The 57,186-nt window shown below is 66.8% G+C and carries 51 protein-coding genes (2 of these 51 cut by a window edge); 24 read left to right on the top strand and 27 right to left on the bottom strand.

Going from position 1 to position 57,186, the window contains the following annotated elements; all coding sequences use genetic code 11:
- The 8 genes in view from dqs_RS10670 to iscX are tightly spaced (at most 33 nt apart) and all read left to right on the top strand, a layout consistent with a single transcriptional unit that may run on beyond the window.
- Window positions 1–624, top strand: the 3' portion of a protein-coding gene (locus tag dqs_RS10670) for a cysteine desulfurase family protein (RefSeq protein WP_065340462.1). Its footprint begins 525 nt before the window's first position; the window shows 624 of its 1,149 coding nt (coding positions 526–1,149); its start codon lies off the left edge, out of view; its stop codon occupies window positions 622–624.
- Between the two features lie 33 nt (window positions 625–657).
- Complete coding sequence (locus dqs_RS10665) at window positions 658–1,869, top strand: IscS subfamily cysteine desulfurase (RefSeq protein WP_011765747.1); 1,212 nt, start codon at window positions 658–660, stop codon at window positions 1,867–1,869.
- Window positions 1,870–1,900: 31 nt separating this feature from the next.
- Window positions 1,901–2,284 carry a Fe-S cluster assembly scaffold IscU gene (iscU, locus tag dqs_RS10660; RefSeq protein ID WP_011765746.1) on the top strand — a complete coding sequence of 128 codons (384 nt, stop codon included), beginning with the start codon at window positions 1,901–1,903 and terminating at the stop codon, window positions 2,282–2,284.
- A 20-nt stretch (window positions 2,285–2,304) separates the two neighbouring features.
- A complete protein-coding gene (gene iscA / locus dqs_RS10655; protein WP_011765745.1) occupies window positions 2,305–2,628 on the top strand; it encodes an iron-sulfur cluster assembly protein IscA in 324 nt (107 codons plus the stop codon).
- 4 nt (window positions 2,629–2,632) lie between these two features.
- A complete protein-coding gene (gene hscB / locus dqs_RS10650; protein ID WP_065340461.1) occupies window positions 2,633–3,166 on the top strand; it encodes a Fe-S protein assembly co-chaperone HscB in 534 nt (177 codons plus the stop codon).
- Between the two features lie 15 nt (window positions 3,167–3,181).
- Window positions 3,182–5,050: a Fe-S protein assembly chaperone HscA gene (gene hscA, locus dqs_RS10645; RefSeq protein ID WP_011765743.1), complete on the top strand. Its 1,869-nt coding sequence runs from the start codon at window positions 3,182–3,184 to the stop codon at window positions 5,048–5,050.
- Window positions 5,047–5,391 carry an ISC system 2Fe-2S type ferredoxin gene (gene fdx, locus dqs_RS10640; RefSeq protein WP_065340460.1) on the top strand — a complete coding sequence of 115 codons (345 nt, stop codon included), beginning with the start codon at window positions 5,047–5,049 and terminating at the stop codon, window positions 5,389–5,391. Before hscA ends, fdx begins: the two co-directional genes overlap by 4 nt.
- Window positions 5,388–5,582 (top strand): Fe-S cluster assembly protein IscX, encoded by a 195-nt coding sequence (gene iscX, locus dqs_RS10635; protein ID WP_011765741.1) that lies wholly within the window; start codon window positions 5,388–5,390, stop codon window positions 5,580–5,582. The genes fdx and iscX overlap by 4 nt, the downstream gene beginning before the upstream one ends.
- 39 nt (window positions 5,583–5,621) lie before the next feature.
- Here the strand turns inward: iscX and dqs_RS10630 are convergent, their stop codons facing one another.
- The 6 genes from dqs_RS10630 to dapC all read right to left on the bottom strand — a co-directional run bounded on the left by dqs_RS10630 (window position 5,622) and on the right by dapC (window position 11,615).
- Window positions 5,622–6,080: a response regulator gene (locus dqs_RS10630; protein ID WP_011765740.1), complete on the bottom strand. Its 459-nt coding sequence runs from the start codon at window positions 6,078–6,080 to the stop codon at window positions 5,622–5,624.
- Between the two features lie 67 nt (window positions 6,081–6,147).
- The gene (gene prmB / locus dqs_RS10625; protein ID WP_011765739.1) at window positions 6,148–7,110 is read right to left on the bottom strand and encodes a 50S ribosomal protein L3 N(5)-glutamine methyltransferase; all 963 of its coding nucleotides are present in this window, start codon (window positions 7,108–7,110) and stop codon (window positions 6,148–6,150) included.
- 8 nt (window positions 7,111–7,118) lie between these two features.
- Window positions 7,119–8,261 (bottom strand): succinyl-diaminopimelate desuccinylase, encoded by a 1,143-nt coding sequence (gene dapE / locus dqs_RS10620; protein WP_011765738.1) that lies wholly within the window; start codon window positions 8,259–8,261, stop codon window positions 7,119–7,121.
- A gap of 41 nt (window positions 8,262–8,302) precedes the next feature.
- A complete protein-coding gene (locus dqs_RS10615) occupies window positions 8,303–9,490 on the bottom strand; it encodes a PilT/PilU family type 4a pilus ATPase (RefSeq protein WP_011765737.1) in 1,188 nt (395 codons plus the stop codon).
- An 84-nt stretch (window positions 9,491–9,574) separates the two neighbouring features.
- Window positions 9,575–10,396, bottom strand: coding sequence for a 2,3,4,5-tetrahydropyridine-2,6-dicarboxylate N-succinyltransferase (gene dapD / locus dqs_RS10610; protein WP_011765736.1), 822 nt, complete (start codon window positions 10,394–10,396; stop codon window positions 9,575–9,577).
- Window positions 10,397–10,406: 10 nt separating this feature from the next.
- Window positions 10,407–11,615, bottom strand: coding sequence for a succinyldiaminopimelate transaminase (gene dapC / locus dqs_RS10605; protein WP_065340459.1), 1,209 nt, complete (start codon window positions 11,613–11,615; stop codon window positions 10,407–10,409).
- A gap of 197 nt (window positions 11,616–11,812) precedes the next feature.
- On the opposite strand from dapC, the gene smc reads away from it, so the two are divergent.
- Genes smc through galU form a run of 4 tightly spaced genes read left to right on the top strand, consistent with a single transcriptional unit; the run spans window position 11,813 to window position 19,474 of the window.
- Window positions 11,813–15,349, top strand: a complete 3,537-nt coding sequence (gene smc, locus dqs_RS10600) for a chromosome segregation protein SMC (protein ID WP_084018427.1) — start codon at window positions 11,813–11,815, stop codon at window positions 15,347–15,349.
- 15 nt (window positions 15,350–15,364) lie between these two features.
- Entirely contained in the window at window positions 15,365–16,486 is a 1,122-nt protein-coding gene (locus dqs_RS10595) for a cell division protein ZipA (protein WP_065340458.1), read from the top strand.
- A gap of 4 nt (window positions 16,487–16,490) precedes the next feature.
- Window positions 16,491–18,572 carry an NAD-dependent DNA ligase LigA gene (gene ligA / locus dqs_RS10590; RefSeq protein WP_065340457.1) on the top strand — a complete coding sequence of 694 codons (2,082 nt, stop codon included), beginning with the start codon at window positions 16,491–16,493 and terminating at the stop codon, window positions 18,570–18,572.
- A complete protein-coding gene (galU, locus tag dqs_RS10585) occupies window positions 18,569–19,474 on the top strand; it encodes a UTP--glucose-1-phosphate uridylyltransferase GalU (protein WP_011765731.1) in 906 nt (301 codons plus the stop codon). The genes ligA and galU overlap by 4 nt, the downstream gene beginning before the upstream one ends.
- A 265-nt stretch (window positions 19,475–19,739) precedes the next feature.
- Here the strand turns inward: galU and typA are convergent, their stop codons facing one another.
- On the bottom strand, window positions 19,740–21,557 hold the full coding sequence (typA, locus tag dqs_RS10580) for a translational GTPase TypA (RefSeq protein ID WP_065340456.1): 1,818 nt from the start codon (window positions 21,555–21,557) through the stop codon (window positions 19,740–19,742).
- 124 nt (window positions 21,558–21,681) lie between these two features.
- Here typA and dqs_RS10575 point away from each other — a divergent pair, with 124 nt between their 5' ends.
- Entirely contained in the window at window positions 21,682–22,422 is a 741-nt protein-coding gene (locus tag dqs_RS10575; protein ID WP_011765729.1) for an S-methyl-5'-thioinosine phosphorylase, read from the top strand.
- A 13-nt stretch (window positions 22,423–22,435) separates the two neighbouring features.
- Here the strand turns inward: dqs_RS10575 and dqs_RS10570 are convergent, their stop codons facing one another.
- The 18 genes from dqs_RS10570 to dqs_RS10485 form a co-directional block, all read right to left on the bottom strand.
- The gene (locus dqs_RS10570) at window positions 22,436–22,960 is read right to left on the bottom strand and encodes a MarR family winged helix-turn-helix transcriptional regulator (RefSeq protein WP_084018424.1); all 525 of its coding nucleotides are present in this window, start codon (window positions 22,958–22,960) and stop codon (window positions 22,436–22,438) included.
- 143 nt (window positions 22,961–23,103) lie between these two features.
- Window positions 23,104–24,711, bottom strand: coding sequence for an AMP-binding protein (locus tag dqs_RS10565; protein WP_065340455.1), 1,608 nt, complete (start codon window positions 24,709–24,711; stop codon window positions 23,104–23,106).
- Window positions 24,712–24,934: 223 nt separating this feature from the next.
- The gene (locus tag dqs_RS10560; protein ID WP_065340454.1) at window positions 24,935–25,708 is read right to left on the bottom strand and encodes a class II aldolase/adducin family protein; all 774 of its coding nucleotides are present in this window, start codon (window positions 25,706–25,708) and stop codon (window positions 24,935–24,937) included.
- 57 nt (window positions 25,709–25,765) lie between these two features.
- Window positions 25,766–26,776 carry a ketopantoate reductase family protein gene (locus dqs_RS10555; protein ID WP_065340453.1) on the bottom strand — a complete coding sequence of 337 codons (1,011 nt, stop codon included), beginning with the start codon at window positions 26,774–26,776 and terminating at the stop codon, window positions 25,766–25,768.
- A 475-nt stretch (window positions 26,777–27,251) separates the two neighbouring features.
- Window positions 27,252–28,013, bottom strand: a complete 762-nt coding sequence (locus dqs_RS10550) for an ABC transporter ATP-binding protein (protein ID WP_065340452.1) — start codon at window positions 28,011–28,013, stop codon at window positions 27,252–27,254.
- Entirely contained in the window at window positions 28,013–29,806 is a 1,794-nt protein-coding gene (locus dqs_RS10545; protein WP_065339477.1) for a branched-chain amino acid ABC transporter ATP-binding protein/permease, read from the bottom strand. The genes dqs_RS10550 and dqs_RS10545 overlap by 1 nt, the downstream gene beginning before the upstream one ends.
- A gap of 65 nt (window positions 29,807–29,871) precedes the next feature.
- Complete coding sequence (locus tag dqs_RS10540; RefSeq protein WP_065340451.1) at window positions 29,872–30,909, bottom strand: branched-chain amino acid ABC transporter permease; 1,038 nt, start codon at window positions 30,907–30,909, stop codon at window positions 29,872–29,874.
- A gap of 318 nt (window positions 30,910–31,227) precedes the next feature.
- On the bottom strand, window positions 31,228–32,379 hold the full coding sequence (locus dqs_RS10535; RefSeq protein ID WP_011765722.1) for an ABC transporter substrate-binding protein: 1,152 nt from the start codon (window positions 32,377–32,379) through the stop codon (window positions 31,228–31,230).
- Window positions 32,380–32,441: 62 nt separating this feature from the next.
- Window positions 32,442–33,170: an SDR family NAD(P)-dependent oxidoreductase gene (locus tag dqs_RS10530; protein WP_065340450.1), complete on the bottom strand. Its 729-nt coding sequence runs from the start codon at window positions 33,168–33,170 to the stop codon at window positions 32,442–32,444.
- A 10-nt stretch (window positions 33,171–33,180) separates the two neighbouring features.
- Entirely contained in the window at window positions 33,181–33,966 is a 786-nt protein-coding gene (locus dqs_RS10525; RefSeq protein WP_065340449.1) for a cyclase family protein, read from the bottom strand.
- Window positions 33,967–34,168: 202 nt separating this feature from the next.
- Window positions 34,169–35,428 carry an SDR family NAD(P)-dependent oxidoreductase gene (locus tag dqs_RS10520; RefSeq protein WP_065340448.1) on the bottom strand — a complete coding sequence of 420 codons (1,260 nt, stop codon included), beginning with the start codon at window positions 35,426–35,428 and terminating at the stop codon, window positions 34,169–34,171.
- Window positions 35,425–36,603, bottom strand: a complete 1,179-nt coding sequence (locus tag dqs_RS10515; RefSeq protein WP_065340447.1) for a thiolase family protein — start codon at window positions 36,601–36,603, stop codon at window positions 35,425–35,427. The genes dqs_RS10520 and dqs_RS10515 overlap by 4 nt, the downstream gene beginning before the upstream one ends.
- A complete protein-coding gene (locus dqs_RS10510) occupies window positions 36,600–38,234 on the bottom strand; it encodes an AMP-binding protein (protein WP_065340446.1) in 1,635 nt (544 codons plus the stop codon). Before dqs_RS10510 ends, dqs_RS10515 begins: the two co-directional genes overlap by 4 nt.
- 13 nt (window positions 38,235–38,247) lie before the next feature.
- Complete coding sequence (locus tag dqs_RS10505; protein ID WP_011765716.1) at window positions 38,248–38,730, bottom strand: aromatic-ring-hydroxylating dioxygenase subunit beta; 483 nt, start codon at window positions 38,728–38,730, stop codon at window positions 38,248–38,250.
- A gap of 220 nt (window positions 38,731–38,950) precedes the next feature.
- Window positions 38,951–40,273 carry an aromatic ring-hydroxylating dioxygenase subunit alpha gene (locus tag dqs_RS10500; RefSeq protein ID WP_011765715.1) on the bottom strand — a complete coding sequence of 441 codons (1,323 nt, stop codon included), beginning with the start codon at window positions 40,271–40,273 and terminating at the stop codon, window positions 38,951–38,953.
- A 16-nt stretch (window positions 40,274–40,289) separates the two neighbouring features.
- On the bottom strand, window positions 40,290–41,267 hold the full coding sequence (locus dqs_RS10495; RefSeq protein ID WP_065340445.1) for a PDR/VanB family oxidoreductase: 978 nt from the start codon (window positions 41,265–41,267) through the stop codon (window positions 40,290–40,292).
- Window positions 41,268–41,312: 45 nt separating this feature from the next.
- Window positions 41,313–42,899, bottom strand: coding sequence for an indolepyruvate oxidoreductase subunit beta family protein (locus dqs_RS10490; RefSeq protein WP_065340444.1), 1,587 nt, complete (start codon window positions 42,897–42,899; stop codon window positions 41,313–41,315).
- 20 nt (window positions 42,900–42,919) lie between these two features.
- Window positions 42,920–45,124: an indolepyruvate ferredoxin oxidoreductase subunit alpha gene (locus dqs_RS10485; RefSeq protein ID WP_065340443.1), complete on the bottom strand. Its 2,205-nt coding sequence runs from the start codon at window positions 45,122–45,124 to the stop codon at window positions 42,920–42,922.
- On the opposite strand from dqs_RS10485, the gene dqs_RS20780 reads away from it, so the two are divergent.
- Entirely contained in the window at window positions 45,123–45,473 is a 351-nt protein-coding gene (locus tag dqs_RS20780; RefSeq protein ID WP_157108178.1) for a hypothetical protein, read from the top strand. The two genes, dqs_RS10485 and dqs_RS20780, sit on opposite strands and share 2 nt — an antisense overlap.
- Window positions 45,474–45,682: 209 nt before the next feature.
- On the opposite strand, the gene dqs_RS10480 is transcribed toward dqs_RS20780, so the two are convergent.
- Window positions 45,683–46,459: a cyclase family protein gene (locus tag dqs_RS10480; protein WP_065340442.1), complete on the bottom strand. Its 777-nt coding sequence runs from the start codon at window positions 46,457–46,459 to the stop codon at window positions 45,683–45,685.
- Between the two features lie 350 nt (window positions 46,460–46,809).
- Between dqs_RS10480 and dqs_RS10475 the strand changes: the two genes are divergently transcribed.
- The 8 genes from dqs_RS10475 to dqs_RS10440 all read left to right on the top strand — a co-directional run bounded on the left by dqs_RS10475 (window position 46,810) and on the right by dqs_RS10440 (window position 54,998).
- The gene (locus dqs_RS10475) at window positions 46,810–48,150 is read left to right on the top strand and encodes a Rieske 2Fe-2S domain-containing protein (protein WP_065340431.1); all 1,341 of its coding nucleotides are present in this window, start codon (window positions 46,810–46,812) and stop codon (window positions 48,148–48,150) included.
- Window positions 48,151–48,508: 358 nt separating this feature from the next.
- Window positions 48,509–49,405, top strand: coding sequence for an alpha/beta fold hydrolase (locus dqs_RS10470; RefSeq protein ID WP_065340441.1), 897 nt, complete (start codon window positions 48,509–48,511; stop codon window positions 49,403–49,405).
- A 24-nt stretch (window positions 49,406–49,429) separates the two neighbouring features.
- Entirely contained in the window at window positions 49,430–50,383 is a 954-nt protein-coding gene (locus dqs_RS10465) for a 3-carboxyethylcatechol 2,3-dioxygenase (protein WP_065340440.1), read from the top strand.
- A gap of 36 nt (window positions 50,384–50,419) precedes the next feature.
- Window positions 50,420–51,214: a 2-keto-4-pentenoate hydratase gene (locus tag dqs_RS10460; protein ID WP_065340439.1), complete on the top strand. Its 795-nt coding sequence runs from the start codon at window positions 50,420–50,422 to the stop codon at window positions 51,212–51,214.
- A gap of 67 nt (window positions 51,215–51,281) precedes the next feature.
- Window positions 51,282–52,202 (top strand): acetaldehyde dehydrogenase (acetylating), encoded by a 921-nt coding sequence (locus tag dqs_RS10455; protein WP_065340438.1) that lies wholly within the window; start codon window positions 51,282–51,284, stop codon window positions 52,200–52,202.
- Between the two features lie 14 nt (window positions 52,203–52,216).
- On the top strand, window positions 52,217–53,245 hold the full coding sequence (gene dmpG / locus dqs_RS10450; protein ID WP_065340437.1) for a 4-hydroxy-2-oxovalerate aldolase: 1,029 nt from the start codon (window positions 52,217–52,219) through the stop codon (window positions 53,243–53,245).
- A gap of 59 nt (window positions 53,246–53,304) precedes the next feature.
- A complete protein-coding gene (locus tag dqs_RS10445) occupies window positions 53,305–54,411 on the top strand; it encodes an alcohol dehydrogenase catalytic domain-containing protein (protein WP_011765704.1) in 1,107 nt (368 codons plus the stop codon).
- 53 nt (window positions 54,412–54,464) lie between these two features.
- Entirely contained in the window at window positions 54,465–54,998 is a 534-nt protein-coding gene (locus tag dqs_RS10440) for a cupin domain-containing protein (protein ID WP_011765703.1), read from the top strand.
- A 21-nt stretch (window positions 54,999–55,019) separates the two neighbouring features.
- On the opposite strand, the gene dqs_RS10435 is transcribed toward dqs_RS10440, so the two are convergent.
- The gene (locus dqs_RS10435) at window positions 55,020–55,757 is read right to left on the bottom strand and encodes a GntR family transcriptional regulator (RefSeq protein ID WP_011765702.1); all 738 of its coding nucleotides are present in this window, start codon (window positions 55,755–55,757) and stop codon (window positions 55,020–55,022) included.
- Window positions 55,758–55,929: 172 nt separating this feature from the next.
- On the opposite strand from dqs_RS10435, the gene dqs_RS10430 reads away from it, so the two are divergent.
- Window positions 55,930–56,784, top strand: a complete 855-nt coding sequence (locus dqs_RS10430; protein WP_065340435.1) for an alpha/beta fold hydrolase — start codon at window positions 55,930–55,932, stop codon at window positions 56,782–56,784.
- Between the two features lie 46 nt (window positions 56,785–56,830).
- On the top strand, window positions 56,831–57,186 hold the 5' portion of the coding sequence (locus tag dqs_RS10425; protein WP_065340434.1) for a lipocalin-like domain-containing protein. The gene runs 88 nt beyond the window's last position; only the first 356 of its 444 coding nucleotides appear in the window; its start codon is at window positions 56,831–56,833; its stop codon lies beyond the right edge, outside the window.

Genomic DNA, 57,186 nt, shown 5'->3' with positions numbered 1-57,186 from the left:
GCGGTGCAGGCCCTGGGCAAGCTGCCGGTGGATTTCCGCGCGCTGGGCGTGCATGCGTTGTCGCTGTCCGCGCACAAGGTCGGCGGCCCGCTCGGCGCGGGCGCGCTGGTGCTGGACAAGCGGGTCGAACTCGCGCCCCTGGTTGCGGGCGGGGGGCAGGAGCGCAATCTGCGCTCCGGCACCGAAAACGTCGCGGCCATCGTCGGGTTTGGCGTCGCCTGCGAGCGTGCAGCAGGCCGTGTCGCCGACGAAGCGCCGCGCCTGCGGCGGCTGCGCGAGGTCGTAGAGGCGGGCGTTGTCGCACTGGGCGCCCGGGTGTTCTCGATGGGGGCCGAGCGCCTGCCGAACACCGTGTTTTTTGCACTTGAGGGGCTGGACGGCGAGACCCTGGTCGGCAAGCTCGATCGCGCTGGCCACGCCGTGGCCAGCGGCTCTGCTTGCTCCAGCGCCAACCCGGAACCCTCCCATACGCTGCTTGCGATGGGTGTTGAGCCCACCGTCGCGCGTGGCGCGGTACGGGTCAGCCTCGGACGCGACACCACCGCCGCGGAGATCGATGCCTTCCTGGCAACGCTGGGCGTGCTTGCGGCAGAACTGAGACAAATGACCGCGCTTGCGGTCTGACATGAAAAGACGAATCGCTAACGGAGTGACCCCATGTTGAAGTTTCCGATCTACCTCGACTACTCGGCGACGACGCCGGTCGACCCGCGCGTGGCGGCGAAGATGATTCCGTGGCTGACCGAACACTTCGGCAACCCGGCGAGCCGTTCGCACGCCTTTGGCTGGGAGGCGGAGCGCGCGGTTGAAGAGGCGCGCGACGAGGTGGCGAAGTTGGTGAACGCCGACCCGAAGGAAATCGTGTGGACCTCCGGGGCGACCGAGTCGAACAATCTCGCGATCAAGGGCGCCGCGCACTTTTACCGCAGCAAGGGCAAGCACGTCATCACCCTCAAGACCGAGCACAAGGCGGTGCTGGATACGGTGCGCGAACTCGAGCGCGAAGGCTTCGAGGCGACCTACCTCGACGTCCAGGAAAACGGCCTGATCGACCTGGAAGCCTTCAAGGCGGCGCTGCGCCCGGACACCACCGTGGTGTCGGTGATGTTCGTCAACAACGAAATCGGTGTGATCCAGCCGATCGCCGAGATCGGCGAGATCTGCCGCGAAAAGGGCATCGTGTTTCATGTGGACGCCGCCCAGGCTACCGGCAAGGTCGAGATCGACCTTGCCAAGCTCAAGGTGGACCTGATGAGCTTTTCGGCACACAAGACCTACGGCCCGAAAGGCATCGGCGCGCTGTACGTGCGCCGCAAGCCGCGGGTGCGTCTGGAGGCGCAGATGCATGGTGGCGGCCACGAACGCGGCCTGCGCTCGGGCACGCTGGCCACGCACCAGATCGTCGGCATGGGCGAGGCCTTCCGCATCGCCCGCGAAGAAATGGCCGAGGAGAACGGCCGTATCCGCCGCCTGCGCGACAAGCTGTTGAACGGCCTGACCGATATCGACGCGACCTACGTCAATGGCGATGTGGAGCACCGCGTGCCGCACAACCTCAACATCTCGTTCGCCTACGTCGAGGGCGAATCCTTGATCATGGCGATCAAGGACATCGCGGTGTCGTCCGGCTCGGCCTGTACGTCTGCGAGCCTGGAGCCGTCCTACGTGCTGCGGGCGCTGGGTCGTGACGATGAACTCGCCCACAGCTCGATCCGCTTCACGATCGGCCGCTTCACCACCGAAGAAGAAATCGACTACGCCATCGATCTGCTCCACAAGAAGATCGGCAAGCTGCGCGAACTCTCCCCGCTGTGGGAGATGGTGCAGGAGGGCGTGGATTTGAACACCGTGCAGTGGGCCGCTCACTAAGCCGCCCGCAACCCCAAGCAGGAGAAGCAAAATGGCATACAGCGACAAACTTCTGGACCACTACGAAAACCCCCGCAACGTCGGCTCCTTCGGCAAGGACGACGAAGGCGTGGCCACCGGCATGGTTGGCGCGCCCGCGTGCGGCGACGTGATGAAGCTGCAGATCAAGGTCGGCAAGGACGGCGTGATCGAAGACGCGAAGTTCAAGACCTACGGCTGCGGCTCGGCCATCGCCTCGTCCTCGCTGGTCACCGAATGGGTGAAGGGCAAGACGCTGGACCAGGCGCTGGAGATCAAGAACACCCAGATCGCCGAAGAACTGGCTTTGCCGCCGGTGAAGATCCATTGTTCCATCCTGGCCGAAGACGCGATCAAGGCCGCGGTGGCGGACTACAAGAAGAAGCACGAAGCCTGACCATCACAGGAGAGTCGAGCATGGGAGTGACGCTTTCTCAAAGCGCGGCCAAGCACGTCGCGAATTTCATCGCCAAGCGTGGCAAGGGCCTGGGAATCCGTCTTGGGGTGCGTACCTCGGGCTGTTCCGGCATGGCCTACAAGCTGGAGTTCGTCGATGAGAAGCAGGACGAGGACCTGGTCTTCGAGAGCCACGGCGTGCAGGTGATCGTCGATCCGAAGAGCCTGCCCTACATCGACGGCACCGAGCTGGACTTCGTGCGCGAGGGCCTGAACGAAGGCTTCAAGTTCAACAACCCGAACGTGAAAGACGCCTGCGGTTGCGGCGAGAGCTTTAACGTCTGAACGCATGGCCATCGATCTGCAGCAGGATTACTTCTCGCTGTTCGGGATGCCGCGCCGCTTTCGCATCGACGAGTCGGCGCTGGAGGCGGCGTGGCACGGCCTGCAGGGCGAGGTCCACCCGGACCGCTTCGCCCACCTGCCGGACGTCGAGAAGCGGAGGTCGATGCAGTGGGCCACACGGGTCAATGAAGGTTTTCGCGTGCTGCGCAAACCGCTGAGCCGCGCGCAGTATCTGCTCGAACTCGCCGGCGTCGATGCGGCCGTCGACACCAACACCGCGATGTCGCCCGAGTTCCTGATGGAGCAGATGGAGTGGCGCGAAGCGGTGGAGGAAGCTCGCGCGGCCGGCGAGGTGGATGAGCTGGAGCAGCTTCATCTGCGCCTGCGCCAGCATTCGCGCGAGGTGCACGCCGGACTCGCCGACGCGCTCGATGATGCGGGTGATTACCCCGCGGCCGCCGAAACCGTGCGGCGCCTGATGTTCATCGAGAAACTACAACACGAGATCGACGACGCCCTTGAGGCGCTCGAAAACTAGATGGGCGCGTAAAGCATGGCTCTGCTCCAAATCGCCGAACCAGGCATGTCCGCCGAGCCCCACAAACACCGCCTCGCGGTGGGGATCGACCTCGGCACGACGAACTCCTTGGTCGCCACCGTCCGCAACGGGTTGTCGGTGTGCCTTGCTGACGAGGAGGGCCGCGCGATGCTGCCGTCCATCGTCCGCTACCGCGCGGACGGCGCCGTTCAGGTCGGTCACGCGGCGGCCCCCTTTCAGGCCACCGATCCGAAGAACACCATCGTCTCGGCCAAACGCTTCATGGGTCGCGGCCTGAAGGACGTCGCCTACGTCGAGGCCATGCCCTACGACTTCGAAGACGCACCGGGCATGGTCCGGCTGCGCACGGTGCAGGGCGTCAAGAGCCCGGTGGAGGTCTCCGCCGAGATTCTCCGTGCCCTGCGCGAGCGCGCGGAGGCAAGCCTTGGCGGGCCGCTTACCGGCGCGGTCATCACGGTGCCGGCCTATTTCGACGACGCGCAACGCCAGGCCACCAAGGACGCTGCCCGGCTCGCCGGGCTGGAGGTTCTGCGGCTGCTGAATGAACCGACCGCGGCAGCGGTGGCCTATGGCCTCGACAACGCGGCGGAAGGCGTCTACGCCGTCTACGACCTTGGCGGCGGCACTTTCGACCTATCCGTCCTCAAGCTCTCCCGCGGCGTGTTCGAAGTGCTGTCCACCAATGGCGACGCAGCCCTTGGCGGCGACGACTTCGACCACCGGCTGTTCTGCTGGGTGCTGGACAAGGCGCGCATCGCGCCTCCTTCCACTGAGGATGCCCGCCGGCTGCAACTGAAGGCGCGCGAAGCCAAGGAACTGCTGACCGCATGCGAAAGCGCGCAGATCCAGTGCCGGCTCGCGTCCGGTGAAGAGGTCGATCTGGTCGTCACGCGCGAGGCCTTCGCCGAGATGACGGCCCACCTGGTGAAGAAGACGCTGGGCCCGGTGCGCAAGGCGTTGCGGGATGCGGGGCTCGCGCCGGAGGACATCAAGGGCGTCGTCATGGTGGGCGGCGCCACACGGATGCCGCACATCCAGCGCGCCGTGGCCGAGTACTTCGGCCAGGAGCCGCTCAACAATCTCGACCCCGACAAGGTCGTGGCGCTGGGCGCTGCGATCCAGGCGAATGTGCTCGCCGGCAACCGCGCCAGCGAGGACGACTGGCTGCTGCTCGACGTGATTCCGCTCTCGCTGGGCCTCGAAACCATGGGCGGCCTGGTCGAAAAGGTCGTGCCCCGCAATTCGACCTTGCCGATCGCGCGCGCGCAGGAATTCACCACGTTCAAGGACGGCCAGACCGCGATGGCCTTCCACGTAGTGCAGGGCGAGCGCGAACTGGTGGCCGACTGTCGCTCCCTGGCGCGTTTCGAACTGCGCGGCATTCCGCCGATGGCAGCCGGCGCGGCGCGTATCCGCGTCACCTTCCAGGTGGACGCCGACGGGCTGCTGTCGGTATCGGCGCGTGAGATGTCCTCGGGCGTCGAGGCCAGCGTGCTGGTCAAGCCCTCCTACGGACTGAGCGACGACGAGATTTCCGGCATGTTGCGCGAGGGCATGGAGCGCGCCGGTGACGACATGGCCGCACGCGCGCTGCGCGAACAGCAGGTCGAGGCCGACCGGGTGATCGAGGCCACCGAGCACGCACTCGCCGCCGACGGCAGCCTGTTGAACGCGGAAGAGCGTGCGTCGATCGACGCCGCCATCGACGCGCTGCGGGCGCTCCGCGCCGGAACTGACCACCGCGCCATCAAGGCCGGCATTGACGCCTTGTCGCGCGCCACCGACGAATTTGCGGCCCGCCGCATGGACCACAGCATCCGCGCCGCGCTGACCGGCCACAAGCTAGACGAGTTTCAGACATGACCCAGATTGTTGTACTGCCCCACGTAGAACTGTGCCCCGACGGCGCCGTGCTGGAGGGCACGCCCGGCGAATCCATCTGCAACACGCTGCTCGCCAACGATATCTACATCGAGCATGCCTGCGAGCAATCGTGCGCCTGTACCACCTGCCACGTCATCGTCCGCGAAGGCTTCAACTCGTTGAACGAAGCGGAAGAAGAAGAGGAAGACCTGCTGGACAAGGCCTGGGGCCTGGAGCCGCAATCGCGCCTGTCGTGCCAGGCGCTGGTGGGCGAGACGCCGCTGGTGATCGAAATCCCGCGCTATACGATCAACATGGCAAGGGAGGGCAAGCACGAATGAAGTGGACCGAAGTCGAAGAAATCGCGATCCAGCTCAGCGAAGCACACCCGGACGTCGATCCGCTCAAGCTCAACTTCGTCGATCTCGCGAAGTGGGTGATGGCGCTGCCGGAATTTGACGATGACCCGCGCCACTGCGGCGAGCGGGTTCTCGAAGCGATCCAGCAAGCGTGGATCGACGAGGCCAGCTAGCGCTGGTAAAGGCCTTCGGGTGCGGCCCCGCCGCCGCGCTCAATAGGCCGAACTGCTGACTGAATCCGCGGTTTCGTTGAGCGACAGCCAGTACAGCCCCAACTGTCCCACCGCGTACAGAAAGCGTTCGAAATCCACCGGCTTGCGGATGTAGCTGTTGGCACCCAGGCGGTAGGCCTCCTGGATGTCCTGCAGTTCGCGCGAGGTGGTGAGCACGACGACCGGAAGCAGGGCGGTCCGTTCGTCCGCGCGGATGCGCCGCAGCACCTCCAGCCCGTCGATGCGGGGCAGCTTCAGGTCGAGCAGCACGACCGCCGGCACCACCTTGGCGTCCCGATTCTCGTGGATGCCCGTGCAGAACAGGTAGTCGATTGCCTCCACCCCGTCGCGGGCAACCACGATCGGGTTGGTGATCTTGTTCTTGCTGAAGGCACGCAGCGTAAGAGCTTCGTCGTCGGGGTTGTCCTCGACCAGCAGAATCGGACGTTCGCTTGGCATGCCAGTGTCTCCTCAGTGAGCGGGGCTCCGCCGCGCACTCGGTGCGGGCGGCTGCCCTGGCATTGGATCAACCGGGCAGTTCGTCGCGGTGCAGCAGAAAGATCATGTCGTCGCCGCCGCGGCACGACAGCCAGGTAAAGGACAGCTCGGGGAAAGCGGCTTCGACGATGTCGCGATTATGCCCGACTTCCACCGCCAGAAAACCCTTGGGCGTCAGGTGGTCACGGGCTTGCGCCAGCAGGCGGCGCACAACGTCCAACCCGTCATCCCCGGCTGCCAGCGCCATGCGGGGTTCATGCAGGTATTCCGGCGGCAAGGACGCCATGGCGTCGGCCGTGACATACGGCGGATTGCTCAGAATGAAATCGAAGCGACGCCCGTCGAGCGCATCGAACACATCGCTCTTGACCAGTTCCACGCGATCTTCCAGACCGTAGTCGGCCACGTTTTCGGCGGCGACATCCAGCGCATCGTCGGAGAGGTCGACGCCGACGATCTGGGCGTTGGGAAACGCGTGCGCCATCAGGATGGCGAGGCAGCCGGAGCCGGTACACAGGTCGAGCGCGCTGCTGACCTGTTCGGGGTCCTCGACCCAAGGCGCCATGCCTTCTTCCAGCAGTTCGGCAAAGAAGGACCGCGGCACGATCACCCGTTCATCCACGTGGAAGCGGAACTCGCCCAGCCAGGCTTCCTGGGTGATGTAGGCGGTCGGCACCCGGTCAACCACCCGCCGCTCGATCGCTTCGAAAATCTGCACCCGCTCGTCCGACGGAATGCAGGCATCGAGGAAGGGCTCCAGGCGGTCGAGCGGAAGGGCGAGCGTCGACAGGATCAGCCACACCGCTTCGTCGTAGGTATCCAGCACGCCGTGGCCGCAGAAGATGCGTTCGCGGTTGAAGCGGGTCAGTGCATAGCGCAGCCAGTCTCGTACCGTAACCAGTTCGGCCAGCGGACCGTGCTCGTGCTCGTGGTCGTGATCCGCGTCGTTGCAGTCGGGATCGTCGCAGGCGGGGTTTTCGTGATGGCTCATCGACAGCCTCAGGCAGTAAGCAGGGCGCGCAAGGTGCGCTCGTAGATCTTGGACAGGGGCTCGACCGCATCGACCGCAATGTGTTCGTTCACCTGATGGATGGACGCATTGACCGGCCCGAATTCGACCACCTCGGCGCAGATGTCGGCGATGAAGCGGCCGTCCGAGGTGCCGCCGGTGGTCGATAGTTCGGTTTCCACACCGACGGTCTCGCGGATCGCGTTGCCCAGGGCGGCGACCAGTTGACCGCGTCCGGTGATGAAGGGCTTGCCGGACAGATGCCAGTCGAGTTCGTAATCCAGGCCATGCCGATCGAGGATGGCATGGGTGCGAGCCTTCAACGCGTCGGCCGTGCTTACCGAACCGAAGCGGAAGTTGAACAGCACGTCGCACACGCCGGGAATGACATTGTTGGCGCCGGTGCCGGCATGGATGTTGGACACTTGCCAGGTGGTGGGCGGGAAGAACTCGTTGCCGTCGTCCCAGCGTTCCGCGGCCAGCTCGGCGAGCGCGGGAGCCAGTTCGTGGATCGGATTGCGCGCAAGGTGCGGATAAGCGACGTGCCCCTGCCGCCCCTTGACGCGCAGGGTGCCGGACAGCGAGCCACGACGGCCGTTCTTGATCATGTCGCCCAGCGTCTTCACCGAGGTCGGTTCCCCGACCACGCAGTAGTCCAGCCGCTCGCCGCGCGCGGCCAGGGCTTCCACAACCTTAACGGTGCCGCAGGTGGCCACGCCTTCCTCGTCCGAGGTCAGCAGCAGGGCGATGCTGCCCGCGTGGTCCGGATGGGCGGCGACGAAACGCTCGATTGCAGTGACGAAACCCGCCAGTGAGGACTTCATGTCTGCAGCGCCGCGACCATACAGGTGTCCGTCGCGGATCGTGGGTTCGAACGGCGGAGACTGCCAGGCGTCCAGCGGCCCGGTCGGAACCACGTCGGTGTGGCCGGCAAAGCACAGCAGCGGCCGGGCCGAACCACGCCGGGCCCACAGATTGGACACACCGCCGATATCGATGCGTTCGCACACGAAGCCGAGCGGCGCCAGGCGTTGGGCGATGAGTTGGAGGCAGCCCGCGTCCTCGGGCGTGACCGAGGAACGGGAGATCAGCTCGCATGCGAGCGCGAGCGTTGGAGTGTCGGGGAGGGACATGGTCTTGTAATGGCAGGCGGAACCGCGGACGGCGCGGCCCTTTACTGCGAAGGTTCGTCTAGATGCAGCGTGAACTCGCGGAACGAGGCGCCGTCCGGTTGGGTGCGTTCGAAATCGGTCACCGTACGGGCGGCATTGGCCTGGGCCTGGGCCGGGTCGGGCAGGTTGCCGAACTGGGCGTTATTGATCAGCCAGGACAGGTTCGTCGGCGAATCGGAGTTGGCCAATGCCTCGTCGAGCGTGATCACCTTTTCGTGGTACAGGCGGAACAGGTCCTGCTCGAAGGTCTGCGAGCCCGGGGCGAGGCTTTGCTCCATCGCTTCCTTGATCTCGTTCAGCTCGCCTCGCTCCACCAGTTCCGCGACGTGGCGGGTGTTCATCAGGATTTCCACGGTGGGAATGCGCTTGCCGTCGGGCTTGCGCACCAGGCGCTGGGAGATGATGCAGCGCAAGGCCACCGCCAGGTCGAGGTACAGCAGCGAGCGGTTTTCCAGCGGGAAGAAGTTGATGATGCGGTTGAGCGCGTGGTACGCGTTGTTGGCGTGCAGCGTGGCCAGGCACAGGTGGCCGGTCTGGGAATAGGCGAGCGCAGCCTGCATCGTCTCGCGGTCACGGATTTCGCCGATCAGGATACAGTCCGGCGCCTGCCGCATCGCGTTGCGCAACGCTTCATGCCAGCTCAGCGTATCGATCCCGACCTCGCGCTGGTTCACCACCGACTTGCGGTGCTGGAACAGGTATTCGATCGGGTCCTCGACCGTCAGCACGTGGCCGGATTTGTTGCGGATGCGGTGGTCGATCATCGACGCCAGCGTGGTGGACTTGCCGGAGCCGGTTGCCCCCACCACGAGCACCAGCCCGCGCTTTTCCATTACCACCTCGGACAGCACCGGCGGCAGGCCGAGCGTGTCGATGGTCGGAATGTCGCTCTGGATGAAGCGCACCACCAGCGCCATCGAGTTGCGCTGCCAGAACACGTTGACGCGGAAGTTGCCGAGGTCGCGGCGGCCGAACGAGAGGTTCAGCTCCTTTTCCTTCTCGACCCGTGACACCTGCTCGGGCGTGAGCAGCTCCTGCACCATGCGCTGGATCATGGCGGGGTCCATGAGCTGCTGGTTGATCGGCAGCGAATGGCCCTGGATCTTGATGTGAATCGGCGCCCCGGCCGAGATGAACATGTCCGAGGCCTGCTTCTCGGCCATCAGCTGGAACAGCTTGTCGAAAATCATGGGTATCGCACTCCGTTCCGACTGAGGGCCGTGGGCGGGCCACGGCGAGGGGCAGGGCGGGGCGGCAAAGCCGCCCCCGGTGGATCAGGCGCCGCGCAGCAGCTCGTTGATGCCGGTCTTGGCGCGGGTCTGGGCGTCGACCTTCTTCACGATGACTGCGCAGTACAGGCTGTACTTGCCGTCGGCCGAGGGCAGGCTGCCGGGCACCACGACGGCGCCGGCGGGCACGCGGCCGTAGGTGATGGAGCCGGTTTCACGGTCGTAGATCTTGGTGCTCTGGCCGATATACACGCCCATCGACAGCACCGCGTTCTCTTCGATGATCACGCCTTCGACCACCTCGGAGCGCGCGCCGACGAAGACGTTGTCCTCGATGATGACCGGGCCGGCTTGCACCGGCTCGAGCACGCCGCCGATGCCGACGCCGCCCGACAGGTGCACGTTCTTGCCGATCTGGGCGCAGGAACCGACGGTGGCCCAAGTGTCGACCATGGTGCCTTCATCCACGTAGGCGCCGATGTTCACATAGGAGGGCATCAGTACCACGTTCTTCGCGATGTAACTGCCCTTGCGCGCGACCGCCGGCGGCACCACGCGGAAGCCGCCCTGCTGGAACTGCTCCGGCGTGTAGTCGCCGAACTTGGTCGGCACCTTGTCGAAGAAATTCAGGCCACCGGCCGGAATCACTTCGTTGTCGCGCAGGCGGAAGGAGATCAGCACGGCCTTCTTGATCCACTGGTTGACCACCCACTGGCCGTCCTTCTTCTCGGCGACGCGCAACGTGCCGGCATCCAGCCCGGCAATCACTTCGGCCACCGCATCGCGCACGGCGGCGGGCGCCGCAGCGGGGGACAGGGAGGCGCGGTTCTCGAAGGCGTCGTCGATGATCTTTTGCAGGTCTTGCATTGGGGGTCTCTCAGTGTTTTTGACAGAAGGCGATGATGCGTTCGGCGGCTTCGACACACTCGGCGGTATCGGCCACCAGCGCGATGCGGACAAAGCCCGCGCCCGGATTGACGCCACCGCTTTCGCGGGCGAGGAAGCTGCCGGGCAGAACGGTCACATTATATTGGTCGAGCAGATCGCGGGCGAAGACGGTATCGGACCCGCCGCACAGCGAGGGCGGTACGCGCGCCCACAGGTAGAAACCGGCGTCGGGCAGCTCGACGGACAGATAGGGCGCGAGCATGGGCGTCACACGGTCGAACTTCTCGCGGTACAGGCGCCGGTTCTCGGCCACGTGCGCTTCGTCGTTCCAGGCGGCCACCGACGCCGCTTGGACCGCGGGATTCATCTGGCAGCCCTGGTAGGTTCGATACAGCAGGAACTTGTTCAGGATCGCCGCGTCGCCGGCGACGAAACCCGAGCGCAGGCCGGGCACGTTCGAACGCTTGGACAGGCTGGAGAACATCACGACATTGCGGAAGTCGCTCCTGCCGAGACGGTGGGCGGCCTCGAGCCCGCCGATCGGGCGCGCCTCGTCGTCGAAATAGATCTCGGAATAACACTCGTCCGCCGCGATGACGAAGCCGTAGCGGTCCGACAGTTCGAACAGCCGCTTCCACTCGTCGAACCCCAGCACGCGCCCGGTGGGGTTGCCCGGAGAGCAGACATAGACCAGCTGCACGTCGCGCCAGACCTGCTCCGGCACGCTGTCGAAGTCCGAGCCAAAGCGGTTTTCGGGCAGGTTGTTGAGGAAGATCGGATCGGCACCGGCGAGCAGCGCGGCGCCTTCGTAGATCTGGTAGAACGGGTTGGGACACAGCACCTTGGCGCCCGCGCGGCTGCGATCGACCACGCACTGTGCAAACGCGAACAGCGCCTCGCGGGTGCCGTTGACCGGGATCACCTGGGTGGCGGCGTTGACCGCCGGCAGGCCGTAGCGGCGCTGCAGCCAGCTCGCGATGGAGCCCCGCAACGCGTCGCTCCCCGGCGTGTTCGGATACACCGACAGGCCGTCCAGATTGGACACCAGCGCTTCCTTGATGAAGGCGGGCGTCGGGTGCTGCGGCTCGCCGATCGAAAGGCGTATCGGGGCCAGCGCCGCGGGCGGCGTCACGCCGCGGAAAAGCTCGCGCAGCTTCTCGAAGGGGTAGGTCTGCAGACGGTCGAGGTCGGGATTCACTTTGGAACAATTTACGCCGGCGAAGGCACGGCGCGGGGCGGTCGAAAAGGGCGAAGATGTTATCATGGCGCGCCTTTCAGGCGTGGCCTGAGGCCTGTATCCCAACTGACTCGGCACTCGCAGCCAACGACGTACCGCCCGATCTTCGCCACCGTTCCAGCGTCGTTCGCCCCTTTCGTCCGCCCAGATCCATCGACGTGCGTCTCGCCAAGTTAAAACTCGCCGGATTCAAGACTTTCGTCGACCCCACCACGGTGCTGATGCCCGGCAACCTGGTCGGCGTCGTCGGCCCCAATGGCTGCGGCAAGTCCAACATCATCGACGCCGTGCGCTGGGTGCTGGGCGAAACCCGCGCCTCCGCGCTGCGCGGCGAATCGATGCAGGACGTCATCTTCAACGGCTCCACCACGCGCAAGCCGGTGTCGCGCGCCAGTGTCGAACTGGTGTTCGACAACAACGAGGGCAAGGCGGCCGGGCAGTGGTCGCGCTACGCGGAGATCTCGGTCAAGCGCGTGCTCGACCGCAGCGGCGAATCCACCTATTTCATCAACAACGTCCATGTGCGCCGCAAGGACGTGATCGACCTGTTCCTCGGCACCGGCCTCGGCCCGCGCGCCTACGCGATCATCGAGCAGGGCATGATCTCGCGCATCATCGAGGCCCGTCCGGAGGAAATCCGCGGCTTTCTCGAAGAGGCCGCCGGCGTCACCAAGTACCGCGAACGCCGCAAGGAAACCGAGGGCCGGCTGACCGATGCGCGCGACAATCTCGCGCGTCTCGACGACATCCGGATGGAACTCGGCGAGCGCATCGGCCATCTCGAAGCGCAGGCGGAGGTGGCCGAACGCTACCAGCGGCTGAGCACGGCGCACGTCGAGAAGCAGCAGTTGCTGTGGTTGCTGAAACGTAACGAGGCGAAGGCGGAACGCGACCGCGTCGCCGAGGAGCTGAACCGCAACACGCTGCGGATCGAAGCGGACAGCGCCCGTCTGCAGGAGCTGGAAGCGGCCGTGGAGAGCGCGCGCGAAAGCCACTTCGCCGCCTCCGAAGCGGTTCATCTCGCCCAGAGCGACCTCTTTGCCGTCAGCGCGGAGGTCACCCGGCTCGAAACCGAACTGCAGCACCTGGGTGAAGCCCGCAAGCGCCTCGAAGCGCGGCTGGCGCAGCTCGACACCGATCAGCTGCACTGGAGTGACCGGCGCGAATCGCTGACCGAGGAGCGCGAGCGCTGGCTCGGTCTCGCGGACAACGCGGCCATGCGTGCGGAGCAGGCCGAAGCCCGCCACGCCGAGATCTCCGACCGCCTGCCTGACGCCGACGCGGCGCGCCAGAGCGCCGAAACCACCGTCAATTCGGCACGACGCGAACTCGCGCAGACCGAGCAACAATTGCGCGTCGAAGAAGCCAATCGTGCCAGCGCCCAGCGCGCACTCGACGCTCTGCAGCAGCGCCGTGCCCGGCTGGAAGGCGAGCGGGGCAACATCCAGGGCCCCGACGAGCGCGACCTCGAGGAGCGCGAGGCGCGGATGGAAATGCTGCAGGAGGCGCTGGAAGAGCGCCAGCATGACCTCTCGGCATTGCAGTCGCGCTTGCCGGATGCCCAGGGGGCGCTGAAGAGTGCGCTCGATCACGAACGCGCAGTGCAGCGCCGCCTGACCGAGCTGCGCGCCCGCCGTGAAGCACTGGTCCAGCTCCAGGCCAAGGTGCAGTCGCAGGGCAAGCTTGGCGACTGGCTGCGGCGCCACGGCCTTGCCGAACTGCCCCCGCTGTGGCGGGTGTTGCGCGTGGCGGAAGGATGGGAATCGGCGGTGGAGGCGGTGCTGCGCGAACGCCTCGCGGCGCTGATGACCGCGCCGGCGGACGCTGACAATGCGGCGCTCAGCCTGCTCGACGAGGCGCCGCCCGAATCGCTGGCGCTTGCACTCGATGCCGGCGCGGCCTGTCCGGCCGACTTGGTGGCACCTGCCGGCACAGTGCCGCTGGCAGACAGGATCACGCTGACGGACACCAGCCTGCAGCCCTTGGTGCGCGACTGGCTGGCCGGCCACTTTGCCGTCGACAACCTCGCCGACTGGCTACCCCGCCGCGCCGAACTGCCCGCCGGCACCGTGCTGGTCAGCCGCCTGGGCCAGACCCTGAGCCGCCATGCGCTGACCCACTTCGTGCCCGACAGCCGCACCCACGGCGTGATGGAACGTCAGCGCGAAATCGATACGCTTGCCAGCGAACAGCAGGCGCTGGAAGAAGAGGCGCACCTCGCCCATGATGCCTTGCTGGCCGCCGAAGCCAGCGCGACCGAGTTGCAGGAGCGCACCAACACCCTGCGCCGCGACATCCAGGCGGCGCAGGCTCAGGTGCATGCCGAGCAGGTCGAGCTGCTGAAGCTGCAGCAGGCGCGCAGCCGCGCCGACGAGCGCCACGCCCAGCTCGCGCATGACCTCGGCGACCTTGTACACCTCGAAGCCACCGAGCGCGAACATCTGGCCCGCGCCGATCTCGAATCCGCCCGCGCAGCCGGACTCGCCGAGCTTCAACGCCATCGCCTCGACGCCGCGACCGAAGTGCTGCGTGAGCGCGAGCAAAGCCTGCGCGAACTGCGCACGCTGGAGCAGGCGGCCGCGCGCGAGCTGCAGGAAGTGAAGTTCTCCGAACGGGAATGCGCCGGCAAGCTCGATGACATCGCGCGCAACCTCCAGCTCGCCGCCGACCAGCTCGACCGCATCGTGGCCGAGCAGGCGAGCCGCCGCCAGGAACTCGACGCCACCGACGACGCCCGCAGCCACGACGCACTGCAGGAAGCGCTCGGCCTGCGCAGCAGCCGCGAAGCGGCGCTCGCCGCGCGCCGCGACGCGCTGGAGCACGCCGCCGCCCTGCTGCGCCAGACGGAAGAAATGCGGCTGCGCACCGAGCAGGAGGCCGCGCCCGCCCGTGCCCGCGTGGCAGAGCTGCGGCTCGCTGTTCAAGCTGCGGAGCTGGCCGCGGCCCAGCACGAGGAACGCCTGCGCGAAGCCCAGGCCGACGAGGCCGCGCTCGCGCCGCTGCTCACGCCCGACCTCAAGGAAACCAGCCTGCAGCGCGAAGTCGGGCGGCTGGCGCGTGAAATCGCCGAACTGGGGGCAGTGAACCTCGCCGCGCTCGACGAGCTGCGCAGCGCAAGCGAACGAAAGTCGTATCTCGACGCGCAGACCGAGGACCTGCTGCAGGCGATCGGCACGCTGGAAGACGCGATCCGCCGCATCGACCGCGAAACGCGCGAGCAACTGCAGGAAACCTACAATACCGTCAATCAGCAGTTCGCCACCTTGTTCCCGCAGCTCTTCGGCGGGGGCCGTGCCGAACTGGTGCTGACCGGCGACGAAATCCTCGATGCCGGCATCCAGATCGTGGCCCAGCCGCCGGGCAAGAAGAACACCTCGATCCAGCTGCTGTCCGGTGGCGAGAAGGCGCTCACGGCGATCGCGCTGGTGTTCGCGATGTTCCAGCTCAATCCGGCGCCGTTCTGCATGCTTGACGAGGTAGACGCCCCGCTGGACGATACCAATACCGAGCGGTATGGCCAGATGGTCAAACGCATGTCATCTCAGACACAATTCATCTTCATCAGCCACAGCAAGATCACGATGGAAATCGCCCAGCAACTCGTCGGTGTGACGATGCAGGAGCAGGGCGTGTCGCGCGTGGTGGAAGTCGATATGGAGGAAGCGCTGCGCCTGGCCGAAGCGGCCGCAGCGTGATCAAGGGAAAAGAAAATGGATAGCGAACTTCAAGTCGCATTGATCGGCGCCGGCGCCGCCCTCGTGGTACTCATCGTGGCCTATAACAAATGGCAGGAACGCAAGCACCGCCGCCGTGCGGAGCAGGCATTCAAGTCCGATCACCGCGACGTGCTGCTCGAACCGGACGGCGCTGACGCGACCGATGGCGCGCGGGTGGAGCCGAGCTTCGACAGTGATGGCGGGGACAACGAGCCCGTCATCGGAACGCCGGCGGCTGCGCCGCGCCCGGTGCGCGAAGCCGCAACCCGGCGCAGCGTGCCCGAAAAGCCCGCAGAACTCGACACCCGTGCCGATTGCGTGATCCTGATCGAAGCCATCGAGCCGCTCGATGTGCCGCGCCTGTGGGCGGCGCAGCAGCAACAGCTGGACGGCCTCAGCAAGCCGGTGCGCTGGTTCGGTTTCGACGACGGCGGCAATGTGTGGCGGCCGCTCAATGTCCACAGCGCCGGCGCCTACCACTGGTTCTGCGCCGCGATGCAGCTGGTCGATCGCAACGGCCCGATCGGCGAAACCGACTTCATGCGTTTCTCGGGCGGCGTGCAGCGCATCGCCGAGCAGTTCTTCGCGGTACCCGCCGGTCTCCCGGCGCGCGTGCAGGCGCTGGGCGGCGCCACCGAACTCGACCGTTTCTGCGCCGATGTCGACGTCCAGATCGGCATCAACGTGGTGGCCACGCAGCAACCCTTCCTCGGCACCAAGCTGCGCGGCCTCGCGGAGGCGGAAGGCCTGACTCTGGCCGACGACGGCAGCTTCCACATGCGCGACGAGGCGGGTAACACCGTGTTCACCCTGTCCAACCTCGAACCCTCGCTGTTCACCGCCGAAAACCTGCGCACCGTGCAAACCCACGGCATCACGCTGGTGATCGATGTGCCGCGGGTGGCCAACGGCGCCGCCTGCTTCGAGCGCATGATGCAGCTTGCGACCCACCTGGCCGGTGCGCTGCAGGGCGTCGTCGTGGATGACAACCGCGCGCCTTTCGGCGTCGACGCGGCGGGAATGATCCGCAGCCAGATCGCGCAGTTCCAGGACCGCATGGCCAGCCACGACATCCCCGCCGGCGGCCCGCTCGCCCTCCGCCTTTTCGCTGCCTGACACGATGCCGCTGTTTGCCGATGCTGCCGCGCGGGCGGCGACCCTGCGGGCGGAAATCGCCCGCCATAACCACGCCTACTACGTCCTCGACACGCCGACGATTCCGGACGCCGAGTACGACCGCCTGTTTCGCGAACTGCAGGATATCGAGGCGGCGCACCCCGAGTTGCTCACGCCCGATTCGCCCACCCAGCGGGTCGGCGGCGCGCCGCTTCCTGAACTGGTGCCGGTGCGCCATGCGGTGCCGATGTTGTCCATCCGCACGGAGACCGACACCACGGCGCAAGGCGTCCACAACTTCGACACCCGGGTGCGAAACGCGCTCGGCCTGGGCGACGGCGACCCCGCAGTGGAATACCTGGGCGAACTCAAGTTCGACGGTCTCGCCATCAGCCTGCGTTACGAACACGGCGTGCTGGTTCGGGCAGCCACGCGCGGCGATGGCGAAACCGGCGAGGACGTCACCCACAACGTGCGCACGATCCAGCAGATTCCGCTACGCCTGCACGGGGCGACCCCTGCGGTCATCGAGGTCCGCGGCGAGATCTACATGCGGCGCGACGACTTCGAAGCACTCAACAACCGCCAGCGCGAAGCGGGCGACAAGGTCTTCGTCAACCCGCGCAACGCCGCGGCCGGCGCCGTACGCCAGCTTGATCCGCGCATCGCCGCGCGCCGTCCCTTGTCCTTCTTCGCCTACGGGCTCGGGGAGCATGCCGGGTTCGATCTGCCCGCTACGCAGGCGGAACTATTGACCCGCCTCGCCGCGTTCGGCGTGCCGGTATGCGAGCACCGGGAGGTCTCCTCGGGCCCGGAGGGCCTGATTGCCTTCCACGACCGCATCGCCGCATTGCGCAACGAACTGCCCTACGACATCGACGGCGTGGTCTACAAGGTGAACCGCGTCGACCTGCAGCGCGAACTCGGTTTCGTCACCCGCGAGCCGCGCTGGGCGGTGGCGCACAAGTACCCGGCGCAGGAAGAGATCACGCGCCTCGCCGGCATCGACGTGCAGGTTGGCCGCACCGGCGCACTCACGCCTGTGGCAAGGCTGGAGCCGGTCTTCGTCGGCGGCGTCACGGTTACCAACGCAACCCTGCACAACCAGGACGAGATCGACCGCAAGGACGTGCGCGTCGGCGACTGGGTGATCGTGCGCCGCGCGGGCGACGTGATTCCCGAAGTTGTCGGCCCGGTGCTGGAGCGCCGCGAAGGCGAACCGCCGCGCTTCAACCTGCTGGCGAGCTATCCGACCTGTCCGGTGTGCGGCTCGCACGTGGTGCGCGGCGAGGACGAGGCGGTGGCGCGCTGCAGCGGCGGCCTGTTCTGCCCGGCGCAGCGCAAGCAGGCGCTGTTGCATTTCGCGGGCCGCCGCGCGATGGACATCGAAGGACTCGGCGACAAACTGGTCGAGCAACTCGTCGATGCCAGCATCGTGAAGACGCCGGCCGACCTCTACAAGCTCGGCATCCTCGCGCTCGCCAATCTGGAGCGCATGGGTGAGAAGTCCGCGCAGAACCTGTTGGCGGCCATCGAGAAGAGCCGCAATACCACGCTCGCCCGCTTCATCTTCGCGCTCGGCATCCGCAACGTCGGCGAAGCCACCGCGAAGGATCTCGCCCGCCATTTCGGCAGCCTCGATGCATTGCTGGCGGCGGACGAGGGCGCGCTGCAACAAGTGCCGGACGTCGGCCCGGTGGTCGCAAAGTGCATTGCGGAGTTTTTCGCCGAGGCCCACAACGTCGAGGTGGTCGAGCAACTGCGCGCAGCCGGCCTGCGTTGGGAGGAGGGCGCGCCCGCGGCGCCGGCCAGCGGCAGCGTCGCAGGCCTGACCTTCGTAATCACCGGCACGCTGCCGACACTGTCGCGCGACGAGGCGAAGGCGCTGATCGAGGCCCACGGCGGCAAGGTCAGCGGTTCGGTTTCCAAGAAGACGGATTACCTGGTGGCGGGGGCCGAAGCCGGTTCCAAGCTCGCCAAGGCGCAGGATCTCGGGGTGGACATCGTCGATGAGGACGGTCTGCGCCGATTGCTGGAATCGGGCGAACAGTCGCCCATCAACAACAAGGACGGAGTCCCAGAATGAAAAAGGTCACCAAGGCGGTCTTTCCGGTTGCGGGCATGGGCACGCGCTTCCTGCCGGCCACCAAGGCCAGCCCGAAGGAAATGCTGCCGGTCGTCGACAAGCCGCTGATCCAGTACGCGGTCGAAGAAGCCGTCGCTGCCGGCATCACCGACATGATCTTCATCACCGGCCGCACCAAGCGTGCGATCGAGGACCACTTCGACAAGGCCTACGAACTCGAGACCGAACTCGAAGCCCGTGGCAAGAAGGAACTGCTGGAAGTGGTCGCCAAGACCGTGCCCAAGGGCATGAACTGCGTCTACATCCGCCAGTCCGAAGCGCTCGGCCTCGGCCACGCGGTGCTGTGCGCCTCCGCGGTGGTGGGCGACGACGAGCCCTTCGCGGTCATCCTCGCCGACGACCTGCTCGACAACCACGGCGGCAAGCCGGTGATGGCGCAGATGAGCGAGGTCTATAACTATCACCGCTGCTCGGTGCTCGGCACCATGAACGTGCCGCGCCAGGAAACCCGCCAGTACGGCATCGTCAGCACCGAAAGCCAGAGCGGCAACATCCAGCGCGTGACCGGCATCGTCGAGAAGCCGAAGCCCGAGGAAGCGCCGACGACCCAGGCGGTGGTCGGCCGCTACATCCTGACCCCCCGCATTTTCGAGCATCTGCGCGCGCTCAAGCCGGGCGCAGGTGGCGAACTGCAGCTGACCGATGCGATCGCCTCGCTGCTGAAGGAAGAAGCCGTGCTCTCCTACCAGTACGAGGGCGTGCGCTATGACTGCGGCTCCAAGCTCGGCTACCTGAAGGCTGCGGTGGAATTCGGCCTGCGCCACCATGAAGTGGGGGCTGAATTCGCGGCCTACCTCAACGACCGCTTCCCGGGCGAGTTGGCGAAGAAGAAGGAAAAGTAAGCCGCAGCGGCGGGGGCGGGCAGCGCCTGCCTCCTGCTATGGCGGATGTGGGAAGCGCCGCGGACCGCGGCGCTTTTTTTCGCCGTCGATCGGGGGAGTGGCGGGGGAAGGACGGGGCGGTGGCTTGAACCCCATCCCCATCCCGGCCTTCCCCTTGAAGGGGAAGGGGCCAAACCGCCGCGGCCTGAAACCCCAGCGCTATCCGGAAAGAAAAACGCCCCGCCTGAATCAACAGGCGGGGCGTTCGTTTGCGGCGGCAGCGCGCTTACGCGGCGTCGGCCTTGGCCGCGCGCTTGCGGTCGGTTTCCTTCAGGTGACGCTTGCGCAGGCGGATGTTCTTCGGCGTGATCTCGACCAGCTCGTCGTCGGCGATGAACTCGATTGCGGATTCCAGCGTCAGCGCGATCGGCGGGATCAGGCGCACCGCTTCGTCGGTACCCGAGGCGCGCACGTTGGTGAGCTGCTTGCCCTTGATCGGGTTCACGACGAGGTCGTTGTCGCGGGTGTGGATGCCGATGATCATGCCTTCGTACAGCGCTTCGCCCGGGCTCACGAACATGCGGCCGCGGTCCTGCAGGTTCCACAGCGCGTAGGCCACGGCTTCGCCATCGTTCTGCGAGATCAGCACGCCGTTGCGGCGCTCGGCCATCGAGCCGGCCATCGGGCTGTAGTCGTCGAACACGTGGGAGGCGAGGCCGGTGCCGCGCGTCATGGTGAGGAATTCGCCCTGGAAGCCGATCAGGCCGCGGGCCGGGATGCGGTATTCCAGACGCACGCGCCCCTTGCCGTCCGGCTGCATGTCCTGCAGCTCGCCGCGGCGGCGGCCGAGTTCTTCCATCACGCCGCCCTGGTGGTCTTCTTCCACGTCCACCGTCAGCATTTCGTACGGCTCGCACTTCACGCCGTCGATTTCCTTGTACACCACGCGCGGACGGCCCACCGCCAGCTCATAGCCTTCGCGGCGCATGTTTTCCAGCAGGATGGTGAGGTGCAGTTCGCCACGCCCGGAGACTTCGAACACGTCGGAGTCGCCGGTGTAGTTCACCCGCAGCGCCACGTTCTTCAGCAGTTCCTTTTCCAGGCGCTCGCGGATCTGGCGGCTGGTGACGAACTTGCCTTCGCGGCCGGCGAGCGGCGAGCTGTTGACCATGAAGTTCATGGTCAGCGTCGGCTCGTCCACCGCGATCGGGGTCAGGCCCTCGAGACAGTCGGGGTCGCACAGCGTCACGCCGATGTTGACCTGCTGGATACCCGCCACGAGCACGATGTCGCCGGCCTCGGCGGATTCGGCGGGGGAGCGCTCCAGGCCCTTGAAGGTGAGGATCTGGCTGACCTTGCCCTTGCCGCGGTTCTCATCGCCATACATCACCACCAGTTCCTGGTTGGGCTTGATGCGGCCGCGCTTGATGCGGCCGATGCCGAGCTGGCCCATGTAGGTGGAGTAGTCGAGCGAACAGACCTGCAGCTGCAGCGGGCCATCGGCGTCGACTTCCGGCGGCGGCACGTGCTTGAGGATCGCGTCGAACAGCGGACGCATGTCCTTGCGCTCGTCGTCGATGTTTTCGACCGCGAAGCCGTTGAGGCCGGAGGCGTAGATCACCGGGAAGTCGAGCTGCTCTTCGGTAGCGCCGAGCTTGTCGAAGAGGTCGAAGGTGTGGTTGATCACCCAGTCCGGACGCGCGCCCGGGCGGTCGATCTTGTTGATCACGACGATGGGCTTGAGGCCGAGCGCCAGCGCCTTGCGGGTGACGAAGCGCGTCTGCGGCATCGGGCCTTCGACCGCATCGACCAGCAGCAGCACGCTGTCGACCATCGACAGCACGCGCTCGACTTCGCCGCCGAAGTCGGCGTGCCCCGGGGTGTCGACGATGTTGATGTGGGTTTCGCCATACTGGATGGCACAGTTCTTCGAGAGGATGGTGATGCCGCGTTCCTTCTCGATATCGTTCGAGTCCATGACCCGCTCGGCAACTTGCTGGTTATCGCGGAAGGTGCCGGACTGGCGCAGGAGCTGGTCCACCAGGGTGGTCTTGCCATGGTCGACGTGAGCGATGATGGCGATGTTGCGAATGGCGCGGGACATGGAGGCGGGAAGTCTTTGAAAAGGCGCGGATTCTAACACGTGCTGCGGCGTCGCAGCATGAATTCCGCGGGGGCGGGAGGGGGCCGCGTGCTAGAATCCGCGCCCTTCGTCGAGGAGTGCCCACATGCTCGCAATCATCGGTGGTAGCGGACTGACCCAGCTTTCTACGCTGGAAGTCGTGCGTCGCGAGGTCTGTCGCACCCCCTATGGCGAGCCCTCCGGCGCACTCACTTTCGGCACGCTTGCCGGCAAGCCGGTGGTCTTTCTCGCCCGCCATGGCTACGGCCATACGATTCCGCCGCACCTGGTGAACTACCGCGCCAACATCTGGGCGCTGCATCAGGCACGGGCCACCGCGGTGGTGTCGGTCGCGTCGGTGGGCGGAATCCGCGCCGATTTCGCGCCGGGCACGCTCGCGGTGCCGGACCAGATCATCGACTACACCTGGGGCCGCAAGAACACCTTCTTCGATGGCGGCGAGGCCCCTGTCCGTCACATCGACTTCACCCACCCCTACGACGAAAAACTGCGCCGCAGCCTGCTCGCGGCGGCAACCGACGCGGGCGAACCGATCTTCGACGGCGGCGTGTACGCCAGCATGCAGGGGCCGCGGCTGGAAACCGCCGCCGAAATCAACCGCCTGGAACGCGACGGCGCCGATCTGGTGGGCATGACCGGCATGCCGGAAGCCGCCCTCGCACGCGAACTGGATCTGCCCTACGCGGCGCTGAACGTGGTGGTGAACTACGCGGCGGGACGTTCGTCCAGCGAGCACGGCATCCACTTCGACAGCATCGAACTGGTGTTGCAGGAAGCGATGCTGCGGGTGCGGCGCGTGCTGGAAGCCCTGTGCCGGGCCGGTTGAGCCGCGCGGTACTTCAGCTGGCGCCGCTGTCCAGTGCGGTGAGGTGGCGCTTCAGGCGGTTCAGCAGATCGAGCAGCTGAATCTTCTCGTCGTGGTCGAGCCCCGCAAACAGTTCGATCACCCAGTTTTCGTGCGAACTCGCCATCTGCCGGAACAGGCGCTTGCCTTCCGGGGTGAGATGCACCGTGTAGGCCCGGCGATCGCGCGGATCGTCGCGGCGCTCCACCAGCCCTTCTTCCACCAGCTTGTCGGTCAGCCCGGTCACGTTGCCGCCGGTGACCATCAGCCGGCGCGACAGCTCGCGCATCTTGAGGCCTTCCGGGTTGCGGTCGAGCTGTGCCATCAGGTCGAAGCGCGGCAGCGTCGAATCGAAACCGGTGCGCAACTGGTTGCGCAGGCGCGATTCGACGATGTTGGTGCAGGTCAGCAGCCGCAGCCACACCCGCAGGGCCTCGTGGTCCGTGTCGGTGGCGCGGGTTTCATGGTCGATGATGTCCGGGTCGGCGTTGGACGGCGTTTCGGTCTGTTCTAGCGTCATGGCGATACCTGCAGCGTGCATTGGATGGGCGGAGAGCGCCCTTGCCGGTCATTCTAACGCGTGAATCGGTTAAATCATTCACGCTTAAATTGATTTGATCGGCAGGTATTTTGCGTCCGGTGCGAGCAGAAGCCGGCAAAACCTCACCCCAGCGCCTTCAGCCGGAAGCGCTGCAGCTTGCCGGTCTCGGTGCGGGGCAGGGTGTCGACGTAGGCGATGGCGCGCGGGTACTTGTAGGGCGCCACGGTCTGCTTGACGAAGTCCTGCAGGGTTTTCGTCATCGCCTCGTCGCCGACCTGGCCGGGCTTGAGCACGACGAAGGCCTTGATGATCTGGCCGCGGTCGGGGTCGGGCACGCCGATCACGCCGCATTCGGCCACCGCGGGGTGGGCCAGCAACGCCCATTCCACCTCGGGGCTGGAGACGTTGTAGCCGGAGGTGACGATGATGTCGTCCACCCGCGCGTGGTAGTAGAAGTAGCCGTCCGCATCCATGTGGAAGGCGTCGCCCGGCAGGTTCCAGCCGTTCTTCACGTAGTTCTGCTGGCGCTCGTCGGCGAGGTAGCGGCAGCCGGTCGGCCCTTTGATCGCGAGCTTGCCCACTTCGCCCGGGGGCAGCGGGTTCATGTCGTCATCGACGATCATGCCGGTGTAGCCCGGCAGCAGCTTGCCGAGCGCGCCGGGTCGGTAGTCGTCCGGGCCGGAGGCAATGTAGATGTGGATCATCTCGGTGCCGCCGATACCGTCGTGGATCTGGATGCCGCTCGCCTCGCGCCACTTGTCGCGGGTGTCGGTGGGCAGCGCCTCGCCGGCGGAAACACACTTCTTCAGGCTGGCGATGTCGTACTTGCCCACCAGGCCCGCCATCTGACGGTAGGCGGTGGGCGAGGTGAAGCAGACCGTGGCCTGGTGGTCCTGGATCGCCTGCATCAGCGGTTCGGGCGCGAGCTTTTCGAGCAGCACGGTGCTGGCGCGCGCCCACAGCGGAAAGCACAGCAGGCCGCCAAGGCCGAAGGTGAAGGCGAGCGGCGGCGTGCCGATGAAGACGTCGTCCTGCGTGGGCTTCAGGCAGTGGCGCGGGAAGACCTCGCACATCGCCATCACGTCGCGGTGGAAGTGGATGGTGCCCTTGGGAATCCCGGTGGTGCCGGAGGTGAAACCGATCAGGGCCGGGTCGGTGGCGGCGGTGGCCACGGTGTCGAACTGATCCGGCTTGCCGTCCATGCGGGCCGCGAGTTCGCCCCCTTCGCCGAATAGCATCACGTGGCGCAGCGTCGGGCTCTCGGCACGGGCGTATTCCAGCTCTTCGGCCAGGCTGGCATCGCACAGCGCGTGGCTGATCTCGGCCAGCCGCAGGATCTCCTTCAACTCCTTCGCGCGCAGCAGCGGCATGGTGCCGACGGCGACGCCGCCCACCTTCCACACCGCCAGCCAGCACGCGGCCAGCCAGGGCGTGTTGGCTCCGCGCAGCAGCACCCGGTTGCCCGGCACCAGGCCCATGTCCTCGACCAGGACGTGGGCCAAGCGATTGACTTGCTGGTGCAGCTGGCGGTAAGTCCAGTGGATGTTCTTGCCGATGATCGCGGGACGCTCGGCGTGGCCTTCCGCGAGCGCGCGGTCGAGCAGTTCGGCGGTGGCGTTGAGCTGCTCGGGGAACTGCAGCTCCGGCCGCTCGAAGATCAGTTCCGGCCACTGTTCGGCCGGCGGCAGGTTGTCGATGACGAAGCGGTCGAGATGGGCGCTGCTGTTCATGGTGTCTCCTCTGCCTGGGTAGGGCCCCGGTTCACGGTTGGCTGCGTTGGCCAGTGCGCGGCTGGCAGTTCGCCGCCGCGCGTTGTGAATCAAGTCTTTGCCAAACAGCAGACAAAGTCAATTCATGAACTATAAAGTTCAGAATTATTCACTACTAAAATTAAAATCGGCCGGAACGTCCCGAAAGAGCAGCGCTCGCAGACGTCTCGGCACCCCGTCGGGCTCACCAGAGCGCGCCGCGCTCCGCGCGCATCTTGCGCACCATGGCGTCGAAGAACTTCACCGCGAAGCCGCTATCGCGGATCAGCATCTGGGTGAGGTCGGCGCACTTCTGGCCGATCTCGGCCGGCAGCGGATTGTCCTCGCCCGGGATCATGCCGGCGTGGCACTGAATCTCGGCCGCGCGCTGCACCGTCCACAGCAGGAAGAAGGTCTTGGCGATGTCCATTTCACCAACGGCCACACCGTGGTTGCGCAGCACCAGGATGTGCTTGTCGCCCAGGCTGGCGAGCATGCGCACCTTCTCTTCAGCGAACAGCGTGATGCCCTCGAAGGTGTGGTAGCCGACGCGGCCGTAGAGCTGGGCACCATAGAAGTTGTCGTGCGAGAAGCCTGCCTTCTTGTTTGCCACTGCCGACACCGCGTTGGTGTGGGTGTGGATCACGCAGTGGATGTCCTCGCGCGCACCGTGGATGGCGCTATGCAGCGCGAAGCCGGCCGGGTTGGCGTCGTAGGGCGAGGGCTCCACCTTGTTGCCCTGCAGGTCGACCTTGAGCAGGTTGGCCGGGGTGACTTCGGTGTAATTGAGGCCGAAGGGGTTCACCAGGTAGTAGTTGTCGCCCCCCGGCAGACGCGCCGAGATGTGGTTGAAGATGGTCTCGGTCCAGCCGAAGTAGTCCACCAGGTGGTAGCACTCGGCAAGCTGGATGCGCAGCGCCCATTCTTCGTCGCTGCAGTTGGCCGGTTTGACGACCGCCGGGCTGATGGCTGCATTCATGTCGGATTCCTTGATTCGAGGGTGGGAGAGGGAGGAGGGAGCCCAGCCAGCGGAAAATCAGGCTTTCGCCGCAGCGGACTGGGGGTCGTGCAGATGCTTGCCGCGGAAGCGCGCCAGCGCGATCACCTTGCGGGTGACCGGCATCGGGATGCCGAAGCGTTCGGCCAGTTCGAGCACCGCGTCGCCGATGGCGGCAAGTTCCAGCGGACGGTTCTTCTCGAAGTCCTGCAGCATCGAGGTGCGCACCGGCCCCATCGCGGCGCCGAGTTCGAGGAAGGTGAGCGGATCGATTTCCACCCGCGCGCCGTAGCTCGCGGCCACCAGCAGCACCTCGCGCATGATCGCAACCACGGTTTCCTGCAGTTCCGGCTGGGTGTACAGCTCTTCCAGCGTCGCCCCTGAGATCACCGACAGCGGGTTGGTGCTGATGTTGGCGATGATCTTGGTCCACAGCTTGTCGCGGATGCGCTCCAGCGGCCGCGCCTCGATGCCGCCGCGCTCAACGATGGCGCACAGCGCGCGCAAGCGCTCGCTCATGCTGTTGTCGGGCTCGCCGAACATGATGAGGTGCGGGTTGCGCGCCACCACGTGGCCGGGCTGCGGCGACTCGGCGGTGATGAACACCACGCAGCCGATGACGTGCTTGAAGGGCAGGGCGGCGGCGAGCTTGCCTTCGGGGTCGGTGGCGCGCACCGGCTGGTCGGCGAAGCGGCCGCCTTCGCCATGGAAGTACCACCAGGGCACGCCATTGACCGCCGGCACCACGATGGTGTGCTCGCCGATCAAGGGTGCGAGGCGCGGCAGCATCGCCGGCAGGTCGTGCGCCTTGGCACAGACGAAGATCACGTCCTGCACGCCAAAGTCCGGCTGGTCGCTGGCGCGCACCGGCACCTGATGCGTGCCTTCCAGATCGGTCAGGGTGATGCCGTCGCGACGCAGGACGTCGAGCGTGGCGCCACGGGCGAACACGGTGACATCCATGTCAGCCTTGGCGAGGCGGGCGGCGATGGTGCAGCCGATGGCACCGGCGCCGGCGATGCAGATTTTCGGGGTTCGGGCGGAAGTCATGTTTCGGCTCCGTGGGGCGAGAGGCAGGGTAGCTGCCGTTCGTGTTGGGGGCGTGCCACGGGGGTGAGGGTGATACGCCCGGCAGATGTTGACGTGGGTTCAAGGCGACGTGCGCTGCGCGCGACGAGGTCAGAGTTGTCGGTTTTGCCTCCTCCCCTTCAAGGGGGCGTAGGCGGGGTTTCGCAGAGCACCGCTCTGCGCCGCCGGAGCGGCGGAGCGAAGCGAAGACTCCACGGCTGGCCTGTTTGCTCCCTCCCCTTCAAGGGGAGGGCTGGGGTGGGGATGGGGTTTCGCTCAGCAGTGCCGCACCCAACCCCATCCCCCTCCTAACCAGTAGTCTCGGCTTCGCCTCGCCGCTTCGCCGGCGGCAAGCAGTGCTTGCCGAAACCCCCGCTTCGCCCCCCTTGAAAGGGGAGGGATAAAACCTGTTCCGCCCTACCGCAACCTCAGCTTCCTGCGCGGCGGAGCACCGCCCTCAAGTCGCCAACATCTCCTGATGCTTGCCCCCCAGCCCCAGATACGCCTCGATCACCCTTGGGTCATCCTTCAGCTGCGCCGCCGGCCCTTCCATCGCGATCTGCCCGGTCTCGAGCACATACGCGTAGTCCGCCACCTGCAGCGCCGCCCGTGCGTTCTGCTCCACCAGCAGGATCGACACGCCGCGCTTTCTCAGCTCCGCGATGATCCGGAAGATTTCCCGCACGATCAGCGGCGCCAGGCCCAGGCTCGGTTCGTCCAGCATCAAGAGCTTGGGCTTGGCCATCAGCGCGCGGCCCACGGCCAGCATCTGGCGCTCGCCGCCGGAGAGCGTGCCGGCGAGCTGGCCGCGGCGTTCTTTGAGGCGCGGGAAGAGGTGATACACCTCTTCCATCGTCTGGCCGTGGTCGCGCTTGCCCATGCGGTAGCGCTGGAAGGCGCCCAGCGTCAGGTTGTCTTCCACGGTCATCTCGCCGAAGAGTTCGCGCTTTTCCGGCACCAGGTTCATGCCGCGCGCGACCATGCGCTCGACTTCCGGCACCGCTTCGATGCTGCCGTCGAAAGCGACTTTGCCCTTGGAGTTGAGCACCCCCATGATCGCGGAGAGCATCGTCGTCTTGCCCGCGCCGTTGGGGCCGATCACGGTGACGATCTGGCCTTCCCCCACGGTGAGGTTGGCGTTGGTCAAGGCTTCGACCTTGCCGTAGGCCACGCACAGGTCCTGGATCTCCAGCACCTTGTTCTTCGTTTCGTTCGCCATCACTCCACCCCGCCCAGGTAGGCTTCGAGCACCTTCGGATCCTTCTGCACGTCCTCCGGCAGGCCCTCGGCGATCTTCTCGCCGAACTCCATCACCACCACCCGATCGACCAAGCCCATCACGAAGTCCATGTCGTGTTCGACCAGCAGAATCGCCATGCCTTCGGCCTTGAGTTTCTTCAGCAGCTCGCCGAGCGCTTCCTTCTCCTTGAAGCGCAGGCCCGCGGCGGGCTCATCGAGCAGCAGCAGGCAGGGGTCGGAACAGAGCGCTCTTGCGATCTCGAGGATGCGCTGCTGGCCGAGCGCGAGGCTGCCGGCTTCGTCGAACATGTGTTCGGCCAAGCCCACGCGTTCGATCTGGCGGGCGGCTTCCGCGAGCAGGCGCGCTTCTTCTTCGCGGTCCATGCGCCAGGCGGCGCTGAGCACGCCCTTGTCGCCGCGCAGGTGGCCGCCGATGGCGACGTTCTCGAGCACACTCATGGTCGGGAGCAGCTTCACGTGCTGGAAGCTGCGGCTCATGCCCATCCGTGCGATCTCGCGCGAGTCGTGACCGGCCACCGGCTTGCCGCGGAAGAGGACCTCGCCCGAGGTCGGGGTGTCGACGCCCGAGATCTGGTTGAACATGGTGCTCTTGCCCGCGCCGTTGGGGCCGATCAGCGCGAGGATCTCGCCCGCCTTCACTTCCAGGCTCATGTTGTTGTTGGCGATGAGCCCGCCGAACTTGCGGGTGACGTTCTTCGCTTCGAGGATCAGCTCGCCTTTGCCCGGGAGTTCGCGGCGCGGCAGTTCCTTGGCGGCGGCGTCCAGCGTCTTGCGCCTGGCCTTGACCGGCACCAGCTTGGTGAGGATGGGCCACAGGCCGTCGCGGGCGCGTTGCAGCACGATCACCATCATCAGGCCGAAGACGATGACTTCGAAGTTGCCCGACTGGCCGAAGAGGCGCGGCAGGAGGTCCTGCAGCCACTGCTTCAACACGGTGATGACGCCGGCGCCGACCAGCGCGCCCCAGACGTGACCGGCGCCGCCGACCACCGCCATGAAGAGGTACTCGATGCCGATGTGCAGCCCGAACGGGGTCGGATTGACGAAGCGCTGCATGTGGGCGTAGAGCCAGCCCGAGGCGCAGGCGTGCAGCGCGGCGATCACGAAGATGATCATGCGCGAGCGCGAGGTATCGACGCCCATCGCTTCGGCCATCACCATGCCGCCCTTCAAGGCGCGGATCGCGCGGCCTTCGCGGGAATCGAGCAGGTTCTGGGTGGTGAAGACCGCGGCGAGCAGGAAGACCCAGATGAGGTAGTAGATCTCTTCGCCCTGGTCGAGCACCCATCCGAAGATCGAGATCGGCGGAATGCCGGTGAGGCCGGTGTGGCCGCCCAGGCTTTCCATGGTGCCGAAGAGGAAGTACAGCGAAATCCCCCAGGCGATGGTGCCCAGCGGCAGGTAGTGGCCGGAGAGCTTGAGGGTGAGCGAACCGAGCACCACCGCCACCACGGCGGTGAAGGCGAGGCCGACGACCAGCGCGAGCCAGGGTGAGCCGCCCGCCCAGGCGAGCCAGGCGGGCAGATCGGTGGCGGTGCACAGCAGCGCCGTGGTGTAGGCGCCCAGCCCCACGAAGGCGGCCTGGCCGAAGCTGGTGAGGCCGCCGACGCCGGTCAAGAGCACCAGGCCGAGCGCGACCATGGCGTACAGACCGATGTAGTTCAAGAGCGTCACGTAGAACGGCGGCAGCACCAGCGGGGCCACGGCCAGCAGCGCGAGAAAGACGCCGAGCACGAGGCGGGGCGAAAGCATGGTGGAGGCTCCCGGGGTGGAGGCGGAGGGGGTCGCGGACGACGGCTCGATCGGAAGACGGGCGGTCATTCTTCTTCCTCCAGGTGATGGCTGGTGAGCGAGCGCCACAGCAGGAAGGGGATGATGAGCGTGAAGACGATCACTTCCTTGTAGGTGCTGGCCCAGAAGGCGGAGAAGGCTTCAAGCATGCCCACAAGTACCGCGCCGAGCGCGGCCACGGGGTAGCTCACCAGCCCGCCGATGATGGAGCCGATGAAGCCCTTGAGGCTGATGATGAAACCCGAGTCGTAGTAGATGGTGGTGATCGGCGCGATCAGCACACCCGACAGCGTCGCAATCAGCGTGGCGAGAAAGAAGCTCGCCTTGCCGGCGAACACCGGCGAGATGCCCATCAACTGGGCGCCAACGCGGTTGATCGCGGTGGCGCGCAGCGCCTTGCCATACACGCTGCGTTCGAAGAACTGGTAGAGCACGATGATGAGGCCGACCGATACCGCGATGACCCACAGCGTCTGGCTGTTGAGGGTGATCGGGCCGAGTTCGAGACCCGCCTCGGAGAAGGGCGTGGTCTTGGCCCCGCTGGGACCGAACAGCAGCAGCGCGATACCGACCATCGCCACATGCACCGCGATCGAAACGATCAGCAGGATCAGCACCGGCGCGGACGCGATCGGCTGAAAGAACAGGCGGTAGATCTGCGGCCCGAGCGGCACCACCAGCGCCAGCGTGAGCAGCACCTGCACGCTCATCGGCAGTTCGGCCAACGGCAGGCGATAGAGCGCGAAGCCGAGCACGAAGGGGTAGGCCAGGCGGAACGCCTGCGCGCCGGAAAAGCGCACGCGGCCGCTGTTGCGGAAGGCGGCGAGCACGTCGGCGACGGCCACCGCAACCGCGAAGCCGGCCAGCAGCCAGACCAGGGCGGGGGCCTTGCCGGCCTGGAAGGCGGCCATCGTCAGCGCGCCGAAGGCAACGAATTCACCCAGCGGAATGAACAGCACCCGGGTGACGGTGAAGACGAGGAGGATGGAGAGCGCCAGCAACGCATAGATCGCGCCGTTGGTCACCCCGTCCTGCCCGAGGATCATGGCTATCTGCAGGTTCATGGAATCACTAGTCCTTCGATCGGGGACCTCGCCCGGTGCAGGCTGCACACCGGGTCCGGCTGGGCGACGCGTGTGGCGCCATGTTCTCCGGGCCGGGCGGCATCGCGGGATGAGCGAAGCCGCCAGGCAAACCCGCGCCACGGGGATCGACCCGTGGACACCGGCTGGTCCGGGGAAACCTTGCGGTTGCCGCTCCCGAACTGCGGGTGGCGGTCCGCTTTTGTACGTTATGAGCCCCCGCCGCGCTGCGGTCTGCCTTGCCGCTGCGTCCTCCTCAGGCGCAGCGGGCGGCGGGGGAAATGCGAGTCGGCGGCAGGCTTACTTCAGCAACGCCCAGTTGCCGTCCTTCACCGTGATCATCACGCGGCCGCGCTCGTCGAAGCCGCTGTGGTCTTCCGGCGTCATCGTGTACACGCCCTGGGTGGCGACCAGTTCCTTGGTCTGCTCCAGCGCGTCGCGCAGCGCGGCACGGAATTCCTTGGTACCCGGCTTGCCCTTCTTGGCCGCGGTCGGGATGGCCTGTTGCAGCAGCAGGCCAGCGTCATAGACGTTGGCGCCGAAGGTGGCCGGCTTGTTGCCGTGCAGCTTCTCGTAGGCGGCGATGTAGTCGCTGGCGACCTTCTTCGACGGGTTGCTGTCGGCGATTTCCGGCAGCACCAGCATCAGGCTGGCGGCGAGGATGGTGCCCTCGACCTTCTTGCCGCCGAGCTTCAGGAAGTCGGGCAGCGCGGCGCCGTGGGTCTGGTACATCTGGCCCTTGTAGCCCATGTCGAACAGCGTGGTCTGCGGCAGCACCGACGGGCCGCCCGGGGCGGTCACCAGCACCGCGTCGGGCTTGGCGCCGAGGATCTTGAGCGCCTGGCCGGTCACCGAGCTGTCGGAGCGCTGGAACTTCTCGCTGGCGACGATCTTGATGCCCGCCTTCTCGGTCAGGGCGCCCATCACCTTGGCCCAGTTTTCGCCGTAGGGGTCGGCGGTGCCGATCAGGCCGAGGGTCTTCACGCCGGCCTTGGTCATGTGGTCGACCAGCGCCTTGGCGATGATGTCGTCGTTCTGGGTGGTCTTGAACACCCACTTCTTCTGCTCGTTCATCGGCAGCACAACCGCGGCGGTACCCACCGGCGCCAGCATCGGCACGCCGGCTTCGGCGACGAACTGGATGGTGCCCATCGCGTTGGGCGAGCCCGAGGGCCCGATGATGGCGTCGACGTTCTGCTCGGAGATCAGCTTCTTCACCGCGGTGACCGAAGCGGTGGAGTCCGACGCGTCGTCGAGCGAGATGTACTCGACCGTCAGGTCGCCCACCTTGGTCGGCAGCAGCGGCACGGTGTTCTTCTGCGGAATGCCGACCAGCGCCGTGGGGCCGGTGGCCGAGGCGATGACGCCGACCTTGACCTGGGCGAAGGCGCTGCCCGCAAAGGCGGCGAGGGTGGCGAGGGCGACTGCAGCGGGGAGTTTTTTCAGCTTCATGGCGGTATTGCTCCGGTGGTGTGGTCGTGCTGCGAACAGAAAAGTGACTGCGGGAGGGTGCTTCAAATCGTGATCGTGCCCACGCTCGCCCCGCCGCAGACATACAGTGTCTGCCCGGTGACGAAGCTGTTGGCGGGGTCGGCGAAGAACATCACCGCGCGGGTGACGTCGTCGGCACGGCCGACGCGCTGCACCGGGATCGCCTTGGCCAGCGCCTTTTCACGCTCGCTGCCGGGTTCGATCACCGCGTAGTACATGTCGGTCTGGATCGGGCCGGGCGCCACCACGTTCACCGTGATGCCCTTGGGCGCGAGTTCGAGCGCCCAGGTGCGCGCCATGCCGATCATGCCGGCCTTGGTGGCGGAGTAGGCGGTGCGGGTCTGCAGGCCGAGCGCGCCGCGCGAGGACATCAGCACGACGCGGCCGAAATTGCGCTCCGTCATGCCGGGCAGGAAGGCCTGCATCAGGCTGATCGCCGCGCCGAGGTGGATCTGGGTGAGGCCCTGCAGCTCTTCGAGCTTGACCTCGCCCAGCAGCTTGGGCCAGATCACGCCGGCGTTGTGGATGAAATGGCTGACCGGGAACTCGCGGGCGATCTCCTGCGCGGCCTGTTCGGTGGCGGCGGCATCGAGCAGATCGGCCTGCACGGTCTTGAGGCGCGGATGGGTCCAATCCGGTGCGCGCCGCGCCACCGAAACGACGTCGTAGCCATCTTCCAGCATGCGCTTGCAGATGTCGGCGCCGATGCCGGCGGAGCCGCCGGTGACCACTGCGACCATTCGTTCGCTCATCGTGGTCTCCTCAGACGCTCGGGGTCAGCGCCAGCACGCGCAGCGGGCTGCCGGAACCGTTACGGATCTTGAGCGGGGCGGCGAAGATCAGCGCGCCCTGCGGCGGCAGTTGGTCCAGGTTGGTGAGGCATTGCAGGCCGTAGCGGTTGTTGCCGTGCATGTAGTAGTGGCAGGGGTAGGGCGGGTTCAGGTGATGCGCCTGGCCGGCGTCGGTGCCGACCGATTCTGTGCCGAAACCATGCACGTTCCGTTCCTGAACCAGCCAGGGCACCACCTCGGCGTCCGGCCCGGGCGAATGCGCACCGTCTTCGGCCATGTTGAGGTATTCCCTGGGCGTGGTGCGCTTGGACCAATCGGTGCGCAGCAGCACCCAGGCGCGCTCGGGAATGCGGCCGTGCTTCTCTTCCCAGGCCTTCACAAAGTCGATCGTGAGCAGGAAGTCGGGGTTCTCGGCGCACTCCTTCGAGACGTCGATCACGCAGGCGGCGGCGATGAAGTTTTCAGCGGGGATGGAGTCGACCGCGTTGTCCGGCAGGTCCTTGCCGCTGATCCAGTGGATGGGCGCGTCGAAGTGGGTGCCGGTGTGCTCCGACATCGAGAAGTTGTTCCAGTACCAGGCCGGGCCGCGCTCGTCATAGCGCGAGATTTCCTCGACGCGGAAGGGCCAGGGCTGACCGAACTCTGGCGGCAACTGGATGATGGGGAATTCAGGCGTGAGGGTCTGGGTGAGGTCGACCATTTTCAGCCGGCCCGACAGCAGCTCGGCGAGGAATTGGGTGAGGATGGGGGTGGTCATCTGTCGTTCTCCGTTCTGCGTTTCCGTTCCTCCCCCTTCAAGGGGGGCGGAACAGGGGTTTCAGCGAGCCCGCTCGCTGCCTGCGTAGCGGCGAGGCGTAGCCGAGACTCCCGGTTAGGAGGGGGATGGGGTTGTTCTGCGCGCCTATTACCCCATCCCCACCCCAACCCTCCCCTTGAAGGGGAGGGCGTTCACTCGCGCTTTACTGGTTGCCAAGCTCCCGCTCGACCGCCTTGTGGTTCTCCCGCAGCCGGCCGCGGATTTCCTCCGCGATATCACCGACATACGCATCCTCGATGCCGTCCTGCAGCCCCTTGACGATGGCCTTGGCAACCGCCGACGGCGCGACCTTGGGCGGCGGGGTGAGCTGTTCCCACTCTTCCTCGACCGGGCCGGGGAAGACGTTCAGCACGCGCACGCCGGCGCCGCGCAGTTCGGCGCGCAGGGTTTGCGAGGCCGACAGCGCGGCGGCGATCGAGGCCGACCAGGCGCCACGCGAGGGCAGGGCGGCGAGCGCGTGGATGGAGAGCACGTTCACCCACGCCACCGCGTTGTTGGTGCCGTCCGCGGCGCGGAAGCACATGCCCGGCGCAAACGCCTGGGCGAGGCGCATCAGGCCGAGCACGTTCACTTCCATTGCGTCGCGGGCGAGGTTGATGTCCTTGCGGCCGAGAATGCCGCCATCCCTGAGGTAGGCGGCGGTATTCACCAGGATCTCGACCTTGCCGCCGATCGAAGCGGCGAGGCGATCCACCGAATCGGTGTCGGTGACGTCCAGCTCGACCACCTGGATGCGGGCATCCGACGCGACCAGCTTGTCGAAGGCGGGCACCGTCTTCCACGTCGAGGAGTCGCCGAGGAAGACCGCGCTGGCACCGGCGTCCAGCATCGCCTTGGCGACTGCCATGCCGACCGCCGACTTGCCGTCGGTGACCAGCACGCGGCGGAACTTGGGATCGCAGGTCGATTCGCGCATCTGCGGGGCATCGTTCATGTTGGGGGTGTCCTTTTCCGGCAGGGCGTGGAGCACCGCCTGGCCGCTGCGGTCGAGCTTGAGGGTGAGGCGGACGCGGCTGCCGTCGGTGCCGGGCTCGGCGCAGTCCTCATGCACGTGGGCGACCACCGAGGGGCCGGCATCCATCTTGACGGTGCCGACGCGCCACGGCAGGCGTTCGCGGAAGTAGAGGTCGTTGCTGTGGCGCAGCGTGGTGCTGGCGATCAGGGTGCCGCGGTTGTTCACCGGCTTCCACGCGAGGTGTTCCGACAGGCAGTGGCCGCAGACTTCGCGCGGCGGGTACTGCACGGTTTCGCATTCGGCGCACACCTGCATCTCGAACACGCCTTCGGCCGCCGCGCGGGTGAGGCCGAGCGCGGTACGGCTGCGCGGCACCGGCGGCAGGGTGGCGAGCCGGGTGCGCTGGACCGGGTTCTTCTTTTTCGGTTTGGCGAGCGGTTCGGTCATGCCTGCCCCCGTTCGAGGACGGCGGCGCCGGAACACAGGCCGCGGTCGTAGTTGATCATGCCGAAGCCGGACACCATGCCGATCTTCGCGTCCTGCACCTGGGTGCGGCCGGCGCCGCCGGTGAGCTGGCGCAGCGCCTGCACGAAGCCGAGGTAGCCGCCGGCGGCGCCGGCCTGGCCCACCGAAAGCTGGCCGCCCGAGGTGTTGAAGGGGAAGCTGCCTTCGATGGTGAAGCTGTGCTCGCGCACGAAGGCGGGCGCCTCGCCCTTGGCACAGAAGCCGAGGTCCTCGAACTGCATCATGTTGATGACCGGGTAGTCGTCGTAGGTTTCGAGGAAATCAACGTCCGCGGGCGCGATGCCGGCGTGCTCATAGAGCGCATCCTTGTCCATCGCCCAGCCGCCGCGGAACTGGATCGGGTCTTGCGGGAAGGCGTTGTGGCGTTCGATGGTGGAACGGATGCGCACGAAGGGCAGCTTCAGCGCTCGGGCGCGGTCCTCGGTCATCACCAGATAGCCTTCCGCCCCGGCGCAGGGCATCACGCAGTCGAACAGGTGGATGGGGTCGGTGATCGCGCGCGCTTCCATGTACTGCGCCAGCGTCAACGGCTTCTTCATCAGCGCGTGCGGGTTCTTCAGCGCGTTGTCGCGCTGGGCGACGCAGAGCTTGCCGAAGTCCTCGCGGGTGGCGCCGTAGTGCCGCATGTAGTAGTCGGTCAGCAGCGCGAAGCTGGCGTTGGGGCCGCCGGCGCCGTAGGGATAGACCGCGTCCTGCGCGAAGCGGGAGAACTGGCTGACGGTATTGCGGAAGGAATCGACCGCGTTGGTGTCGCCGGCAATGCAGGCGATGACTTCGGCGTCGCCGGCCTGCACTGCACGCGCCGCACGGCGCAGCGCGACCACGCCGGAGGCGCCACCCATCGGGATGTGGTCCAGCCAGCGCGGGCTCATGCCGAGGTGCTGCATCAGGCCGACCGCGGTATCCGGGCCGAGCGTGAAGCTGGAGACGCAGACGCCGTCGATGTCGGCTTTGGCCAGCCCGCTGCCGCGCACCAGTTCGCCGAGCGCGCGGCCCAGCCACCAGTGCGCGCTGCGCGTGGAGTAGCGCGCATACGGGATGGTGACCGGCAGCACGGCGACGACGCCGTCGTAGCCTTGCCGTTTGCGGGTGCTCACTTGTGATCCCCCTGCCGCTTCTTCATTGCGCAGGTGTTCACACAGTCGGGGCTATCGACCAGTGTTGGTGCAAGCGCCTTGAGTTCGCCGCGCTGGATCTTGTTGGTGGTGGTGAGCGGCAGCGCGGGCACGAAGGCGACGTAGCCCGGCGCCTTGTAGTACGCAAGCTGCGACAGCGTCCAGTTCACCAGGTCGGCGGCGGCCGCTTCCATCGCGGCGCGGTCGGCCGGCCAGTCCTGCGCCACCACCAGCGCCATCACCTCGTCGCCGCGCACCGCGTCGGGCACCGCGGCGACGGCCACCGACTTCACCAGCGGGTGCTGCTGCAGCACGGCCTCCACTTCCACTGCGGCGATGTTCTCGCCGCTGCGGCGGATGACGTTCTTCTTGCGATCGACGAAGTGCAGATAGCCGTCGGCGTCGCGGCGCACGATGTCGCCGGTGTGGAACCAGCCGCCAGCCCAGGCTTCGTCGGTGGCCGCCGGGTCCTTCAGGTAGCCGGCGAGGAAGCCGTAGCGCGGGTCTTCACCGGCGTGGCGTACCAGCAGTTCGCCCTGTTCCTCGGCGGCGGCCTCGGTGCCGTCGTCCTTGACGATGCGCACCAGCACATCGGCCTCTTCCTTGCCGAAGCAGGAGGTGCCGATGTGGCGCGGCTCCTTGTTGGCGATGACGACGGCGCCGGCGCCGGTTTCGGTCATCGCCCAGGCTTCCAGCAGCGGGAAGCCGAAGCGTTCCTCGAAGATGCCGTGCAGGGTGCGGTCCACCCCGGCGCCGAAGCCGAAGCGCACGCTGTGTTCGCGGTCGGCCACGGTGGGCTCGGCCTTCATCAGCATCGCCGGCATCACGCCCAGGTAGTGCACCACGGTGGCGCGCGATTCGCGCACGCTCGCCCACCAGCTGCGCGGGTGGAAGCGGTCGAGCGGGATCAGGCAGCCGCCGGTCATCACCATCGCCATCGCGGAGTAGGCCATGGCATTCATGTGCACCAGCGGCAGCGGCGTGATCATGCGTTCGCGGCCGGGTTGCAATGCGGCCAGTCCGCCGATCTCCGAGTACCACTTGCCCGCATGCAGGAAGTAGCGGTTGGGCAGGATGCAGCCCTTCGGCCGGCCGGTGGTGCCGGAGGTGTAGAGCAGGGCGCATTCGGTCAGCTCGTGCGGTGCGGTGTCCGCCAGCGGCGCCGGGAAGGCGGCGGCCGGCGGCAGATCACGCTCCGCCATCACCTTGAACGGACGCCCGGCCTTGTCGGCGGCGGCGATCAGGTCGTCATGGCGATGGGGCAGCGCAACCGCCAGCGCGATCTCCGAATGCCCGATCAGGTATTCAAGCTCGGCCGCGCGCATGTCCGGGTTGATCGGCACCACCGAGACGCCAAGCGCATTGAGGGCAAACCAGTGCAGGAAGAAGCCGGGCCGGTTCTCCAGCAGGATGCCGACGCGGTGGCCGTGGCCGTAGCCGGCGGCGGCATAGGCGGCGCGCAGGAACTCGATGCGCTCCGCCGCCTCGGCATAGCGCAGTTCGCCGGCGGCGATGCCGTAAATCTGCGCGGTCTCCGGCAGGATGCAGAGGAAGGGCTGTTTCGCCCAACGCACCGCGGCGAGCGAGAAGGCCTGATGAACAGTGTTTGCCAAGATGTTCTCCGCCTTACATGAAGAGCTGGATGTTGCCGAAGGCGGCATCGCAATTGACCAGATCGACGCGCTTCTGGCGGATCTTGAGCACGCCATCCACCGCGACGAGTTGATGGGTGGCCCAGCCGGCATACAGCGTCTGCTTGTCCTGGCGGGTTTCGGTGTAGTGGAAGGCGGTGCGCACGGTGTATTCGCCCTTGTCGGCGTCGAAGGCTTCGATGCTCGGGGCCTGCAGCAGGTGATGGCAGCGGCTCTTGGGCTGCTGCGAGAAGGTGCGCTGGCCGTTCAGGCGCTCGATGCGCACGCGCAGCAGCAGCGTGTCTTCGTACAGCAGCGAGGTATGGAGCTTGGGGTCCTGCTGGTCGTGGGCGAGCGGCATCCAGTAGTAGGCGTCGTCGGTGAAGAGCGCGAGCCAGTCGTTGAAGCGCTGCTCGTCGAGCATGCGGGCTTCGGCATAGACGAAGTCGGTGAGGGTCTTTTCGGTGATGGCGGTCATGGCGTTGTCCTTTTGCGGGTGTCGCAGCTCCGTGCGTCGGTGCGCGCGCTCAGGCGGGGCAGGCCCGGTGGCCAAACTCCCTCCCCTTCAAGGGGAGGGTTGGGGTGGGGATGGGGTTTTGCGCAGCCCCAACCCCATCCCCCTTCTAGCCTTCCCCTTGAAGGGGGAGGAACTAGAACCGGGCCGTGACACGCGTGGTGCAACGGCGACGCTTCTCGACTCACATGCTTTCCGTCATGTACTTCAGCCACGCGCGGAACTGGGCGCGCATCTGCATTTCGTTGGTGCCGTTGGTCACCACGTTCTTCTGGTCCTTCTCGGCGGGGTCGTACAGGCGGCCGACGTTGATCCAGTCGCGGCCGCGGGCGTGCAGGCCTTCCTGGGCGCGCTCGTACATTTCGAGGTCGTCGTGGCCGACCACCGAGGTGGGGGCGTTGATCAGGCGGTTGTACATGGTGGTGCGCTCCAGCAGCATGTCCGGCGCGCCGACCAGGCGGAAGGTCCAGGACTCGACCAGCGTCTTGTCCGCCGCGATCGGCTTGAACAGGCGCAGGGTCTGGATCGGGCCCTTGATCATGATGTTGGGCCAGTACACCGTGTTGTGGCGCACGTCACCGAGGATCTGGTGGGCGCGGTCCTCGCCGTAGGCGGCCACCATCTGCTCCCAGTAGCCGGGGATGGCGGAGTAGGCGGCGTGGATCGAGTTGGACACGCCGGTGTGGCCGTGGCCGTTTTCCCATACGCGGATGCCCATGCCTTCGAAGAATTCGTAGGGCGACATGAAGGGCGCGAAGAGCTCCACCGCCATCGGCTTGGGCGTGCCTTCCGGGGCCTCGTTCCACACCCGCACGGCGGTGCCGGCCGAGGATTCGTGGGCGACCATCGGGTGGCAGGTGTCGGTCTGGTTATCGACCAGCATCTTCCAGTTGCAGTTGTGCATGTAGCGCAGCACCCCGCCGGCGACTTCCAGCTTGCCCTCGGGCGAGCGGTCCACCATGTTGTCGATGGTGGAGAGCGATTCGCCGAAGTATTCCTCGAAGCTGGGGCCCCCCGGGTTCAGCCGGCAGAACACGAAGTCGCGATAGACCTTGACGTTCTTCACCGGCGCCATGCCCTGGCTGGCCTCGCAGTTTTCGAAGCCGGTGTTCTCGTAGCCCTTCTTCAGCGGAATCGCGAGCAGGCTGCCGTCGGTCTTGAAGGTCCAGGCGTGGTAGGGGCAGCGGAAGAACTTGCCGGTGTTGCCACAGACCTCGCCCGCCACCTTCACGCCCTTGTGCGGACAGCGGTTGTAGAGCACGCGGATGCTGTCGTCGGTGTGGCGCACCATCACCACCGGCTCGGTGCCGACGGTGGTGGTGTAATAGTCGCCCTTGTTCGGCACCTGGCTGGCGTGGCCGACATAGACCCAGGTGTTGGCGAAGAGATGCTCCATCTCCAGCTCGAACAGCTCCTGGTCGATGTAGGTGTCCTTGTGCACCTCGGTGTCGCGCACCAGCGCGCGGATGGCGTCCGGGTTGCCGCGATACGTGTTGGTCGTGCTCATCGTTGTCCCCCTTGGGTCAGAGATCGAGCACCAGGCGCGGCGTCTTCGCGCGCGAGATGCAGATCTGAATCAGTTTGCCGCCGGCCTTTTCGGCGTCGGACAGGAAGTAGTCGCGGTGGTCGGGCACGCCTTCCAGCACCGTGGCGGTGCACACGCCGCATTCGCCGCGCTTGCAGTCGTACATCGGGTCGCAGCCTTCGGCCTCCATCACGTCGAGGATGGTCTTGTCGGCCGGAATCAGCAGCACCTTGCCGGATTGCGCCAGCTCCACCTCGAACGCCTGATCGCCCGCCACCGGCGCGGCCGCGGCGAAGAGTTCGAAATGCACGCGCTCCGAGGGCCAGCCGCGCGTCTTGGCGCCTTCGATCAGCGCGTCGATCATGCCCTTGGGGCCGCACACGTACAGGTGCTGGGCGGTGTCCAGACCATCGAGCAGGGCGCCGAGGTCGAGCCGGCTGGCGGGGTCGTCGTCGGCATGGACGAAGAAGGCATTGCCGGCGAGCGCGGCGAGTTCATCGACGAAGGCAAGCTGGTCACGGCTGCGGCCGCTGTAGTGCAGTTCAAAGGCGCGGCCGGACGCCTGCAGCGAGGCCGCCATCGCCGCGATCGGCGTGATGCCGATGCCGCCGGCGATCAGCACGATCGGGCGCTCGCCTGCTTCCGCGGCGTGCAGCGGAAAGTCGTTCTTGGGGCCGCTGACCTTGACCGTGTCGCCCACGGCGAGGCCGTGCATGTAGCGCGAGCCGCCGCGGCTGGCGTCTTCGAGCCGCACGCCCAGCCGGTAGGCCAGCGGCGCCTCGAAGGCGGCGGCGTCTGCATCGAAGGAGACGAGGGAGTAGCACCGCGCATCGGCCAGCCCCGGAACGCTCACCTGCAGGTGGGCGCCAGGCGTGAAGGCAGGGAGGGAGCTTCCCGCCGGCGCCCGCAGGTGAAGGGTGCGGATCAGCGGCGTTTCCGCCTCGATCGCGCTGATCGTGAGTTCCAGTTCTGGCATTTCGGTGTCGTCCTCTCTCGTCCCGTTCGATTTTTCTGCCGTGGCTCAGGCCGCTTGGCGGGCCAGTTGATTGCCGGCGGTCAGGTTGCCCTTGAGCAGCATGCCGAGCTGCGCATCGAGCTGGCGGCCCTGTTCGTCCGCCATTGCCGCTTCCAGCAGCTGATGCAGGGTGGCGGCGGCCTGCGGGCGGCCCGCCAGTTCGTCCGCGGCCTTCATCAGCGCGGCAAAACGCTTGTCGCCACGGTCGTGGGTGCCGCTGTAGCCCTTGACGATGCGGCGGCAGTGGAGGGTTTCCACGGCGAGGTCGTAGTCGCCCTTGCCGACCAGGCGCACCACGCGCTCCAGCCAGTCCTTCTGCTGCGCGGTCTCGATCTGGTGGCGCAGCAGGCTGCGGCGGAAGCGGCGCATGCCGGCCAGCGCGTAGAGCGCCAGGAACCAGGTCAGCGTGCCGGTGCGGACGCGGCGGCCGTGTTCCATCTTGCGCTTGACGAAGCCGCCGATGCCCTTGGAGTTTTCCAGCCAGCGGCCGAGGCCGGCGGGCAGGGTGCCGCAGATCTCTTCCAGGCGCGGATGCATGAACTCGGTGGTGTAGACCAGCTGGTCCGCCTTGGCGCCGACTTCCTTCTTGACGCGCTCGAAGCGGCTGCCGCGGGTCTTGAGGTCGGCGACGCGGATCACGTCGTCGTAGCTCATCGCCACCGCAATGCGATGGGCCGCGGCCTGGGTCAGCGCCCAGCCCTTGGCTTCGCCGCCGTTGCGTTCGTCGAGCGCGCGCAGCTCGCCGCACTTCTGCAGGTATTCGGCGGCGTAGGCGACGTCCTGGTAGTCGATCAGGCGACGCAGGCCGGCGACCAGCATGCCGTGCGCGACCGGCGGAAATTCCGCCTTCACCTTGTCGAGCAGCTTCTGCACTTGCGGGTTGGCAACGCGGTCGGGCACGACCGGGGCGGGGCGGCTGGTGTCGATCGCGGCCGGCACTTCCGGCGCCTTGGAGGCGGCTTCGAAACCGAGCGCGAAGGCGCGCAGGCTGGGCTCCACGCCCTTGCCGCTGGAGCGGATGGTTTCCTCGAAGGCTTCGCGGCCGAAGGGCAGGGCGCCCGAACCGGCGATGGCGCCGAACAGGCTGGCCGAGATCACGCTGCCGGCCTTTTCAGCCAGGGCCTGCAGGTCGAAGGCAAGCACGCGCTTCGCGGCTTCGCGGCCGGCGTCGAGCACCTTGTTGGGGTCGCCGATGCCGTTGCCAAGCGCGGCCTTTTCGGTCACCGAATAGCTGCGGTGGGTGGAGGTGATCAGCGTGGTGCGGTCCGGCGCCACCAGCCCGCGCTGCATCGCGCGGCCGGCTTCCATCAGCTCGGCGGCCACCACCAGATCGACGTCGCCCGGGGTGGGCATCATCGCCAGCGTGGGCGGCTTGCCGGCGGCCTTGGCAGCGGATTCGGGCAGCAGTTCCAGGTAGTAGATGGTGGCGCCGGTGCGCTGGGCGACGCCCGGCACCGAGGTGGTCTGCGCCCACCAGCCGGCGTGTTCCGCCATCTCGACGATCCAGTCGGCGAGCACGCCGCCGCCCTGGCCGCCCATGGCGAGGATGGCGATCTTGATCGGGGTGCCCGGGTGAAGAACGATATTGCTCATGTCTGTTTCTCTCCTCGGGCTCACAGGGCGTACTGGGCCAGACGGGCGGCGCGACGGCGCTGCAGCCAGCCGATCACCGCGCTGCGGATCTTCGCGATGAAGCGGTCGCCGCCGGTGGGGTTGTGGATGATGTCGGCGCGGTAGAAGGACGGGCACAGCACCGCCGCTTCGGCCACTTCGCCGCAGTTGCCGCAACCGACGCAGCCGCTGTCGACATGGGCCACCGGATCTTCCTTGAGCGGATCGCCGCTGTCCTTGACCGACAGCGAGGGGCAGCCGGACAGGCGGATGCAGGCATGGTCGCCGGTGCACACGTCCGGATCGACGCCGAAGCGCTCCTTCACCGCGCGCTCGCCCGCTTTCACCTTCTTGGTGAAGATCGGCTTTTCGCGGCGCTGGCGGTTCAGCATGCATTCCGACTGGGCGATGATGACCTTGGGGCCGTCGGTGGTGGTGGTCAGTGCTTCTTCCAGCGTGTCGCGCATGCGGGCGACGTCGTAGGTGCGGTCGATGGTGCGCACCCACTTCACGCCCGCGCCCTTGATGGCGGCCTCGATCGGGTTCTTGGTGGAACGGTCCGGGTTGTCCGCACGCGAGGACGGAATGTCCTGGCCGCCGGTCGCCGACGAGTAATAGTTGTCGACGATGACGATGACGCCGTCGTTCTTGTTGAACACCGCGTTGGCGATGCCGGAGGTCAGGCCGTTGTGCCAGAAGCCGCCGTCGCCCATCACCGAGATCGAACGCTTGCCGGTCTTGACGTTGAAGGCCGAGCTGGACGCCGCGCCCAGGCCGTAGCCCATGGTGGTGGCGCCGAGGTTGAACGGCGGCAGGATGGAGAACAGGTGGCAGCCGATGTCGCACGACACATGGTGTTCGCCGAGGTCGGCCTGGGCCAGTTTCATCGCCGCGAAGATCGGCCGCTCCGGACAGCCGACGCAGAAGCCGGCGGGGCGGGGCGGCACCACGTCGGCGAGCGCCTTGACCTTGGGATGGAAAGTGATCGGCACCGCCGCCGGCTTGGCCTTGGGCACCGGCGCCACCGCGGCTTCGGCCACTTCGTCGGCGGCCACCGCTTCGTGAGTGGCCAGCGCATCCGGCTGATGCGCCTTCAGGAAGGCCTCGATGCCGGCGCGCATCGCCGCGGTGGTGTATTCACCCGCCATCGGCAGCACGTCCTTGCCGGACAGATGGGTGGCGACACCGGCCTTGCGCAGGATGGCGTGCAGGTTCTGCTCGATGTAGTCGGGCTGGCCTTCTTCCAGCATCAGCACCGCGCGCTTGCCTTCGCAGAACTGGACGACTTCCTCGTCGATCACCGGGTAGGTGACGTTCATCACGTACATCGGGATGCGGCTGTTGCCGTAGCTGTCGGCCAGGCCGAGCAGCTGCAGCGCGCGGATCACGCCGTTGTAGAGGCCGCCTTGCAGGATCAGGCCGATGTCCTTGAAGTCGCCGTCGAAGAACTCGTTGAGCTTCCTTTCGCGGATGAACTTCACCGCGGCCGGCCAGCGCTGCTGGATCTTCTCGTGCTCGTGCTGGAAGGAGGCGGGCGGCAGCACGATGCGGCTGGTGTCGCGCACCGGGTTTTCCAGTGCCTGCTTCAGCGTGTAGCGCGGGCGCTTGTTTTCCTTGGTGATGAAGCGGCCATGGACGTGACAGGAGCGGATGCGCACCTGCAGCATCACCGGGGTGTTGGAGGCTTCCGACAGCTCGAAGCCGTCTTCCACCGACTGCACGATGGATTCCAGGTTGGGGCGCGGGTCGAGCAGCCACATCTGCGACTTCATCGCGAAGGCGTGCGAGCGCTCCTGCATGATGGAGGAGCCTTCGCCGTAGTCCTCGCCGATGATGATCAGCGCACCGCCGGTCACGCCGCCGGAGGCGAGGTTGGCAAGCGCGTCGGAGGCAACGTTGGTGCCGACGGTGGATTTCCACGTCACCGCGCCGCGGATCGGGTACATCACCGAGGCGGCCAGCATGGCGGCGGCGGTGGCTTCCGAAGCGCTGGTTTCGAAGTGGACGTCGAGTTCCTGCAGGATCTCGTTGGCGTCGGCCAGCACGTCCATCAGGTGGGAGATCGGCGAACCCTGGTAGCCACCCACATAGCCCACGCCCGACTGCAGGAGCGCCTTGGTGATGGCCAGGATGCCTTCGCCGCGGAACTCCTGGCCCGCGGGGATGCGCAGTTGCTGCACTTCCTTCTTGAAGGAACGCTCAGCCATGAATCGTCTCCTTTCCTGCGGCGCGAACGCCGTTGCTGCTGCAGGCCTGTTGGGGAGGCCGGATGCACGCCGCGCTGTGCGGAGTGCCCGAATGGGCCAGATCGAGGTCGGCCATGTTTTTCTCCTTCGACTCGTCCCGCGTACTGCGCCGGATGTGTTGCAGCGCAAGAGAATCGGGACTGGAATCTACGTTGTGATAACTACTTTAGGAATGAACATTTCCGCTGTCAATGGAAAAGATGAAATTTCATGGATGACCAAAAATACCATGAAAAATCAGACAGGTAGCCTGTTCATTGTGGTGCGCACATGCACCATTCAAGTGCCAGAAAAAAGCCTTTCGGCGTAGGCAATTGGGGCGGTTCCCGTGCTGCAACCGCACATTTTTCGGGGGGTCGCGCACCAAAACAATGCATCAGCATAGGTTATCCATGGATAAAGAAATGCCCGGCAACCTGGGGTTGCCGGGCATGAAAAAGGACGGGCGAGGAGAGGGTGTAGCGGGGTTGCCCGTCCCCGGGGTCGAACTCGGAATTCTGCGGGGCGAGCCCGCCCGGCTCAGGACTCGACGAGCGCGAGCACGCGCAGCGGGCTACCCGAACCGTTGCGGATCTTGAGCGGCGCCGCGAGGATCACCGCGCCCTGCGGCGGCAGCTGGTCGAGGTTGGTCAGGCACTGCAGGCCATAGCGGTTGTTGCCGTGCATGTAGTAGTGGCACGGGAAAGGAATCTCCCACTTGAACGACTGCCCGGCGTCGGTGCCGATCGCCTCAACGCCGAAGCCGCATACGTCGCGCGCCTCGATCAGCCACTGCACCACGCCTGCATCCGGCCCCGGCGTGTGCATGCCGTCTTCCCGGGCGTTGAGGTAGGCCTCCGGCGTGGGCTGCCTGGACCAGTCGGTGCGCATCAGCACCCAGGCGCGCGGCGGAATGCGGCAGTGCTTCTCCTCCCAGGCCTGGACGAAGCCCACCGTCAGCAGGAAGTCCGGGTTTGCTGCCACTTCGGCGCTGCAGTCGATGACGCAGGCGGGAGCGATGAAGTGCTCGGCGGGAATCGTGTCCACCGCGTTGTTCGGCAGGTCCTTGCCGGTGACCCAGTGGATCGGCGCGTCGAAGTGGGTGCCGGTGTGTTCGTTGCAGGCGAAGTTGTTCCAGTACCAAGCCGGCCCGCGATCGTCGTAGCGCGACACCTCTTCGATGGTGAAGGGCGCGCACTGGCCAAACTGCGGCGGCAGCGGAATCGTCGGGAACTCGGGCTTCAGCGTCTGGGTGAGATCGACCACGCGGATGCGCCCGCTGGCGAGATCGGTGACGAAACTGGCAAGTGATGACATCGGGCTTCTCCTGGTGTCCGGGGTCGGGCAAAGGCGTTCTCCGGCCGCTGGCCGGCCGTGTCCTGCATCTCTTTTTACGAGGCTAGGGCTTTCGCGCGCAGCCGACTATCCCGTTTCCGCAGGTGCTTATCCGCCAACGGCATTTCTGCATCGGCGCCGTCGGGTCTCCTGGCCGGCCAGCGCTGGCGGACCGGTGAAACGGTTTTTGCGCTGTCGGGATAAACCCGGAACGGATGGGAGCGCGGGTGGGGCAGGGGCTGCCTAGCATGGTTTCCAACGCTGCGCCCCGGCGCAGTGCGCTTTCCTCACCCCCCGGGGCCCAGCCCCGCACCCAGATCCAGGAGATCGAGATGTCAGACGAACCGGTCATCCGCCGGCGCACCGTGGCCCAGGGACACGCGATCAGCGAGGCCCGCGTCAATAACACCCGCACCCAGAGCCAGTACCAACCCTACAAGGACGCCGCCTGGGGTTTCATCAACCACTGGTACCCGGCCGTGTTCAGCAAGGAACTGGCCGAGGACGAGGTCAAGGGCATCCAGATCTGCGGCATCCCCATCGTGCTGCGCCGGGTCGACGGCAAGGTCTATGCGCTGAAGGACCAGTGCCTGCACCGCGGCGTGCGCCTCTCTGAAAAACCGATGTGCTTCAACAAGAAGACGATCTCGTGCTGGTACCACGGCTTTACCTTCGACCTGAAGGACGGCCGCCTCTCCACCATCGTCGCCAACCCGGACGACAAGCTCGTCGGCACCACCGGCATCACCAGCTACCCGACCGAAGAAGTCGCCGGCATGGTCTTCGTCTTCGTGCGCGAGGACGGCTTCCCCGATTCGGACGTGCCGCCGCTCGCCGACGATCTGCCGTTCCGCTTCCCCGAGAACAGCGAGCGCTTCCCGCATCCGCTGTGGCCGGCCGCCCCGAGTCTGCTCGACGACAACGCGGTCGCGCTCGGCATGCACCGCACCGGCTACGGCAACTGGCGCATCGCCTGCGAGAACGGCTTCGACAACGCCCACATCCTGGTCCACAAGGACAACACCATCGTCCATGCGATGGACTGGGTGCTGCCGCTCGGCATCCTGCCCACCCGCGACGACTGCATCACCGTGGTCGAGGATGAAAAGGGCCCCAAGGGCATGATGCAGTGGCTCTTCACCGACCGCTGGGCGCCGGTGCTGGAGAACAAGGAGCTGGGCCTCAAGGTCGAGGGCCTCAACGGCCGCTTCTACCGCACCTCGGTGGTGCTGCCCGGCGTGCTGATGGTGGAGAACTGGCCCGGCGAGCACATCGTGCAGTACGAGTGGTACGTGCCGATCACCGACGACCTGCACGAGTACTGGGAGGTGCTGGTCAAGGTCTGCCCGGACGAGAAGGCGCGCGCCGACTTCGACTACAAGTTCGAGCGCGTCTACAAGCCGCTGTGCCTGCACGGCTTCAACGACTGCGACCTCTACGCCCGCGAGGCGATGCAGAACTTCTACGCCGACGGCACCGGCTGGGACGACGAGCAGCTCGTGGCCACCGACATCTCGCCCATCACCTGGCGCAAGCTCGCCTCGCGCTGGAACCGCGGCATCGCCAAGCCCGGCAAGGGTGTGGCGGGGGCGGTGAAGACACACAGCATCCGCTTCAAGGACACCGCCGCCGGAAAGCCGCCGGGGTACTTCGTGGAGCAGATCGAGGACTGAGGCAAGGGACGCTGTCGCTCCCCCTTGAAGGGGGGGCGTGGTTCTGTCCCTCCCCCTTCAAGGGGGAGGTTAGGAGGGGGATGGGGTTCGCCGCGGTGCTGAACCCAAACCCCTGACCCCATCCCCACCCTAACCCGGGAGCCTCCGCTGCGCTCCGTCGTTCAGCGGGCGGCAAACGATGTTTGCCGAAACCCCCGCTTCACCCCCTTGAAGGGGAGGGGACAAAACCGAGGCGCCCCCCAAAACCTGTGCTTTGACCGGTCGTTCAGAAAGCAGCACATAGCGCTTCCCAGCCCCCCCCGTATCACTACCCCGAACGGCGCGAGCCGCCATCTCCCCATCCCCCGGAGCCCCCACCTTGCAAACCTCCTACCAAAGCATCTGGGCCGAACTCAGGCAGACCAGCTTCAGCCAGGGCTGGACCGACGCCGGCGGCATCAACACGCGTTACCTGCACTGCGGCGACCGTGCCGCCCCGGCGCTCATCCTGCTGCACGGCGTCGGCGGGCACGCCGAGGCCTACGTGCGCAATCTCAAGTCGCACGGCCGTCATTTCTCCACCTGGGCGATCGACATGATCGGCCACGGCTGGACCGACCTCGCGACCCGCGATCTGGAGATTCCCGCCTACATCGACCACCTGCTGCGCTTCATGGACGCGCAGCGCATCGAGCGCGCCAGCTTCTCCGGCGAGTCGCTGGGCGGCTGGGTCGCCGCGCGCATGGCGATCGACCATCCAGATCGGGTCGAGCGCCTCGTGCTGAATACCGCCGGCGGCTCGCAAGCCGATCCGGTGGTGATGGAGCGGCTCAAGACGCTGTCGCTGCAGGCCGCCACCGACCCGAGCTGGAACTTCATCAAGGCGCGTGTCGAATGGCTGATGGCCGACAAGTCCAAGGCCTACGACGACCTGATCGCCACCCGCCAGGCGATCTACTCGCGCCCGGGCATGGCCGCTGCCATGAAGCACAACATGGTGCTGCAGGACATGGAGACGCGCCTGCGCAACCTGCTGCGCGCCGAGGACTACGCGCGCATCACGGCACCCACGCTGGTGCTGTGGACCTCGCACGACCCCACCGCGAACGTCGCCGAAGGGCGCCGGATCGCGTCGATGATCCCGGGCGCGCTGTTCACCGTGATGGAGGGCTGCGGCCACTGGCCGCAGTTCGAGGACGCCCAGGTTTTCAATCGCATCCATCTCGCCTTCCTGCTCGGCGGCCACGTGCCCGAAGCCGTCGCGGTGGGCGGCTGATTGCGCCGCGGAGGAGACACCGGAATGAGCGCGATGCTGCAATGCATGTCGCATACCCCGCTGAAGGGCTATTTCGACCCGGCGGCGGACGTGGTGGAGGAGGTGGCCGCGCTGGCTGCCGCGGTGCGCGAGGAGGTGGCCCACTTCGATCCCGAGGTGGTCTATCTCTTCGCCCCGGACCACTACAACGGCTTTTTCCTCGACCTGATGCCGCAGTTCTGCCTCGGCATCGAGGCCACATCGGTGGGGGACTACCAGACTCCGAAAGGGCCGTTGCAGGTGCCGCGCGCGCTGGCCGAGGCCTGCGCCGGCGCGGTGATCGCGCGCGGCATCGACCTCGCGTTCTCGTACCGCATGCAGGTGGACCACGGCTTTGCGCAGACGCTGGTGGAAGTGCTGGGCGGGCTCGCCCGCTACCCGGTGGTGCCGATCATGATCAACGCGGTGGCACCGCCGCTGGCGAGTTTCCAGCGCGCGCGCCTGCTTGGCGCGGCGGTGGGTGAGTTTGCCCGCGGGCAGGGCGGGCGCGCGCTCTTCATCGCTTCCGGCGGCATGTCGCACAACCCGCCCATCCCGCAGATCGCCACCGCCACCGACCCCGAGGTGATCGAGCGCATCGTCGCCGGACGCAACCCCACGCCCGAGGCGCGCGCGGCCCGCCAGCAGCGCACGGTTGCCGCGGCGCAGGCGTTCGCCGCGGGCGACAGTCCCTTGCGGCCGCTCAATCCGGACTGGGACCGCGCGCTGATGAAGCGGCTGTGCAGCCGCGACTGGGCGGCGATCGACGCCTACCGCAACGACGAAGTCAGCGCCGCGGCCGGTGCTTCCGCCCACGAGCTGAAGAGCTGGGTGGCCGCCACGGCGGCGATGGAATCCGCGACCGCCGGCCAGTGGGATGCGCGCGAGCGCTACTACCGCGCCATCCCCGAATGGTTGGCGGGCTTCGGCGCCATGTCGGGCCTTGGCCGCCACCCCTGATCGAACACACACATCACACACGGAGAGGACGTTCAGATGCCCCTCGAATCACCCGAAATCGCCGCAGCGGCAGAACTGCTGCACCGGGCCGCCAGCCAGCACCAGCCGATTACGCCGCTGCGCGAGCAGGTCGCCGATACCTCGATGGAGGCCGCCTACGCGATCCAGGCGCACAACACGGCACGCGCGCTGGCCGCGGGGCGCCGGCTGGTGGGCCGCAAGATCGGCCTGACCTCACCCGCCGTGCAGCGCCAGCTCGGCGTCGATCAGCCGGACTTCGGCATGCTGTTCGCCGACATGGCCGTAGGCGACGCCGAGCCGGTGGCGCGCTGGCGGCTGATCCAGCCCAAGGTGGAGGCGGAAATCGCCTTCGTGCTCGGCCATCCGCTCGAACGCGAACGCCACACCTATGCCGACATCCTGCGCGCCATCGACTTCTGCGTGCCGGCGGTCGAGATCGTCGACTCCCGCATCGCCGACTGGCGCATCAGCTTGTTCGACACCATCGCCGACAACGCCTCGTCCGGCCTCTTCGTGCTCGGCGGCAACCCGGTGCGGCCCGGCGCCTTCGACATCGGCCGCTGTGCGATGCGGATGAGCGAGGGCGAACGCGTGGTATCCGAAGGCAACGCCCGCGCCTGCCTCGGCAACCCGCTCAACGCCGCGGTGTGGCTGGCCGACATGCTGGTCCGCGTCGGCCAGCCGCTGCAGGCCGGCGACATCGTGCTGACCGGTGCGCTCGGCCCGATGGTCGCGGTCGATCCGCAGCGCCCCCAGCGTTTCCTCGTGGATATCGAAGGACTGGGCCACGTCGAGGCTAGCTTCGAATGACCCCTGGGCCGGGAGACGCAGACCTCCCGTCCGCCCCTGTACGACCCCAACCCCAGTGAGTGCAAGCATGAACAAGATCAAATGTGCCTTGATCGGTCCGGGCAACATCGGCACCGATCTGCTCTACAAACTCAAGCGCAGCCCGGTGCTGGAGCCGGTGTGGATGGTGGGCATCGACGCCGCCTCCGAAGGCCTGGCGCGCGCCCGCGAGCTCGGGCTCAAGACCACCGCCGACGGTGTCGATGGCCTGCTGCCGCATGTGAAGGCCGATGGCGTGCAGATCGCCTTTGACGCCACCTCCGCCTATGTCCATGCCGAGAACAGCCGCAAGTTGAATGAACTCGGCGTGCTGATGATCGACCTCACGCCCGCGGCGATCGGCCCCTTCTGCGTGCCGCCGGTCAATCTCAAGGACCACGTCGGCCGCGGCGAGATGAACGTGAACATGGTCACCTGCGGCGGCCAGGCCACGATCCCGATGGTCGCGGCGGTGAGCCGCGTGCAGCCGGTGAAGTACGGCGAGATCGTCGCCACCGTGTCGAGCAAGTCGGCCGGCCCCGGCACGCGCAAGAACATCGACGAATTCACCCGCACCACCGCCGGCGCGGTCGAGAAGGTGGGCGGCGCCAAGGTCGGCAAGGCCATCATCATCCTCAACCCCGCCGAGCCGCCGCTGATCATGCGCGACACGGTGCATTGCCTGACCGAGACCGAGCCCGACCAGCAGAAGATCACCGACTCCATCCACGCGATGATCCGCGAGGTCCAGAAGTACGTGCCGGGCTACAAGCTGGTCAATGGCCCGGTCTTCGATGGCAACCGCGTCTCCATCTACCTCGAAGTCGAAGGCCTGGGCGACTACCTGCCGAAATACGCCGGCAACCTCGACATCATGACCGCCGCCGGTGCCCGCACCGCCGAGATGTTCGCCGAGGAAATCCTCGCCGGCCGTCTCACCCTCGAATCCAACCGCGCCGTGCTGGCTTGAATCAGGAGAAAACCATGGACCTTCGCGGCACACGCATCACCGTTCACGACATGACCCTGCGCGACGGCATGCACCCCAAGCGCCACCTGATGACGCTCGAGCAGATGAAGACCATCGCCCAAGGGCTCGATCAAGCGGGCATCCCGCTGATCGAAGTCACCCACGGCGACGGCCTGGGCGGCAGCTCGGTGAACTACGGCTTTCCGGCCCACACCGACGAGGAATACCTCGGCGCGGTGATTCCGCTGATGAAGCAGGCGAAAGTCTCGGCACTGCTGCTGCCGGGCATCGGCACGGTCGATCACCTGAAGATGGCGCATGAACTCGGGGTGAACACCATCCGCGTCGCCACCCACTGCACCGAGGCCGATGTCTCCGAGCAGCACATCAGTTACGCCCGCAAGCTCGGCATGGACACCGTGGGCTTTCTGATGATGGCCCACATGAACAGCCCCGAAGGGCTGGTGCAGCAGGCGAAGCTGATGGAGAGCTATGGCGCCAACTGCATCTACGTGACGGACTCGGCCGGCCATCTGCTGCCCGACACGGTGAAGGCGCGCATCGGCGCGGTCCGTGCGGCCTTGAAACCCGAAACCGAACTCGGTTTCCACGGCCACCATAACCTCGCGATGGGCGTTGCCAACTCCATCGCCGCGATCGAAGCCGGGGCGACCCGCATCGACGCCGCGGCCGCGGGGCTGGGCGCCGGGGCCGGCAACACCCCGATGGAGGTGCTGATCGCGGTGTGCGACCTGATGGGCATCGAGACCGGCGTCGATGTGTTCAAGATCCAGGACGTGGCCGAAGACCTCGTGGTGCCCATCATGGACTTCCCGATCCGCATCGACCGCGATGCGCTCACGCTGGGCTACGCGGGCGTCTATGGCTCCTTTCTGCTCTTTGCCAAGCGCGCCGAGAAGAAGTACGGCGTGCCGGCGCGCGAGATCCTGGTCGAGATGGGCCGGCGCGGCATGGTCGGCGGCCAGGAGGACATGATCGAGGACACCGCGATCACGCTGGCGAAGGCGCGCGCGGCCGCCTGAACGCGACCACACGGCAGGCCGCGCCTTCAGCGCGGCCCACATCCAAGGAGAGCGAGACGATGAAAACAATGAAGGCGGCCCGCCTGCACGAGATCGGCGGCAGCTTTGCAATCGACGAAGTCCCGGTGCCTAAACCCGGCCCGCAGGACGTGCTGGTGCGCGTGGAGGCGTGCGGACTGATCCCCAACCTGCGCAACGTCGTCACCCATTTCCCCACCTGGTATCCCTTCCTGCCGCTGCCGGCGCTGCCGGCCATCTTCGGGCTGGACGCCGCCGGCACCGTGGCTGCGGTGGGGGAGGGGGTGAAGTCGGTGCGGCCGGGCGATCGGGTGTACGTCAATCCCGGCCTGTCCTGCGGGGAATGCCGCTACTGCAAGCAGGGCGAGCCGACGCGCTGCGACGCCTACACCTTCATGGGCTACTTCGGTTTCGGCAAGGGCTCACAGGCGCTGTTCGAGCGTTATCCCTACGCCGGCTACGCCGAATACATGACGGCGCCGGTCGCCAACCTGGTCCGCCTGCCGGATCAGGTCAGCAGCGCGCAGGCGGCCCGCTTCGGCTACATGGGCACCGCCTACTCCGCGCTGCGCAAGGCCGCGCTGCAAGCGGGGCAGAGCGTGCTGATCCTCGGCGCGACCGGCACCCTGGGCGTCGGCGCGGTGCTGCTGGCGCTGGGATTCGGCGCCGCCCGCGTGGTGGTCGTGGGGCGCGACCGCGCACTGCTCGACCGCCTGCTGCGGCTCGATCCGAAGCGGGTCGTGCCGCTGCCGCTGGATGGACAACCGATCCATCCGCGCGTGCGCGAGCAGGTTCCGGGCGGCGTGGACGCGATGCTCGACACCCTGGGCGCCAAGGCGCCCGCGGAACTCTCGGTGGATGCGATGCAGGCGGTGGCGCGCGGCGGCCGCATCGTCCAGATCGGCGGCGTTGCGGGGCCGATCCCGATCGACCCGCACCCCTTCATGTGCGCGCAGTTGCAGTACATCGGCTCGCTCTGGTTCACCGCTGCCGAGGGCGACGAAATGCTGGCGATGATCGAAGCCGGCCTGGTGGACCTGAGCGTGCTGGAACCGCGCCCATATCCGCTGGAAGCCTTGAACGAGGCGCTGGAAGACATCCAGACCCAGGCCAACGGCTTCACCAACTTCCACATCGCCCACCGCTGACCTGCAGCGCCGGTCGTTCGCCGCGACCGGCGCCTGCGACAAGGACATCGCCCATGACGCCCCGACGCATCGTGACCGGCCATGACGAACGTGGCCGCTCCACCATCCTTTACGACAGCCCGCTGCAGGGTGGCGCTTTTCGCCACACGCCCGGCTTCGAGGTGAACATCCTGTGGCGCACGCCGCCGCTGCCGACCATCGCGCCGCGCGCCGACGACGCCGGCGCAGCGATCGCTTCGGTGCTGCCGGACGCCGGCGGCACCACGGCGCTGCTGGTGTGCTTTCCGCCTGACAGCGCACCGGGGGCGGACTTCGATCCGGCCGCCGCAGGCGCCGAATTCGCCGAACGCCTGCCCGGGCTGGCCGAGTGCTTCGAACCGGACGCGCCCGGCTTCCATCGTTCGGCGACGATCGACTACGGCGTGGTCATCGAAGGCGAGATCTGGCTGGAGCTGGACGACGGCGTCACCCGCCATCTGCGCCAGGGCGACGTGATCGTCCAGCGCGGTACGCGGCACGCCTGGCGCAACCGCGGCAGCAAGCCGGCGCGGCTGTTATTCACGCTGATTGGCGCCGAATCGGGCTGAGCGGACCGCGCCCGGCGCAGCTCAGGCCGCCTCGCCGCCGTCCTGCGCACGCGCGCTCAGCAGGCCGCTGTTGCGGATCACGTCGAGCGAGCGGCGGACGTGCTGGCCGATCACCTCGGCCAGGGCGTCGCCCTTGCGCGCGAGCGCCAGCGTGAAGATCTGCTCGTGCTCCGCATGCACCGAGCCCGGCCGCGGCCCGGACAAGGCCGACACCCGCCGGTAGCGCTCGGCCTGCAGGTGGAGCATGGCGCGCAGGCTGAGCAGCCGGGGAGAGCCGCAGGCGGACACCAGCGCCTCGTGGAATTCGAAGTTGCGCAGCTCCCACTCCTCATAGACATCGGCGGTGCGGGCAGCCAGGCGCTCCTCGGTGCGCGTGAGCTTGTGAAAGGCGCTGACGAGGCGCGCCTCCCAGTCGTCGTCGCCGCGCAGCAGGCTTTGCCGCGCGGCCTCCGCCTCCACCAGCGAGCGCACGTAGGAGAGATCGGTCAGGTCCTCCAGCGACATCGGCGCCACCGAGAACCCGCGCTGTCCCTGCGCCACCACCAGGTCGTCGGACACCAGCAGGGCGAGCGCCTCGCGCAGCGTGCCGGAACTGGCCGCATAGCGCGTCTTGAGCTGCTCGATGCGCAGCCGTTCGCCGGGCGGATGAACGCCCAGCACGATGTCGCGCCGGATCTGGCGGTACGCCGCCTCGATCAGCGTGGACGGCGGCTCGGCGGAGGCGGATGAAACGGCGGAAAGCAGGGATTCGAGCGGCATCGCGGGCGGGGTCGGAAGCAGGTGCCGAAATCATATCAAGCGCGTGTTGACAACACTACGAACAAAAGACAATCTAATTAAAAATTTTTTTCTAATTTAAATCTCGAGATTTATAAGAGACGGACAGCGAGGCGATGCCCGAGCGGACGTCCGGCCCCCAAGGAGTGCTTCAATGAGCCAGAACAATCCCGAACTGGGATCGAGCATCGAGATCGGTTCGGTCCGCACCAACTACCACGACCTCGGCAAAGGCTTTCCGGTGCTGATGATCCACGGCTCCGGCCCCGGCGTCAGCGGCTACGTCAATTGGCGCACCGTGATGAACCCGCTCGCCGAAAAGCGCCGGGTGCTGATTCCGGACATGCTCGGCTTCGGCTTCACCGAACGTAAGCCCGACCAGCATTACGACGTGGATGCATGGATCGAACAGGCGATCGGCCTGCTCGATGCGCTCGACCTGCCGCGCGCCGACATCGTCGGCAACTCCTTCGGCGGTGCGCTGGCGCTCAAGCTCGCCATCCGCCACCCCAAGCGCATCCGCCGCATCGTGCTGATGGGAAGCGCGGGGCTGGATTTTCCGCTGACCGAGGGCCTGGACGCGGTGTGGGGCTACGAGCCCTCGCCGGAGAACATGCGCCGCATCCTCGACATCTTCGCGTTCAACCGCAGCCTGATCACCGACGACCTCGCGCGGCTGCGCTACGAGGCCAGCATCCAGCCCGGCTTCCAGGAAGCCTTTGCCGCGATGTTCCCGCCGCCGCGCCAGCGCTGGGTGAGCGCGCTCGCCAGCGCCGAGGACGACCTGCGCCGGATTCCGCACGAAACCCTGCTGGTGCATGGGCGCGAGGACAGGGTGATCCCGCTCGCCAGCTCGGTCACGCTGGCCGGGCTCATCCCGCGCGCGCAGCTCCATGTGTTCGGGCGTTGCGGCCACTGGACGCAGATCGAGCAGGCCGCGCGCTTCATCCGGCTGGTCGCGGATTTTCTCGACGAGGCCGACAGCGCCGAACCGCGCCCCCTCGACTGAACGACCCCGGCGCCGCCTGGCGCCCCTGCACAAACAAGGAAGGACGATGACGAAGGGAATCGAAGGACGCTGGGAGATCGTCTCCTGGCGGCAGGAATACGATGACGGCCGCTGCGTGCACCCGTTCGGCGAAACACTGGAAGGGTTCATCGACTACAGCCGAGACTCGGACGCGATGTTCTGCGTGCTGTCGCGCAAGCCGCGCACCGCGTTCACCACCGGCGGCCAGTGGGACGCGGCCGATGCCGACAAGGCGCGCGCTTACGACGAATACCTGACCTACGCCGGCCGCTACAGCTTCGATGGGGAGCAGGTGACCCACCATATTCAGCAGTGCATCTTCCCCAACTGGCAGGGCACCGCGCAGCGCCGCAAGGTGGTCCGCACGAGCGACGACGAGAT

The sequence above is a fragment of the Azoarcus olearius genome (assembly GCF_001682385.1).
Lineage (GTDB): Bacteria > Pseudomonadota > Gammaproteobacteria > Burkholderiales > Rhodocyclaceae > Azoarcus > Azoarcus olearius.
The sequence above is the reverse complement of the archived record's forward strand: the minus strand, read 5'-3'. Positions and strand labels throughout refer to the sequence as shown.

Coding starts and splice junctions, on each gene's coding strand:
- dqs_RS10540 (WP_065340451.1), bottom strand. CDS start 30,909: ATGAACCTGCAGATAGCCATGATCCTCGGGCAGGACGGGGTGACCAAC.
- dqs_RS10545 (WP_065339477.1), bottom strand. CDS start 29,806: ATGCTTTCGCCCCGCCTCGTGCTCGGCGTCTTTCTCGCGCTGCTGGCC.
- dqs_RS10430 (WP_065340435.1), top strand. CDS start 55,930: ATGAGCCAGAACAATCCCGAACTGGGATCGAGCATCGAGATCGGTTCG.
- dapD (WP_011765736.1), bottom strand. CDS start 10,396: ATGCAAGACCTGCAAAAGATCATCGACGACGCCTTCGAGAACCGCGCC.
- iscU (WP_011765746.1), top strand. CDS start 1,901: ATGGCATACAGCGACAAACTTCTGGACCACTACGAAAACCCCCGCAAC.
- dqs_RS10435 (WP_011765702.1), bottom strand. CDS start 55,757: ATGCCGCTCGAATCCCTGCTTTCCGCCGTTTCATCCGCCTCCGCCGAG.
- iscA (WP_011765745.1), top strand. CDS start 2,305: ATGGGAGTGACGCTTTCTCAAAGCGCGGCCAAGCACGTCGCGAATTTC.
- dapE (WP_011765738.1), bottom strand. CDS start 8,261: ATGTCCCTCCCCGACACTCCAACGCTCGCGCTCGCATGCGAGCTGATC.
- prmB (WP_011765739.1), bottom strand. CDS start 7,110: ATGAGCCATCACGAAAACCCCGCCTGCGACGATCCCGACTGCAACGAC.
- dqs_RS10475 (WP_065340431.1), top strand. CDS start 46,810: ATGTCAGACGAACCGGTCATCCGCCGGCGCACCGTGGCCCAGGGACAC.
- iscX (WP_011765741.1), top strand. CDS start 5,388: ATGAAGTGGACCGAAGTCGAAGAAATCGCGATCCAGCTCAGCGAAGCA.
- dqs_RS10570 (WP_084018424.1), bottom strand. CDS start 22,960: ATGACGCTAGAACAGACCGAAACGCCGTCCAACGCCGACCCGGACATC.
- dqs_RS10440 (WP_011765703.1), top strand. CDS start 54,465: ATGACGCCCCGACGCATCGTGACCGGCCATGACGAACGTGGCCGCTCC.
- dqs_RS10465 (WP_065340440.1), top strand. CDS start 49,430: ATGAGCGCGATGCTGCAATGCATGTCGCATACCCCGCTGAAGGGCTAT.
- dqs_RS10485 (WP_065340443.1), bottom strand. CDS start 45,124: ATGGCTGAGCGTTCCTTCAAGAAGGAAGTGCAGCAACTGCGCATCCCC.
- dqs_RS10490 (WP_065340444.1), bottom strand. CDS start 42,899: ATGAGCAATATCGTTCTTCACCCGGGCACCCCGATCAAGATCGCCATC.
- dqs_RS10445 (WP_011765704.1), top strand. CDS start 53,305: ATGAAAACAATGAAGGCGGCCCGCCTGCACGAGATCGGCGGCAGCTTT.
- typA (WP_065340456.1), bottom strand. CDS start 21,557: ATGTCCCGCGCCATTCGCAACATCGCCATCATCGCTCACGTCGACCAT.
- dqs_RS10555 (WP_065340453.1), bottom strand. CDS start 26,776: ATGACTTCCGCCCGAACCCCGAAAATCTGCATCGCCGGCGCCGGTGCC.
- dqs_RS10630 (WP_011765740.1), bottom strand. CDS start 6,080: ATGCCAAGCGAACGTCCGATTCTGCTGGTCGAGGACAACCCCGACGAC.
- dqs_RS10505 (WP_011765716.1), bottom strand. CDS start 38,730: ATGACCGCCATCACCGAAAAGACCCTCACCGACTTCGTCTATGCCGAA.
- dqs_RS20780 (WP_157108178.1), top strand. CDS start 45,123: ATGAATCGTCTCCTTTCCTGCGGCGCGAACGCCGTTGCTGCTGCAGGC.
- galU (WP_011765731.1), top strand. CDS start 18,569: ATGAAAAAGGTCACCAAGGCGGTCTTTCCGGTTGCGGGCATGGGCACG.
- dqs_RS10525 (WP_065340449.1), bottom strand. CDS start 33,966: ATGACCACCCCCATCCTCACCCAATTCCTCGCCGAGCTGCTGTCGGGC.
- dqs_RS10530 (WP_065340450.1), bottom strand. CDS start 33,170: ATGAGCGAACGAATGGTCGCAGTGGTCACCGGCGGCTCCGCCGGCATC.
- dqs_RS10500 (WP_011765715.1), bottom strand. CDS start 40,273: ATGAGCACGACCAACACGTATCGCGGCAACCCGGACGCCATCCGCGCG.
- dqs_RS10665 (WP_011765747.1), top strand. CDS start 658: ATGTTGAAGTTTCCGATCTACCTCGACTACTCGGCGACGACGCCGGTC.
- dqs_RS10480 (WP_065340442.1), bottom strand. CDS start 46,459: ATGTCATCACTTGCCAGTTTCGTCACCGATCTCGCCAGCGGGCGCATC.
- dqs_RS10520 (WP_065340448.1), bottom strand. CDS start 35,428: ATGACCGAACCGCTCGCCAAACCGAAAAAGAAGAACCCGGTCCAGCGC.
- dqs_RS10615 (WP_011765737.1), bottom strand. CDS start 9,490: ATGATTTTCGACAAGCTGTTCCAGCTGATGGCCGAGAAGCAGGCCTCG.
- dqs_RS10455 (WP_065340438.1), top strand. CDS start 51,282: ATGAACAAGATCAAATGTGCCTTGATCGGTCCGGGCAACATCGGCACC.
- dqs_RS10460 (WP_065340439.1), top strand. CDS start 50,420: ATGCCCCTCGAATCACCCGAAATCGCCGCAGCGGCAGAACTGCTGCAC.
- fdx (WP_065340460.1), top strand. CDS start 5,047: ATGACCCAGATTGTTGTACTGCCCCACGTAGAACTGTGCCCCGACGGC.
- ligA (WP_065340457.1), top strand. CDS start 16,491: ATGCCGCTGTTTGCCGATGCTGCCGCGCGGGCGGCGACCCTGCGGGCG.
- dqs_RS10550 (WP_065340452.1), bottom strand. CDS start 28,013: ATGGCGAACGAAACGAAGAACAAGGTGCTGGAGATCCAGGACCTGTGC.
- hscA (WP_011765743.1), top strand. CDS start 3,182: ATGGCTCTGCTCCAAATCGCCGAACCAGGCATGTCCGCCGAGCCCCAC.
- dqs_RS10560 (WP_065340454.1), bottom strand. CDS start 25,708: ATGAATGCAGCCATCAGCCCGGCGGTCGTCAAACCGGCCAACTGCAGC.
- dqs_RS10565 (WP_065340455.1), bottom strand. CDS start 24,711: ATGAACAGCAGCGCCCATCTCGACCGCTTCGTCATCGACAACCTGCCG.
- dqs_RS10575 (WP_011765729.1), top strand. CDS start 21,682: ATGCTCGCAATCATCGGTGGTAGCGGACTGACCCAGCTTTCTACGCTG.
- dqs_RS10495 (WP_065340445.1), bottom strand. CDS start 41,267: ATGCCAGAACTGGAACTCACGATCAGCGCGATCGAGGCGGAAACGCCG.
- dqs_RS10535 (WP_011765722.1), bottom strand. CDS start 32,379: ATGAAGCTGAAAAAACTCCCCGCTGCAGTCGCCCTCGCCACCCTCGCC.
- hscB (WP_065340461.1), top strand. CDS start 2,633: ATGGCCATCGATCTGCAGCAGGATTACTTCTCGCTGTTCGGGATGCCG.
- dqs_RS10595 (WP_065340458.1), top strand. CDS start 15,365: ATGGATAGCGAACTTCAAGTCGCATTGATCGGCGCCGGCGCCGCCCTC.
- dmpG (WP_065340437.1), top strand. CDS start 52,217: ATGGACCTTCGCGGCACACGCATCACCGTTCACGACATGACCCTGCGC.